Source organism: Rahnella bonaserana (assembly GCF_019049675.1).
GTDB classification, from domain to species: Bacteria; Pseudomonadota; Gammaproteobacteria; order Enterobacterales; family Enterobacteriaceae; genus Rahnella; species Rahnella bonaserana.
The window spans coordinates 57,672-115,342 of sequence record NZ_JAFMOW010000055.1; the positions used below are offsets into that span (position 1 = coordinate 57,672).

A 57,671-nucleotide genomic window follows, 5' to 3' on the forward strand; every position below is an offset into this window, starting at 1 on the left:
GTGCGTCCATGAGGTACCTGAAAAAAGAGTAAGGAAAGAAGCGGAGTTTACCTGATTTCAGCCGACCATATAGGTCGCCGTGGTCGTGGCAATGTGTATGCCGGTATCGCTGTGCAGATCGACACGCGCCACTGACACTTTATTACCGGCGCGGACCAGGCTTGCCGAAGCAATAAAGTAGTCGCCACGGCCCGGACGCAGATAATCCACGCGTAAATCGATGGTGCCCATCTTTGACAACCGCTGGCGCATTTCGGCCTCCAGCAAAGGATGATCGGGTTTGTCGCGACGGATAAGCGAACTGGTCACGCAGACCAGACCGGCGGCGACATCCAGCACCGCCGCAATCACCCCGCCATGCAGGATTTTTTGTGCGGCATTACCCACCAGTTTGGTCTGGTTGGTAAATTTTAACTCTGCGTAGTCGCAGTCGAGACGTTTCAGCTCGAGGCCCAGTTCGCGGTTAAATGGCATATCGTAAACGAAAATATTGCCGATCAGTTGCAGGGCAGCCTCGTGGCTGAGAGATGAAGCAGACATGAATGAATTCCTGACGAAAAAGAGTGGATCGTATGTTCGCCGAAAAAGTTAACGAAGTGTTGATTTTAGGTGCGGGAGGATGGGATTACTACTCCGCTAAGGATAAATGTATTCAGTACTCATGTAGAAATGTATTTGTGTGTAAAATGCTCTGCTTTGAGATTTCCGGATTGTAGTCTGCGCATTGCCGGCCGGGCGGAAGGCTTATTTTCAAAAATAATGAATCAATAACTTTAGGGTGAGGGTAAGGAATAATGCGTAAAAATTGGGCTGTCGGTGCCACGTTGCTGGCGTTGCCATTGTTGGGCTATGCAGAGGAAGCCACGGTACAGGAAGTACATGATAAACCTGCTGTACGCGGAAGTATTATTGCGAATATGTTGCAGGAGCACGACAACCCGTTCACCTTGTATCCTTACGAACCGAACTATCTGATTTACACCGATACCAGCAATATCAACAAGAAAGCGATTGAGTCTTACGACTGGGCCGATAAAGCGCGTCATGATGAAGTTGAGTTCCAGCTCAGTCTGGCGTTCCCGTTGTGGCGTGGTCTGGCTGGAGATAACTCCGTGCTTGGCGCGTCTTACACGCAAAAATCATTCTGGCAGCTTTCTAACAGCGGGCAGTCTTCACCTTTCCGTGAGACCAACTACGAGCCACAACTTTTCCTGGCTTGGGCAACGGATTACGATTTCCTCGGATGGACATTGCGCGAAGCTGAATATGGTGTCAGTCACCAGTCTAACGGCCGCTCGGACCCGACGTCCCGCAGCTGGAACCGTGTGTATGCCCGTTTCATGGCGCAACACGGCAACTGGCAGGTTGATCTCAAACCATGGTATCGCATCCCTGAAAGCGATGAAGACGACGATAACCCGGACATCGCCAAGTACATGGGCTATTACCGCCTTAAAGTCGGTTATGCGTGGGGCGACAGCGTGTTCAGCGTCGAAAGCCGTTATAACTGGAATACCGGCTACGGCGGCGCAACGACCGGCTGGAGCTACCCGATTTCCAAACAGGTACGCTTCTATACTCAGGTCTTCAGCGGTTACGGCGAGTCATTGATCGACTATAACCATAAGCAGACCCGCATCGGCGTCGGCATTATGCTTAACGACATCATGTAATCCCCGCCATACGTCTGGTTGCAGTTGCGTTAGCTGCATCGCGGATTATTTAGGGTATATTATGTCGGTGCAGTACAGCCCCGGCGGCTTTAGGGCTTAGCCGGGTGGTTTGAACAGTTGGGGAATTGAGTGTCTACGGCGGCAGTGATAAACAAAGAAGAGCTGGCTCATCAGGTATTACGCGATACCTTCGGTTATCAGCAATTCAGACCAGGCCAGCAAACTATCATCAACACCGCCATTTCAGGCCGGGATTGTCTGGTAGTGATGCCAACAGGCGGCGGTAAATCGCTGTGCTATCAAATCCCCGCACTGGTGATGGACGGCCTGACGCTGGTCGTTTCGCCGCTTATTTCCCTGATGAAAGATCAGGTCGATCAGCTGATGGCGGCGGGCGTTGAAGCCGGTTGCCTGAACTCGACACAAACCCGTGAGCAACAGCTGGACGTGATGGCCGGTTGTCGCGCGGGGCGTATCAAAATGCTGTATATCGCGCCGGAACGCCTGATGATGGGCGATTTCCTCGAACAGCTACAACAGTGGAATCCGGCGATGCTTGCCGTCGATGAAGCCCACTGTATTTCCCAATGGGGCCACGATTTCCGTCCTGAATATCGCGCCCTCGGCCAGCTGAAGCTGCGCTATCCGCAATTGCCGGTGATTGCGCTGACCGCTACCGCCGATGAAGCCACACGTAATGATATTGTCCGTCTGCTGGAACTGAATGACCCGCTGATTCAGGTCAGCAGTTTTGACCGTCCGAATATCCGTTACACGCTGGTAGAAAAATTTAAGCCGCTCGATCAGTTGATCCGCTTTGTGCAGGATCAGCGCGGCAAAAGTGGCATCATTTACTGTAACAGCCGCGCCAAAGTCGAAGACACCGCAGCACGACTGCAAAGCCGCGGGCTGAGCGTTGGCGCTTATCACGCAGGGCTGGATAACGAAACCCGTGCCCGCGTACAGGAAGGTTTTCAGCGCGACGACCTGCAAATTGTGGTCGCCACCGTCGCCTTCGGTATGGGTATCAACAAGCCTAACGTGCGTTTTGTGGTGCACTTCGATATTCCGCGCACCATTGAGTCTTATTATCAGGAAACGGGGCGTGCCGGACGTGACGGCCTGCCTGCGGAAGCCGTACTGCTTTACGATCCAGCCGATATGGCCTGGTTGCGCCGCTGTCTGGAAGAAAAACCGGCTGGCGCCCAGCAGGATGTTGAACGCCATAAACTGAATGCCATGAACGCATTCGCAGAGGCACAGACCTGCCGCCGTCTGGTGCTGCTCAATTACTTTGGTGAAGGTAAACAGAACGCTTGCGGTAACTGCGACGTGTGTCTGGATCCACCAAAACGCTACGATGGCTTGCTGGACGCGCAGAAAGCGTTGTCCGTTATCGCACGCGTCGGCCAGCGTTTTGGTCTGGGTTATGTAGTCGAAGTATTGCGCGGCTCGAACAATCAGCGTATCCGCGAATACGGCCACGAGAAGCTGTCGGTTTACGGTATCGGCAAAGAGCACAGTAACGAGCACTGGACCAGCGTGGTTCGCCAGCTGATCCACCTCGGCCTTGTGATGCAAAACATCGCCATGCACTCCGCGTTACAACTGACCGAATCGGCGCGTCCGGTGCTGCGTGGTGAAATTCCGTTACAGCTGGCGGTGCCGCGTATTCAGACGCTCAAAATCAAAAGCAGTGCCAGCCAGAAAACATACGGCGGGAATTATGACCGTAAGTTGTTTGCTAAATTGCGTAAACTGCGTAAGTCACTGGCGGATGACAATAATGTGCCGCCGTACGTGGTATTTAACGACACGACGCTGCTGGAAATGGCTGAACATCTGCCGGTCAGCGCGAGCGATTTGCTGGACATCACCGGTGTCGGTCAGCGTAAGCTGGAGAAATTCGGCAGGCCATTTATGGCGATGATCCGCGATCATATCGATAACGGCGACGAATAAGAATTCTGTTTCCTACACATAACACAGAGAGTTAATCATGCTGATGCTATTCCTGACGGTTGCGATGGTCCATCTGATCGCGCTGATGAGTCCGGGGCCGGACTTCTTCTTTGTCTCACAAACCGCCGCCAGCCGGTCGCGTAAAGAAGCCATGATGGGCGTGATTGGCATTACGCTGGGCGTTCTGGTCTGGGCGGCTGTTGCGCTGATGGGCTTGCATTTAATTCTGCAAAAAATGGCCTGGTTGCATCAGATTATCACTGTCGGTGGTGGCCTGTATCTGTGCTGGATGGGCTGGCAACTGCTGAAATCTGCACGTGCTAAGAAACAAAACGGCGATGATACACCGGTGGCACTGCCTGCCCGTGGTCGCACGTTTATGCGCGGTCTGCTGACCAATCTTTCTAACCCCAAAGCCGTGATTTACTTCGGCAGCGTGTTCTCGATGTTCGTGGGCGACAGTGTCAGCGGCGGCGAACGTCTGGGCATATTTCTGCTGATCGTCGTGGAAACCCTGGCCTGGTTCTCATTAGTGGCGCTGGTCTTCGCGCTGCCGAAAATGCGCCGCGGTTATCAGCGTCTGGCGAAATGGATTGATGGCGTGGCGGGTGTGGTGTTTGCAGGCTTTGGTGTTGCCTTAATCATCAACCGCTGAGCGAAGTCGCCGGTTAATAAAAAAGGGTTCGGTTGATGCCGGACCCTTTTTGCATTCTGAGAAATCAAACTTTCCTGGCACTCGCCAGCAACACTCCGACCAGCATAAACAGCGAGCCAAAGATGCGGTTCAGCAACTGCATTTGTTTCGGTGCTTTCACCCAACCGGCGATGCGTGTGGCCAGCGTGGCGTAACCGATCATCACAATGATATCGACAACCACCGTGGTGACACCCAGTACCACGTATTGTGCAGCCTGAGGCTGGTGCGCAATGATAAACTGCGGGAATAGTGCAGCCAGAAACACAATGCTTTTTGGATTGGTCAGGTTGACCAGAATGGCGCGCTTGAACAAACGGCGTCGCGGCATACTGCTGGCGAGTGCGTTCAGGTTAATCGCCCCGGCGGAGCGCCACTGACAAATACCCAGCCAGATCAGGTAGGCGGCACCAAACCATTTGAGAAACTCAAAGGCCAGCAGCGATGATGAAATCAGCGCACCCAGCCCGATACCGACCAGCACGATGTGGATCGTTAAACCGAGCTGTAAACCGGCAATCGATGCGACGGCACCACGATAGCCGTGGCTGATGCCCGTACTCATGGTATTAATCGCGCCGGAACCGGGTGATAAACTTAAAATAGAAGTGGTGAGCAGGTAGGTTAACCACCAGTCCAGTGTCATTGCGAGACTCCCTGAGTACGTTTTAGGTTGTTTTATGGCACAATACGCCATTGTCTATAATTGCGCTATAGCTCACAAATAACACTTTCATCCTCCCAGTTCGACGACTTTGGATCATTGAATGCCTGTGAATTATGCGAAGTGGTTAACACGTGAGAAGGAATTTGCAGCCTTTGCGACCGGGCCTTTGCTGGATTTCTGGCGGACGCGCGAAGAAGGCGAGTTTAGCGGCGTTGATGATGTCCCTGTCCGCTATGTCCGGTTTTGTTCGCCTGCTCACGATAAAGTCATCGTTGTGTCACCGGGTCGTATAGAAAGCTACGTAAAATATCCTGAAGTGGCCTACGATTTATTCCATTGCGGCTACGATGTCATGATTGTCGATCACCGTGGTCAGGGACGTTCCGGGCGTATGCTCGACGATCCGCATTGCGGTCACGTGAAGCACTTTGATGATTATGTCGAAGATTTCGACCGCTTTTATCAGCTTGAGATTGCGCCGCGTCAGTACCAGAAAAAGTTTGCGCTGGCACACTCCATGGGCGGTGCGATCCTGGCGCTGTATCTGGCTAAAAATCCGCAGAATTTCGATGCTGCGGCCTTACTTGCGCCGATGACAGGTATTTATTTACCGATGCCGGGTTGGTTATCACGCCGTATCCTTAACTGGGCGGAAAATCGTCCGGTTCGTCGTGACGGCTATGCGCTGGGTACCGGCCACTGGCGGCCGCTGCCATTTGTGGTCAACCGCCTGACGCACAGCCGCGCACGTTATCGCCGCAATCTGCGGTTTTACGCGGATTATCCTGAGTTGCAGGTCGGCGGACCTACCTATCACTGGGTGCGTGAAGGGATTGAGGCGGGGATGCATATCCTGAAAGAAGCCGAAAAAATCACCACTCCTGTTCTTTTATTGCAGGCGAGCGAAGACCGTGTGGTGGATAACCGGTCCCACCTTGCTTTTTGTCAGGCCATGGCCATTGCGGGGCACCCTTGTGAAGGGGAAAAACCGCTGGTCATTGAAGGCGCGCGCCATGAGATCCTGTTTGAACGGGACGACCTGAGGGCACAGGCGCTGGACGCCATCATGCGCTTTTTTGCGCGACAGCATTAATCCGCGGTTCGCCGCGCACAACTCCATCAGAGGTTAGAACCTAACGCTATGTACCATGTTGTTGCTTCCGATTTAGATGGCACGCTGCTATCACCTGATCATACCCTGAGCCCGTTCGCCAAAGAGACGCTGAAACTGCTGACACAGCGCGACGTGCATTTCGTGTTCGCCACCGGGCGTCACCATATCGACGTGGCGCAGATGCGCGACAATCTGGAAATCAGCGCGTACATGATCACCTCCAACGGTGCGCGCGTACATAACACCGACGGCGACCTGATTTTCTCGCACAATCTGGATGAAGACATCGCCAGAGACCTGTTCGGCATCATGCATAACAACCCGGATATTCTGACCAACGTTTATCGTAATGATGACTGGTACATGAACCGTGACCGCGCCGATCAGGATGATTTCTTCCGTGAATCCGTTTTCAAATACAAACTCTATGAACCAGGCTTGCTGGAAACTGACGGTATCTGCAAGGTGTATTTCACCTGTGAAGATCACGAAAAACTGCTGCCACTGGAAGAAGCGATCAATGCGCGCTGGGGCGACCGTGTGAACGTCAGTTTCTCACTGCCGGTATGTCTGGAAGTGATGGCAGGCGGCGTGTCAAAAGGCCATGCGCTGGAATATGTCTCCAAACTGATGGGTTATTCGCTGAAAGATTGCATCGCTTTTGGTGATGGCCTGAATGACCTTGAAATGCTGACTATGGCCGGTAAAGGTTGTCTGATGAGCGGTTCATTGCCACGACTGAAAGCCGCCATGCCGGATGCAGAAATCATCGGATCCAACGCCGACGATGCCGTGCCGCATTACCTGCGTAAAATGTATCTGGCTGAAGAAAGCTAATCAGTTTTAAAGCAAAGTCGTAAAAGCAAAGCAGGGCGTTTGTCCTGCTTTGGGAGCTTCCGGCTTATGGTTGAGTGAGCGAGGAAAGTTTCCCGGCGCAGTTAGCCCGGATGTGTGTTTGTTAAAGTCATTCATTAGGCTCGGTTGGGAGCTTTTTACGGGCGTTGTATTCGTCTATTTTATTGAAGACGAATGCAGCTAAAGTGACTGCAAAACCGGCTACAATAGCCATCTTCAATCCAATAATGACTTGATGCCAATCATAAGAAAATTCACCAATAACCCATAATGATATAAGAGCAATGATAGTTCTATATCCAATGCCAAGTACCGAAAAAAACACCATTGAATATATAAGCAACATTAAATAATTAACTTTATTTATTAAGGACATTATTTACCCTCAATCTTTTTTATTAACGTTTTAGTAGCATCATTCCCATACTCAAAAATATATGAACCACTAATATCATATGCAAGAATGTTATTCTTAACAAGCCTACTTGCGTCGATGTAAATTGAACCGATAAATGAACCAGATTACTATTCCACAAATCACTCCAAAATATATTCCTTGCCTAGCATAGAAAACACCATCAGATGAAAAGAGTTCAGTATTTTTAAATACTAACCACATTCCTACAGGGAATGTGATCCCAAAAAACACAGAGCAATACATAATGTTAAAAATCAAAAGAGTAAAAGGCCGTTTCATTTATTCGCCGACCCTGTGCTGACAATCACCGCGCCATCGAGCTGCGTATGCCCGCCTGCCGTGATTTCAAAACCGCCGTCACCGGCAAAAATACCGGACTGCTCAACCACCGAGTTGTAGTCGCTGTTCATTGCGGTGATCCGGCTTGCTGAGTGAGCGGGAAAATATCCCGGCGCAGGCGACCGGGATGTTTGCTTGTTAAAGTCATTTATCAGGATCGATTGGAGGTTTTTTTCGGGCGTTGTAAATATCTATTCGATTAAAGATAAAAGCTCCTACTGAAATAAAAATACCAGCAACCACACTCATTTTGACAACTTTTATCGTACCAGATACAGATAGATAAAACTCTCCTGTACAAATTATGGCAGTTATAATTCGGGTAGAGATACCTAATAAAAAAAGGCTACAGTCATGTATATAAACATGAGAATAAATATAAAAAGTGTCATTTCCTTCTTCACCATTTATTATCCTTATTGTTTATTAATTCTTTAACTGTATCATTGGATATTTCAAAGAAAGATGCTGAACCGATATCTCCTATTACCCCGGAAAAAGATCCTGCATACGGCGCAAGCAGATCAGGCGCATACTTCCCAAATCCGCCACCAAACACAGAACCTGCAATGGCTCCACCCTGACCAGACAAGCTCGGTCCATCCGTCATAAATGCGCCACCCATATTAATAAGCGTGTTGCCACCGATTTTATAGCCCGGAGCAAGATAACCCGCTCCTGCCGCAACCGCTGCACTGTAATAACTGAACTCACTGCCCGGTGCCATATTCATATACTGGAATGCAGAGTTAGCACCGCCACCAATCACCGCCCCGGTAATACCTTTTCCTATGGCTATTGTCGGACCAAGATAAAACGCCCCGGCCATAAATACGCCATCCTGATAACCTTCGACTATCGCTTTGGTGATATTCGCTCCTTCCGGCAAATCTCCTTTCGCTATTTTATCCAGCCCGGCCTGTATCTGTTCGGGCGAGAGATTATTATCTACCGCAAACTGATTCCACGAGCCTGCTGTATCAATATAATCCATCATCCCTGAAGGCAGATTAAAGTGATTGTATTCCGTCGCATTCTTCCCACCCTGCGCACCGGCAATAACACCCGCCGTATCATCACCTGCAAGTCCACCCGCCAGACCCGCGGCCAGCGTACTCAGCGCCACGATTTTCTGCTTTTCGTTCTCCGTCAGGTCTTCGCGTTTTACGCCCGGATAAAGTGCCTGTGCGATTAGCTCACCGGTGGCTGCACCTGCCGCTCCCGCAGCGGCGTCACGTCCCTGAAGCTCTGCGATCACACCGCCCACAATCGCGTGGGCGATGGCATTGGCGGCAACGTTATCTTCGCCGACCTGTTTCTTGATTTGCTCCGCCAGATACGGAGCCGCACCGCCTGCCAGTGCCGCTGCCATATCACCGCCCGCCAGCCCCTGAAGCGCCATCGTCGCTGCGCTGATACCTTGCTGGATGTCGCTGCCGGTGCCGTACTGTTTCTGGGTGTCTTTGTACTCTTTAGTCTCCAGCAGGTCTTTGCCGCTCAGTTCCGGGTGCGCGGCTTTCGCTTTCTCCAGCCCTTTAATCTCACCCGCCGTCCGTGCAATATCTGCCGCCTGGCTGCCCACATCGCCCAGCGCCTGCGCGATTTCCAGCCGCTTCTGCTCTTTCTCTTTATCAAATATCGGATAAAAGATCCCGGCGACTTAGCCGGGATTTGCTTGTTAGCGGATATTAAATCGATATATAAGCCAAACACCAAAACCAGCGATACATCCGCCCCCAGCCCCTGCTCTAACGAATACGAATATATTATATAAATCAATATCTAATATACCTGTATAGAGATATATGAAAGCTATAAAAACCATTTGCAGTATAAGTGCACATAAAGCGATGGCTATAATATGGAGGCCAATAATTAAGATGAATATTTTTAACTCTTTCATTTTAATTTTTCCTCCAAAATATCAATAACTTTAGGTCCTAGCTGACTACCTATCTCAGTAGATAATGCAGCCCCACCATTACCGGATATCCCAGGAATAGGACTTGAAGGCAACGGCTTACTAATCCCCATCCCCATATCCACCCATTTATAATTTTTCCATGTTGGGTTCAACATTTTATCAAGCGGTGCGGTGATAACATACTTACCGATCCCGTAGCCCAATGCAGCCCCTCCAGCCCCCCATCCCGCCCCTGTCAAAGGATCATCTCCTTTCAGATAATTTGATGTTGCTCCACCTGCTGCATTCCAGCCTATAGTTCCCCACGCCCCTGTGTTTGCAGTAAATGCCCCGACATAGGTGGCTATCAGTACATCTGTCGGATTCACCTCACCATTGATCAGATACTGGATACCGGCATTAGCACTGCCGCCAATAGCACCTGTCGCCTGCATGGCACCCGGCAGATAAATCAGCCCTGCGGTCGCCATCGCTCCAGCCACCGCATCCCGTTCATTCTGCGCCTTCTGGCAACTTGCTGAACCAGGAGCTGACTCGCAACTTGCCATATCAATACCGTGCTGGCGTATCCACGCTTCCTGACCCGCTTCCGTACCACCACCTAACAGGTTATTGTTCACCGTCGTGTTTCCTGCTATCGCGCCTGTCATACCGTCTGCCGTGCTGTCTCCGGTTAAACCACCCGCCAGACCCGCTGCCAGCGTCGATAATGCCAGCACTTTTTGTTTTTCCTGCTCCGTCAGTTCACTCACCGGTTTACCGTAAGTATCCAGCGCTATCATACCCGCCAGTTCACCTGCGGCAGCACCCGCTGCACCGGACGCAGCATCTTTGCCCTGAGCCGCCGCCAGTGCCGCATTTACCACCGCGTGCGCGATGATATTGGCACCCTGATTATCACCCGTCGCTTTCTTCACCACTTCCGCCAGATACGGAGCCGCACCGCCTGCCAGTGCCGCTGCCATATCACCGCCCGCCAGCCCCTGAAGCGCCATCGTCGCTGCGCTGATACCTTGCTGGATGTCGCTGCCGGTGCCGTACTGTTTCTGGGTGTCTTTGTACTCTTTAGTCTCCAGCAGGTCTTTGCCGCTCAGCTCAGGATGCGCGGCTTTCGCTTTCTCCAGCCCTTTAATCTCGCCCGCCGTCCGTGCAATATCCATTGCCTGGCTGCCCACGTCGCCCAGCGCCTGCGCAATCTCCAGCCGCTTCTGCTCTTTTTCTTTATCAAATATCGGGCTGATGCTGCCGTTGGCATGTTCCACGTCGCGGCTTAAATCTGCCACATCCTGCTGCTGGTTTTCGGTATCGCGGATGTTGATGGTACCTGCTGAAATCGCCGCTTTGGTGGTGCCTGATGCCTCACCTTCACCGCCTGCGCCCACCAGTACGCCATTCGCCATATTGCCGATAAAGTTCTCTGCAATAGTCCCGCCGGTGCTGATGCCTGCGCCCTGATGTTCGGTGCTGTATTCCGCTTTATTGCCGATGTCGCTGAAGCCCAGCGTGCCGGTATCAAGGCGGTTTTTATCCGCCGGACCTGTGCTGGCAATGACCGCACCATCGAGCTGCGTATGTCCGCCCACCGTGATATCAAAGCCGCCGTCACCGGCAAATATCCCGCTCTGCTCAGTGACCGAGTTGTAGTCGCTGTTCATTTTGTCATTAGCGGCACTGATGCCGCCCGAACCGGTCATGGTGCCGAATGAGAAGCTGGCGCCGCCGCTGATGCTCTTCTGGCTGCTGTCGTAGTAGTCGCTGTCCTGCAGGCTGCTGATGGTCAGGTCGCCGCCGATATCCGCCACCACGCTGTTGCCGCTGACCTGCGCACCGGCAATCGTTGTGTCGTCGCCGCTGTTGATGCTGATGCGGTTACCTGCGTCGATGGTGGTTTCGTTATGCTGCGTGCCGTTGCCGCTCTCGCTGCCTCTGGAGGCGTTACCGCTGGCGGAGATGTTGATACCGGCACCGCTCTCGCCCATGCCGATGCCAATCCCTATGGCGCCGCCGCTGCTGCTGTTTTCTCCTTCCAGCCACTGTGTGTTCTGCGAGGAAATCAGATTGATGTCGTCTGCCGCGTTCAGCGCCACGTCCAGCCCGGCTTTAATCTGGCTGCCGATGGCCGTGATATCGCCGCCCGTGGCGGTTACCGACAGGTTATCACCCGCCGTCAGTGTGCTGCCCGTGGCGGTATTCTGCCCGCTGTGGCTCTCGGATTTGGACGACTGCGTGCCCAGCGAGGCGCTGATACCAAACGCCGTGGAAGCATCGCCGGTGGTGGCCTGCGCCAGCTCCATCGCCTGACCGGTCGATACGCCGCTCATCACGCCTTGTGCAATTTTCAGCGCCGCGAGCCGGTCGTCACTTTCGTCACTCACCGACTGCGCCGTCGTCACAGCGCTGTTTACCGCACTGCCTGCCGCGCCCGATAACGCTATCGTCAGCCCGCTCTGTTTCTGCTCGAACGATTCATCGTGAGTGCGCGCATCACGGCCCGGTTCAATCAGCACGCTGTCGCCTTTAATGCTTAAATCTTTCCCGGCGATAATATCTGCGCCACCGATATGCGCCTGACCGCCTGCGTTAATGCTGACGTTGCCGCCCGTCGAACCGACGGTGCTGAAGCTTTCGCTCTGAGTAGTGCCTTCATCGTTCATTTCATAACGTGATTTACTGGTGCCAATGGTGACGCCGATGCCGCCGCCGCTGAACATGCCGCTCTTTTTCTTCTCTTTGAGACGGTATGTCGAGTCGGAATTGGTTGCCGCTACGATGTCGATGTTGTTACCCGCATTCAGACTGACATTGCCGTCGCCGACCACCGCTGAGCCTTTCACCAGCAAATCATTTCCGGCGACGAGGGCTACGTTATCGCCGCTAAGCAGGGTGCCTGCCTCACGGGTTGCGCTGTCTTCCTCCACCGTGTGGGTGGTGGTTTTTTTCATGAACCCTTTTTTGGTTTTGGTTTCTTCTTTGAAGTGGTAATCACTTTCAGTGGCGGTTTCTAGGTTAATGTCACGGCCTGCGCCAATACCAATATCGCCGCTGGCAATCACCTGCGCCGCTTCGCTGTTGACGTCACGTCCGGCCACGATTGTGGTGTTGCCGCCGCTGACGATTTCAGTGCTGTCCTGACGTACTGATTCGTTGATTTCGACCTTTTTCTTCGCTTTGTAGCTGTCGCCCTGAGTCGTTTCTTCCGCCATCAGGTTCACATCGCGACCGGCCTGCATTGCCACGTCACCTTCTGCGGCTATCCCTGCCGCCTGGCTGTTGATGTCCTGGCCGGCGACCAGTGTCAGATCGTTACCGCTGGTGATCGTGGTGGTTGCGACATCCGTGCTGTGGGTTTCACTTTTGCCCTGGCGGCTGTTTTCACGCGTTCCCGCTGCGTTCAGGTTCAGGTCGTTGCCGGCAATCAGGACCGCGTTTTCACCGGCATTAATCTGGCTGGCTTCAATGGTCACATCATTCCCCGCCTGCATACCCAGACTGCCACCGGCGGTGATGCTGCTGCCGTCAGACGTCACCGATTCACTGTGTGTGGCGTCTTTACGCCGGAAGCCAGACTGGCTTTCGCTGTCGGTTATCTGGTTGGCGGTGACATTGATATTGCCGTCTGCCAGCATCAGCAGATTGTCTCCTGCTGCCACATGTGCACCTGCGATGTTGATGTCCTGGCCGGCCTTCAGGATCATGTCGTCCTGAGCAATGATCCCCGCCATCGGGCCGCTTTGTGTCTCGCTGAAACTGACAGACTCGCCGCGCCTGCCCGTTCCGCCTGCCTGCCATTGTTCGGTTTGCGTGATGTTATTAATGCTGCCGCCTGTGCTTTCGAGCTGGACGGTTTTGCCGCTGATGGTGGAGCCGATGTTATTGATATCACCCAGGGCGCTGAGTTGCAGACCGCCGCCTGCCTGCATCAGACTGGCATTCAGGTTGCTGATGCCGTTCTGGCTGCCGATAAAAAGGTTATTGTTTGCGGCGAGGGTGCTGCCGCTATTGGTGATATTGCCGCCCGAAAGTCCGACATTATTGCCGGCAATCACGCTGCCGTTATTCATCGTGACGTCTTTTGGTGACAGATACACTTTCGGCACCATTACCGTCTGGCCGTTGATGCTGGCGGATTCCCACCACAAGATACTGCTGTCGAGCGCGGCGATTTGCGTGGCCGTCAGCGCTACACCAAAGGCCAACCCAAGCGACTGTTGCGCACCTGCTGCGTTATCCATCAGGTACTGCATCTGCTCGAGATCGGAACCCAGACCGCTGATATAGCGGCTGCCGGTCTGGTTGAGCATAAAGTTACTGACGTAGCGCGTATCGAATGCCGCATCACCGATGAAGCGGTAATCGTATTCCGGATGCAGGTTAAGTTTGTCGAGGAAATACGCCGAACCGAGGAATTTATTCTGGTCTGTGTACTCGCTGTTAGTTTCACGCGGAGCCGTACCGGGTTGGATCCCCATTAATGCGTACAGGTCGCCAAACAGGTTTTGATCGAGTTGCCCCAGCCTGTCGAGTTTCGGGTTCGTGATGATCAGATACGGGCTGTTCGCATCGGTTGAAGGGACAAAATAGCCATTATTATCCGATGGCAGAGGATATAAGCTGTTGCCCCCGGCGATGTGAGCAACCGCATCGGTGAGACTCTCGTACCATTGTGGCGAGGTGATGTCCGCGCTATCTGCGTTGGTGAGATCCTGCTGCTGAACGCCATCAGGCTGGCTGAGCGTATTGAGTGTCGGTGCCTCGATGGTGTGGCTTGTCCCTCCGGCATTCGCCGTGGTCATGGTGTTACTGATATCCTGGGTGAAATTGGCAATGATATTGCCACCCGCCTGGATGACTGAGCGGTAGAGTTCGCTTGCTTGTAATTCCGTAACCTTTTCAGTCGCTGTCAGAATATAACGGATATATTCATTGGCGTTATATTCATGATTCTTAACCCATGTTTTCACATCCTCATACGCTGGAAAAGGCTTTAATTCATAACCACATTCATACTGGCACTGATATTCAAATGTCTGATAGGTAGATATTTTTCCCGTTTGTACCGAGTTATTATTAAGGGTTCCACCAGTCAGATACATATCACCTGCGGCAAGAAGATAGCTGCTGTTGTTATCAATTACATCTGAAATGGCGTAAAAATCTCTGCCTGATGAGATACGTGACGCACCGCCGTTTGCTGTTGCCTGTACCGCTGTTTCATCAATCAGAACTCTTTTCTGATCATAATCAAATGTCGGCATCAGGTTGTCATATGTGGTGCAATGAGTATTTACCCCTCCTTTACAGACTGTATAAACGTGAATACCTAATTTATCAGCGTCAATATCCGACAAGTAAACATCCATATACGGCTGATTATCGGGCGCAAATTCGTTATAAGTTGATGTGATTTCCAGCCCGTCCCGCTCATTCAGTAAATGCCCGGTTTTCACCGTAATATCCCCATTTACCGTCTCGATATTTCCCGAAGTATTCACCACTTCGGCGTTCGCATTGCCCGCCATGTCGCGCTGCATCCACAGGCTGTTACCGGCCAGAATATCGCCGTGGTTATTGTGAATAGCATTTGCCAGCAGATACATATTGTTGCCCGCATACAGCAGGGCGGTATTGAGAATATTGCCGGCGGCATTCAGGGTCAGTGAGCCCGTGGTGCCGATAAAACCATCGACAGTAATATTCCCACGGCTGTTCAGTGCCACATCGCCACCGGCCTGCAATGTGCCTGTGGCGTTCATCGCAATACTTTCCGCGGATAGGGCGCTTGCGCCGCTGCCGGTGGTGATTTGTCCGTTATTGGTGAGCGCCGTTCCGGCAGTCAGATTCACCGCCTGGCCCTGCATTATGCTCTGATTGTTTATCGCGCCATTGCTGGTGATATCCAGCACGTTGCCTGCCGCCAGCACATTTTTTCCTGTAAAAACGCTGGTTAATTTCAGGGTTAAATTACCCAGCGCAACCACCTGACCAAGCTGTTCGAAAACGTTGCTGGTCAGCAGTAAGTTACCGCCGCTGTAAAGTTTACCTGTGGCCCGGTGTTCAATCCGGTCAGCATGAATCGCCAGATTCGAGGTGCTAAACACGGTTCCTGAGTTATCAATTGCAGTGGCATTCAGCAGCAGCGATGTGGCCTGTAGCCAGTTGTTATTGGTCAGGCTCGCCGTGTTAAACGTGAGTTCACCGCCGGAAAGAATTTTACCGTCGTTACGTGCGGACGCTGAGGCATCAATACGTGTCGTGCCGCCGCCCTGAATCAGGCCGTAGTTCACGAGATTTGGCGTGGTGAGGTTCAGGGTGTTCTGGCTCAGGACAATACCTGCAGCGTGGTTGGTCAGATCACCGGTGAATGCGAGGTCATTGTTCGCCTGAATACGTCCGCTGTTGTCGACAGAATCGCTGATCAGGGCAATGTCCGTGCCCTGAATTTGCCCGGCATTATTGACTGTCGCTGCACTCAGTCCCAGTGTTCCGTCTGTCAACAGCGTCTTGTTCTGATGCTGAGTAAATGCCCCGGTCAGCGCCACCACCAGTCCGTTGACGCCGATGATGTCGCCATTGTTATTCAGCGATCCACCGTTAATCACCAGATTATTGCCCTGCAATGCGCCACGATTATCAAGCGACTCTCCCGTCAGGGTGAGATTTGCGGCACTCAGCAGAGAGCCCTGATTAGCGATGTTTTGCGCGGCAAGGTTAGCGTTGCCCTGGCTTAAGATGTCGCCGTCGTTACTCAGTGTGCCGGCAAGCGAAACATCCAGTTTATCCGTCCCCAGCAGGGAGCCTGTATTAGTCCAGTCGCGGGCGGTGATGACAACATTTTGCCCCTGCAGGGTGCCAGCCGTGTTGAGTAAACCCGTATCCAGTGTCAGTGAGCCTGCCGTCAGCGTGCGGCTGGTGCTGCCTGTGCTCAGTTCATCTGCCGTCATGTGCAGCGCAGAAGTTCCCTGCCACAGGCCCTCATTACTGAACGTTTGGGTCTTCAGTGACAGGTCGTTCGCCATTACCTGTCCAGCATTGAGAACAGTATCGCCGCTGATGTCCAGATACCCCTGACTTAAAAACAAGCCCTCACTCAGGTTATTAAATTGACCGCTGCTCACGGTCAGATCGGCCGCAGTGGTTACGCCGCCATGAATCAGATTCTGTGCCGTAAGCGTGAGGGCACCTTGTGCCACCTGAGTGCCATACAGCGTGGCATCCGTGGCTGTCAGCGTGAGTGAACCATCAGACTGGAGCTGCGCGTCACGCTGGCTGGTCAGTTTATTCGCTTGCACCGAAAGATCGCCGTGGGCGATAACATCCCCGTCCAGATTGGCTTCACGGGTTTTCAGTGAAACATTGCCAAGACTGGTCGACAGTGAACCCTTTGCGGCTGTCAGTGACTGGCCATTTATTGCCAGTGATTTTTTGCCTGATAAAGTCCCGTTTTGCCGGATATTTTCTGCAGACACAATCAGCGCTTCGTCAGATAAAATGTCTCCACCCGCTGCGTTGCTCAGGGCTTTTACGGCACTTATTGAGGTAGTGCCTTTGGCAGCAATTTTTCCGCTGTTGGACAGGGAACCGCTGCTTATAGCGGCGTTGTTACCGGCTATCAGCTGGCCCTGATTGGTTATCGTTCCCGCAACCTGTGCTGAAATATCACGCGCCGTATTGACGCTGCTGCTGCCATCCTGGGTTAAATCCTGTGCGTTGAGACTGAGGTTTTTTCCTGCGGTCAAACGAGTGTTGCTTAACGTCAGTTTGCCCTCGCTGTTCAGGGCGATATTGTTGTCGCTGGCAAAGGTGCCATTGCTAAGTGCGATGTCCTGCCCGCTGACATTCATACTGCCACTGGCTTTATGTTCACCGCTTAGCGTAACGCTTTCTCCTTTGGCATTCAGGCTGCCGCTGGCAAGGCTGTTTTGCACGGTGAGTTTGCCGCTGGCATTCAGCGTGATATCTCCCTGACGTGCGTTCAGATTGCCAAGGTTAACTCCCACGCCTTTGTCACTGGAAATCAGTCGGATACGACTGGCGTACATGCCGCCGAGCGCGCCGGTATCCACTGCCACCACGGGTGCTGCGCCTTCACCGGCAATCGCGGTGATGCGGCCATTTTTGTCCACACGGTTAGCGCCGGTGATAACGTTCATCGCGTTAGCATGAATTTGTGCATTCACTTCTGTGGCCCGCGAGATGATTGACAGCGCATCCGACTCACTGGCATTCAGCCCCTGGCCTTCAACGGTGATGGAACCTTTGTTGACATCAAGGGATTGTAAGTTGCCACTCGCATCGAACACCGGTTTACCCGTGGTGAGCGTGGCATTCGGTGTATTGATAAAGCCGCAGCCGTTACAGGTGATGCCATACGGGTTAGCAACCATCACGTTGGCCGCTTTTCCTGCGACTTCTGTGTAACCGTTCAGTTGTGAACGGTTCGCGCCCGTCACTTCGTTAATAATGCCGCGCGCCTCCTGGCCTGCTTTCAGGTTGGGGTTGTTCTGGATCAGCCCGCCTAGCTGTGTCTGGTTTAGCTGGCCGGTGGCATTGTTGAGGATCAGTCCCTCTTTGCCGACGTTGTAGTTTTGAAACTGGTTATGCGAAATCCCCGCCCCGTTAGGAGTGGCGATATTCACCACTGGCACACCGTTGCCGGCCTTATCAATGCCTGTAGCACTATTCGCCGGGGTCGGTGCGGCGAACGCCGGGAAAACCGGTTGTCCTGCCAGCAAGCCACAGATCAGATAACTCAGCAGGCTTTGAGCGAAGCAGGTTGGTTGTTGATGATTATCCATAATCGTTTTCCCTTAAATCACAAACGCGATGCGGTAATAAATGCTGAAGTGGTCAGGCGCTAACCAGTCTGGATATTGCAACGGTGTGCCTACGGTAAGCTGGCTGGAGTAGTAACGATTGGTGGCAGAAAGCCCGACGGCGGCCCCCCACAGCGTGCCGGACGCCCACGGGTCTTTGTTATCTTTTTGCAGCCAGCCACCGTCGAGTGCGACCACGCTGCTGACCTGACCCAGAAGCGGCAATGTGAGCAGTCTGTAGTTCAGTTCGTTACGCCAGTAGCCGCCGTTATCGCCGGAAAGATATTGCTCTTTAAAGCCGCGCACCGAGCTTTCGCCACCGATGGTCAGACGCTCGCTGCCATAAAGTCTGTCCGGTGACCACTGACCGTAGAAGCTGGTCAGCCACCATAAAGCGTCAGCCACAGGCAACTGAAAGCTGCCGTTAAGGCTCCATTTTTTAAATCCCGCTTTCGGCAAATCATCATTTTTGCCGTTATCTTCTTCCGCGCCCAGCCAGGAGACGCCATGGCTGAATGTGGGGTTGAACGTTGCGACGCCACCGAAGATTTTTTGCGTGTGGTTGAGCCCAAATTGCAGGCTGGTGAGCTTGCGACTGCTGCTGTCGAGCAACACATCATTGAGAGAGTTATTGCTGATTTGATGTGTCAGTCCGATGGAGGCACCGGTTTTGATATCACCATCGCGGAATAACACTCGCGAGGTGGTAAAACGGTGACTGATGCTGTCGCCGGTCGATGCCCAGCCAAAGCCATTGTTGTCAATCGTGCTGAGGTAGTTGCTCCAGCTATAGCTGTAATCAAACAGGTTATAACCGTAGGGAATGCTCAATCCTGCCTGAACGTTTTGTGCGTCATGGGTAGACGAGAAATCGCTGCTGCGCCCACCGCTGATGAACCATTTATCCGCAATACCCAGCACATTATTGGCTGTCAGTGAGCCGCCAAACTGCCCTGTACCGGTACTTTTCTGCCCGCTGTTATCAAAGTTAAGTGAGACACTGAGGGGGAATTCCGGTGTGGCGGTGAGATTGACAATCGAATAGCCTGATTTCTCGCCCGGATGGATCTCTATTTGCACCGGGTCATTGCGTAACCGGTTGATTTGCTCCATACCCTGTTCGATGTCACGCAGATTAAGAATGCCGCCTTCCATCCCGGGAAAAGCCATCTTTAACTGTGAAGATGAGCTACCTTCGAGGGTAATTTTATCCAGACGGCCTTCCAGTACCGAAATATTTAATTCGCCCTGAGATAAATCTTGCTCGGTGATAAAAGCCCGGCTGGTTATATATCCCTGATGAATATACCAGTCAGAGATTTGACGGGTTATCTCCGCGATCCCGCTCATCCCCACACATTGGTTAAGATGAGGCTTAATAATCTCGCGTTGTTTTTTATCAGAAATGAGTATTGCGTTATTTATATATATCTTATGAATGTAAAAGCAGGGGCCAATATCTGTTTCTGATTGAGATTCAACGGGAGGAAGAGGGGACAGACTGCGTTGCAGATCATCACGTTGTTGTTGGCTTTGCCTTAATAATTGTTGTTGTTCCTGGCGGATCAGACCACGGTCTGCCGGATTGAGGGGAGCAGCAATTGCTGACATAGCAATCCCGGAGATTAAAAGAGAGGATAAGTATTTAAAAATATAATGTTCGCACAACACAAAATTCATTCCATGAATAATTAAAGTAATATTTACACACGATTTTTAATATGATGTTACGGAGTCAAAAATAAATCAAATCCTATGATTATATTAATGCTTAATAAAATTTTCCCGCTGCAATAAGGGATGAGTGAGTGAATAAATTTTATCTGTCAATTATCTGCTTCTGTTATATGTGGGAAAGGGAAATTTCATGGCACGAAATTGCTGCAATAGAGTTTCTGCCGCACTGACACCTGCAGTCTGAGATGCTTCCTTAAAGCATCGAGCGGTATTGTCGCCATCTGAAATACTCTCATCGGCTGCCCCGCAGTAAATTTTCAGCATGTCCTGTTCCAGCAGTGCGCCACCGCCCCGTTTCAGCCCATCCCAGTCAATCTTCTGAAATAGCGTAAAAACACAAAAGGCACCTTTCGGTGCCTTTTCGACGAACATTAAAACCAATCAGGCATTTTTAGCCAGCTGCGCTTTGTGTTTGTTTTCACTCAGCATAGTCAGTAACAGCAGCAGAACAGCCAGTACACAACCGGCGATCATCACGATAAAACCGCCGTCCCAGCCAAAGAAGTCAACGGTATAACCGACAATGGCACTGGCTGCGACCGAACCGCCCAGATAACCAAACAGCCCGGTAAAGCCTGCCGCCGTTCCTGCTGCTTTCTTCGGTGCCAGTTCCAGAGCATGTAAACCAATCAGCATCACCGGCCCGTAAATCAGGAAGCCGATGGTGATCATGCAGGCCATATCAATACCCGGATTGCCGACGGGATTCAGCCAGTAAACCACGGTAGCGATAGTCACCAGCACCATGAAGAACACGCCAGTCGCTCCGCGGTTGCCTTTGAATACTTTGTCCGACATCCAGCCACACAGCAGCGTGCCGGGAATGCCTGCGTATTCGTAAAGGAAATATGCCCACGAGGATTTATCCAGCGCGAAATGCTTCACTTCTTTCAGGTAAGTCGGCGACCAGTCGAGAATGCCGTAGCGCAGCAGATAGACAAAGACGTTAGCCAGTGCGATGTACCACAGCAATTTGTTCGGCAAAATATACTGCATGAAAATCTGCTTTGCCGTCAGTTCCTGCTCGGCTGACTCTTTGACATAGTCTGGTGGATAATCGTTTTTATATTCTTCAATCGGCGGCAGGCCGCAGGATTGCGGCGTATCGCGCATGGTCATGAAAGCAAACACGGCCAGCAGGATCGCCCCGAAAGCAGGCATATAGAGCGCCGCATGCCAGTCGTTAAACCACGCCATACCAAGCAGGAACAGCAGCGGAGGGATACCACCGCCGACGTTATGCGCACAGTTCCACACCGACACAATGCCGCCACGTTCTTTCTGCGACCACCAGTGGACCATCGTGCGACCGCACGGCGGCCAGCCCATTCCCTGGAACCAGCCGCAGAGGAACAGCAACACAAACATGATGGCAATGCTCGATGTTGCCCACGGCACGAAGCCCATAAACAACATCACAGCAGCAGCCAGAATCAAACCGGCGGGCAAAAATACGCGCGGATTCGAGCGGTCAGACACCGAACCCATAATGAATTTGGATATGCCATACGCAATAGAAATTCCGGAGAGCGCAAAACCCAGATCGCCACGGGAAAAGCCCTGATCAATCAGATAAGGCATGGCCAGCGCGAAGTTTTTACGCACCAGATAGTAGGCCGCATAACCGAAGAAAATCCCCATGAAGATTTGCCAGCGGAGACGACGGTAAAGCGGATCGACGTGAGCCTCATCAACAGGAGCTTTGTGGGGCGCGGGTTTAAAGATACTGAGCATAAATGCCTCCGATGGCATAAATCAGGTGGGACTCATCGTGAGCCACGAACGAAATGGCGGAGCCGGTGTGTTCCAAAACGAACATCATTTTAGCCATTCGCGCACAAACGAACTGTGATTTATGACGGAAATGTTACATTTTTATTACAGCGGAGGCGGGGTTTGTGAGATTGAGTAACAGCATAAAACAAAAAAGGCGGAGCCTGAGCCCCGCCAGGCAGGTTGGTGACATATCAAAAGACTCATTTGAATCGTCAGACATTTTTATATTTTGATGTGTGATCTTTGAGTTTTTTCATTTTTTGCATATTAAAATTCATACCTGACGCTACCCTCACGGGTGCGCCAAATCATCATCAGTATGTTTTTATCAATGCAATTTTGGGGTGGTTTTACAGAACGAAAACAGAGCCGATCTTCCTCCCCCGCTTCTTTGTATCCCTCTCCGAATTCATAAACAGTGATCAGAAATGGACCCGTATTGTCGGAAGGAATGTGATATTTACCTCTAATTTGATCCTGATTATTCTGCCACCAGACAATCTTTTCCGATTCAGTGGAGGGCAAACCATCAACGATGACCTGTGCAGTGCTTCCATCATAATGCGCATCTATAACCGCTACATCTTTGCCACCAACGAAGGTATAGTAAAAACCGGTCAGCAGCGCGGCCAGAAATACAATTACGAAAATGCGCATCAATAATGACCTTCCATATCAATCACTGCTTCCATATTTGTCAAAAATGGTCGAAAACCGAATTTTTCAAAGCGTTGCAGGACAAACCATATTTTGAAAAACTGAAACTGATTGAATTCCTTTTTGCGTATATCATCAATATCCAGACCGACGTGATCCTGGCCTGTAAATCTAACACTGGCTTTCCAGTTTCGCTCGCTTACGTGGAGACTGATGATGTCTATTTTCGTTGCATGGATATTATGAATGGTGATCCCCATTCCATTTATTTTATCAAGTACAAGGGAATCAAATTTTGGAAGAATCGATCCTTCGACCGCAGATTTAATATCTTTCAATTTATCCTGCGGAATACCTTTGCTTTTGTAATCAATGAATAATCCAATCGCTTCCTGCATAATAGACCTTGTATTTTTTGCAGTGTGATCAGAACGAAGCTTTCGATGATATGCATTATTAATTTGTCCGTTACTAAAAGGGGTTCCTGTAGAACGTTGAAAATGCTTCAGCATTTGGTTAATTAAATACTTGTAGGGTCCCACAAAGGAGTAGGGAAGAGAACACGTCAGCATTTCCTTAAATAACAACCGGGCACATTCCTTATTACTGACTGTGCCACCACGATGAGTGCTACGATAGACTCCCGCAAACCTGGACTGAGGATTATCAAATGCTGTCAGCCGGGTGAATGTATATGGGTCAACCACGGTTGATATATTTTTCAAACCGAACTCTCTTTTAAGTCTGTCCCCGGATATATCACCATAACGCATGTCATTTGCGCTGTAATCGTTGAAAAGCCGTTGTGTAGTAAATACCGTCTGGGGAAATACAGCATTAGTCATAGAGGTTACTCCTTTACCTGCTTTAACATTAATTATCACATCGCGTAATTACTGTCGGGTTGTTTATTATTATAATTGCCATTCACTATTGATAGTGAAATAACTACGACACATAACTTATTCCTTAAGTTAATTATTCCAATTTATAATGTGTACTGTTTGTTATATATAACAAGGCTATTGATTGCTCTCTGTTCTATATTACAATACTTCATTGAAAGTAATAAAACGTTATCTGTCCGCTTATAAAGTGAGGTTTTTGAGTGGCAGTAACAGCATAAAAAAAGGCGGAGCCTGAGCCCCGCCTGATACTTTCAATATCTCTGAATTTATTGAATTTTCAGGGTATTGATAATGGTTTCTGCATCGGTCTGCGCCTGCTGCTGATTATCCGCTGGCAGGGTGATTTGCATGGTCAGCAAATGGCTGTCTACTTTGCCCAACACGATGGAAGAGTAAGCTTTCTGACCCGCCGACGTGATCACAGTATCCAGTTGTTGCAGCGTCTGGCCATTTACCTGAATAGATTTATTGGTCACAACCTGCAGATTGGTATCACGGGCTTTTTGCTGATCCTGTAAACGACCCGCCAGAACGTCCAGCGATTCGGTGGTGTTATCACCCAGGATCACGATCACGGCTTTCTGACCGGTGCTGTCAGCGTACACATGCATATTGTTTGCCTGAGTGCCCAGCTTACCGCTCTGGTCGCTCATTCCCTGCGGCAGGGAGAAGGTGACTTTGCCTTCCAGCAGGCTGACCGGTACGGTCGCTGCCGTTGCTGAGGCCGCTGGCGCACCTTTATCTGCGGCAGGTGCGTCGGTGGTTTTACCGTCACACGCAGCCAGACCGGCGATCAGTACTGCCATTCCCATCATTTTCGCGATATTACGCATCGGGCTTCCTTAAGTGGCCTGTTAACCAGGCTTACATGTTGACTTAACAGCCTTTATGGCAACCTATTCACGCCACAAAAGCAAGTCAGATTATGGCGCGATTTGTGTCTTCCCCGCTCACAGTTTAGTGCGCGCTGACGGCAGAGTGCGGGTTATTTCCCTGCGCGGATAAACGCTTAAGCAGCATATTCAGCAGCATGCCATACATTGGCAGGAAGAAAACCAGACAGATCAGCACCTTGAAGGTGTAATCCACCATCGCGATTTCCACCCAGTGCTTTGCCATAAAGGCATCGCTACTTTTGTAGAAGGCGATAAAGAAGAAGGACAGGGTATCGCTGATATTGCCAAGGAACATCGAGGCCACGGGCGCTATCCACCATCGGCGGTTCTGGCGCAGGCGGTTAAACACGTGAACGTCGAGGATTTGTCCCAGCACATAGGCCATAAAACTGGCGGTGGCGATACGGGCGACCATGATATTCAGGCTGCTGAGTGCTTCCACACCCTGCCATTGCGCTTCAAAGAATAACGCCGAGATGACGTAGGAAATCGCCAGCGCAGGCACCATCACGGAAAGTATGATTCGTCGTGCCAGCGGTGCGCCGAATATACGGACTGTCAGGTCAGTCGCCAGGAAAATAAACGGGAAAGTGAACGCGCCCCAGGTGGTGTGGAAACCAAAAATGGACACGGGTAACTGAACCAGATAGTTGCTGGAGGTAATGATGGCAATGTGGAATAGCGAAAGCCATATCAGCGCGGAAAACCGCTGCTGAGCAGTAAAGGAGTACATATATGTGACCTTTTTTTAAAAAAAATTGGGGTGAGGGAACCCAAATACCCTGCGTCCTTGAAGCCGGCGCAGGGGCGTTAGCTGTTTGCGGCGCGCATAGTACCTGTTTGCACACCGTTTGCGCAACAGATCCAGCGGTTAATTTTAGCGCAATGAGCCGTGTCAGTTGCGCGGGAAATCCAGCGGGTTAAACTATGAGGCTTTACCGCGTCTGAAGATGTTGAGAAACAAAATGACCGATCCCTTTATTAATCCCGACCATCAGCTGGATGCGCTGGGCCTGCGTTGCCCGGAACCTGTGATGATGGTTCGCAAAGCGGTACGCGCTATGAAAGACGGCGAAACGCTGTTGATCATCGCCGATGATCCGGCAACCACGCGCGATATCCCCGGTTTCTGCCGTTTTATGGAACACAGGCTGCTGGCGTCGGATACCGAAACTCAGCCCTACCGCTATTTACTGTGCAAAGGTCTGGTCGAAAAACAGGGCTGATGATTCAGCCCTGAGTCTTGTTTACTTCGCTTAAGTTTACTTCGATTTATTGCGCAACAGCCTCAGCGCATTGGCGGTGACCAGTGCCGTAGCGCCGGAATCCGCCAGCACTGCCAGCCATAATCCGGTCAGCCCCATCAGCGTGGTGACCAGGAAAATCGCTTTCAGCCCCAGCGCAATCGTGATGTTCTGACGGATATTCGCCCGCGTGGCGCGTGACAGGCTGATCATCTGTGCCAGCCCGCTCAGACGGTTGTGCGTCAGCGCCGCATCCGCCGTTTCCAGCGCAACGTCCGTTCCGCTTCCCATCGCAATACCGATAGTCGCCGCTTTCATAGCCGGCGCATCATTAATGCCGTCACCGACCATCGCCACCGGTTTCTGCGCATTCAGCGCGGTCACCGCCGAGACTTTATCCGCAGGCAGTAAACCCGCACGGAAATCAATGCCCAGCCGGTCAGCGATGGTTTTCGCTGCCCGCGGATTGTCGCCGGTCAGCATCACTGCTGAAACGCCGAGTGCTTGCAGTTTCTGCAAGGCTTCTGCTGCGTCATCACGCAGGCGATCCTGCATCGCAATCAGCCCAATCGCGCTTTCTTCCTGCAATACCACAACTACGGTTTTCCCAGTGGATTCCCAGTCAGTAATTTGCGTAAGGGTTTCAGTGGTCAGGCTATTTTCAGCCACGCTTTTTGGCGCGAGTACCTGAATTTTGCGGCCTGAAACGAGGCCTTCCACGCCCGAACCTGCCAGCGCGCGACGATCTTGCGCCGTGAGCGGTAACGGATTACTGATTTTTGCACGGGCTAAAATCGCCTGTGCCAGCGGGTGATGCGACCCTTCTTCCACCGCCGAGGCCAGACTTAACACTTCGCCTTCACTGGCACCGTTCAGGGTTAAAACGTCAGTGACTTCAGGCTTGCCTTCGGTCAGCGTACCGGTTTTATCCAGCGCGACGGTCTGAATCAGCGCCAGCTGTTCCAGCGCCGCACCGCCTTTGATTAATGCGCCCTGACGCGTCGCCGCTGCCAGCCCGGAGGTTATCGCTGCCGGAGTCGAAATTACCAGCGCACACGGACAACCAATCAGCAGCAACGTCAGCCCGCGGTAAATCCAGGTTTCCCACGACAGTCCCATTGCCAGCGGCGGAACGATAATGACCAGCAGCGCCATCAGCATAATGACTGGCGTGTAATAGCGGCTGAAAGTATCGAGGAAACGCTCAATCGGCGCGCGGCGTTCGTCGGCTTCTTCAATCAGTTGCAGGATGCGGTCAATGGCGCTGTTGCCGGGCGCGGAGGCCACTTCCAGGCGTGCGAGGCGGTCAACGCACAGGCTGCCCGCCGGGACTTTCTCACCGGGCAGTCGGTCCACCGGCACCGATTCACCGGTCAGGGCGCTTTCGTCGAAACTGGCGGCGCTTTGTAAAATGGCATCGGCGGGCAGACGCGCGCCTGCAGCGATTTCGATAATGTCGCCGGGACGCAAACTGCTGACCGGCACGGTTTCAGATTTGCCATTTACTACGCGGACGGCAGTATCGGGGATTAGCGCCATCAGCGATTTCACACCGCTGCGCGCCCGGTTGGCGGCAAAGGATTCCAGACGTTCGCCCACCATAAACAGCAGCAGCACCATCGCCGCTTCGGCGGTGGCACCGATAAACAGCGCGCCGATTGCGGCAATGCTCATCAGTGTTTCGATGGCGAAAGGCGAGCCAGAACGTGTCTGGCGAATAGCCTGACGAAGTACCGGCCACAATCCCACCAGCGTGGTAGCGATAAACGCAATTTCACCGATTTGCGGATTGAAATGATCGAGCACCCAGCTCAGCAGCATAAGAACCGAAAGGCCGATCAGCGGCAGCGCCTCTTTCAGGCGTGACGCTTCGGGTTGTGGAGTATTTTGTTTTTTATCGAGGGATTGCAGGGTAAAACCTGCACCGGTCACGGCCTGCATCACGTTTTGTGAGATGTCGTGGCTGGCATCAATGACCAGTTTTTCTGTGGCGAAAAGCACTCTGGCGCGGTTTACGCCATCAAGTCCGGCAACAGAATTTTCGATTTTGCGGGCACAGGCCGGGCAATCCATACCTTCCACTTTCCAGCTGTATTGCTGGCTGCCGGAAAGCGGGGCGCTGGGGTCATCTTCACCCGGCGAGCCTTCTGCGCTGCTGTCGTCTGTGTGTGAGTGCTCACCAGCTTTCGGGGCACAGCAACTGTCTGATGTCGTGGCGCAAGCCGACGCCGCCAGCGGGGCTTTGTCACTGCAACAGCTGGCAGGATGCGTGCCTGACTGAACGGGTGCGCTGATTTTATTGATGTGCAGACCATGTTTATGGTCGCTGTGACAGCCACAGCCGCTGTTTTTATGCATTTGATTCATACTGCCTCCGGTAGAAACAGAGTGGGATTACCTCCATTGTAAACCCTGGAGTCAGCTCTAAGGTCAAGCAATTTGATTGAGCGGAACCAGAACGGTTCCGCTTTAAGGGTTTTTCTGCGGGAGATTACAAATAAAGCGACCGGACAATCAGGAAGTGACCGCCAAAGTAACAGGCAGCAACCAGCGCGTCTGCCGCGCGGAATTTGAAGCGGTAGCGGCTGACCAGCCACAGAATATTCGCCAGCAGCAACAGCACCGCGCCACAGAACAGCGAAAACGCCATGTCGGTACTGCGTGCGAAATACTGTTCGCCTGCCAGCCAGACCATCAGCAGGGTCATCGCGATGTAAGTGGTTACCGGCCATCTCAGTTCTGCCAGCCGCGTCCAGATCACTGCCAGCAATATGGCGCCAATAATCAGTAATGTCAGCGGCAACGGCCAGAAGAAGGTAATGGTCATCTGGCTCGCGAAACTTAGCGTATACAACAGATGAGACAGGAAAAATGCGCCGATGGCGTACATGAACCGCTCTTCAGGTAGCAACAGCAGGCCGTCTGCTACCAGCGTCGCCGCCAGTCCCAGCAGGATCAGATAGCTGTAAACATTGAGCGTGGGTGCCTGCCAGGCAAGCAAAAGCAGCAGCAGTAACGTGACGGGTTTAAACACCCAGCGCTGCCAGCGCGGTCCGCGATAGCTGGCGTCAACGAATAACCAGCCAGAGAAAAATACAGCGAGGAATGGCCAACTCATTGTTTATCCTTTTATGTTTCAGAACAGATAGGTTTCAGAACAGAAAATCAAACCAACGCAAGGATCTGCCTTCAGGAAAACGCATCCTGTTTTCCTGTACTCATCCTCAGTGTAGGAGAGTCGCCGTGTCGCCGACAATCAGAAATCCCTGTTTCGGACTGCGCGATTAACGTTGGTTGAGGATATTAACAGGGAAGTTGGAAATGAACGGCGCAGGAGCGCCGTAAACGCGGGGGACTATTTTTTAGCCGGCAGTGGCGGCTGTTTTTTCTGCCAGGCCATCAGCTCAAAGACGCCAAACAGGAAAATACGGGTTTGCAGCCACGGGCCGATGGTGTCCTTTTCCTTGCCCTGCGTGGCTTTAAGCAGCATCACCTGCAGGCCGTGCATGAAGAACATGAACACAATCGCCACGTCTAAAAAGTATTTGATCGGCTTCGGGAAAGGGTGAATCAGGTTAAATGCCAGAAACGCCCAAATACATAACATCAACAACCGACCAATATTGATCAACATCTTACTGCTCCTGTTCTGGTGAGCCGGTTTCAGGCGTCACATCGCGATGGTAGAGGCGATAAGCAACTTGTCCGGCGACTTTTTCCCGGTGCAGCCGCCAGCTGGCGGGCACATCTAAAGTACCGTGCTCGGCTTCTGTTTCGACATAAATCCAGGCTTCATCAGCCAGCCACTGGTTTTGCTCCAGCAGGTTCAGGGTGTCTTGCAGAATGCCTTTGCGGAAAGGCGGATCGAGGAAAACCACATCAAAGGCATTTCCGGCTTTTGCCAGCCAGTTCAATGTATTGACGTTAAATACTTTCGCATCACCGGCGTTTAGCAGCGCCAGGTTTTTCTCTAACTGTTGCGCAACCGGGCGTTCAGACTCCAGCAGTGTGGCGCTGGCCGCATAGCGGGACAATGCTTCCAGACCGAGTGCGCCGCTGCCTGCAAAACAATCCAGACAGTGTGCGCCCTGTAAAACCGGTGCCAGCCAGTTAAACAGCGTTTCGCGTACGCGATCGGTGGTCGGGCGCAGTCCCGGGCTATGTGGAACCGGAAGTTTGCGTCCGCGCCATTGTCCGCCAATAATTCGGATCTGGCCTGCGGCGGGAGTGTTGGGTTTCTTTGCCATAGTTCGCTTGTGTAATCCAAAGCCGTCAGGCTTCGTTGCATATCGTTTGGAAGGCTATTCTACCGGTGTGCGGCCATTGGGCAAATGTTTAACATTGTCGGTTGAAAAACCACCGGAATTCAATACGCGGGCGTGTTGCCTGAAGGGGAAAGTGATAGACTGCCTGACCATAACCCTATTAATAATCCGTTCGCCAGTCATTAACGGCGAGGAGTGAAGTTGTAAAATGGCAAAAGATAAAAAACGCGGTTTCTTCTCCTGGTTTGGCCGTGGCCGTCAGGAAGAAGAGCAGCAGAAGGAAGAAATCCGCGAAGACCTGCCGGTTGTTGAAGAACAGCCGACCGAAGCGCCTGTCCATGAAGCGCCTGCTGAAGAGCCAGGTGTTCCGGTTGAACAGCATCCCGGCGAATGGGATGCCGCAGCATCGCGGGAATCTGCCGCTGAAATCGCGCCTGTGGCTGAACCGGCTCCGGAAGTCGAACCTGAGCCAGAAGTTGAACCTGCACCGGCAGTGGAACCTGAGCCAGAAATTGAGCCGGAACCGCTGAAAGAACCTGAACCGGTTCGCGAACAGGCCGCCGTTGAACTGGCAGAAGAAATTGTCCACATCACCGAGCAGGTTGCCGCGCAGCCCGTCGTTGCTGAAGACGAGTTTGCTGAATCGGCCGAAGAAATTGCCGAAGACGAACGTCTGGATGCCATTGATTATGTGGACGATTCTGTTGCTGCCGAAGAACCGCTGCCGGTGGCGCTGGATCCCATCGTCGTTTTACCTGCGGGCGAAACTGAGCAGGAACGTCCGACCAAAGAAGGTTTCTTCGCGCGCCTGAAACGCAGCCTGGTCAAAACCAAGCAGAATCTCGGCTCCGGTTTTGTCGGTCTGTTCCGCGGTAAGAAAATCGACGATGATCTGTTCGAAGAGCTGGAAGAACAGCTGCTGATCGCCGACGTTGGCGTCGAAACTACCCGTAAAATCATTGCTTCACTGACCGAGCACGCATCGCGTAAACAGCTGAAAGATGCTGACGCGCTGTACGGTAAGCTGAAGGAAGAAATGTCCGAAATACTGGCGAAAGTTGACGAGCCACTGGATGTCAGCGGGAAAACCCCGTATGTCATTCTGATGGTTGGCGTAAACGGCGTCGGTAAAACCACCACCATCGGTAAAATGGCGCGTCAGTTTGAAGCACAGGGTAAATCTGTGATGCTGGCGGCGGGCGATACGTTCCGTGCCGCAGCCGTTGAGCAGTTGCAGGTCTGGGGTCAGCGCAACAAGATCCCGGTGATTGCACAACATACCGGTGCGGATTCCGCGTCAGTTATCTTCGATGCCATTCAGGCGGCGAAAGCCCGCAATATCGACGTACTGATTGCCGATACCGCCGGGCGTTTGCAGAACAAAGCGCACCTGATGGAAGAACTGAAGAAAATCGTCCGTGTGATGAAGAAGCTCGACGAGGATGCGCCGCATGAAGTAATGCTGACCCTCGACGCCAGCACTGGTCAGAATGCGGTGAGTCAGGCGAAATTGTTCAACGAAGCTGTAGGGCTGACCGGGATAACGCTGACTAAACTGGATGGCACCGCAAAAGGCGGTGTGATTTTTGCCATCGCCGATCAGTTCAGCATTCCGATCCGCTACATTGGTGTCGGTGAAGGTATCGAAGATTTAAGGCCGTTTAAGGCAGACGATTTTATTGAGGCACTTTTTGCCCGAGAGGATTAATACGGATGATTCGCTTTGAACAGGTCAGTAAAGCTTATCTGGGCGGACGACAGGCGCTTCAGGGCGTCAATTTTCATATCCAGCAAGCGGAAATGGCATTTCTGACCGGACACTCAGGCGCGGGTAAAAGTACCCTGCTCAAGTTGATTTGCGGTATTGAGCGCCCGAGTGCCGGACATATTTTGTTTGGCGGCCATGACATCAGCCGTCTGAAATCCAGCGAAGTGCCGTTCCTGCGTCGTCAGATCGGCATGATCTTTCAGGATCACCATCTGCTGATGGACCGCACCGTGTATGACAATGTGGCGATGCCGCTGATCATTTCCGGTGCCAGCAGTGAGGATATCCGCCGTCGTGTTTCAGCGGCGCTGGATAAAGTCGGGTTACTGGATAAAGCCAAGAATCTGCCAATTCAGCTTTCCGGCGGTGAACAACAACGTGTGGGCATCGCCCGTGCGGTGGTGAACAAGCCTGCGGTGCTGCTCGCGGATGAACCTACAGGTAACCTCGATGGCGAATTGTCGGAAGGCATTTTGCGTTTATTCGAAGAATTTAACCGCGTCGGCGTCACCGTTCTGATGGCGACGCATGATGTGGGTCTGATTGCCCGTCGAAATTATCGCACGCTGACCCTGAGTCAGGGGCGTATGTCGGGAGGGGTGTACTAATGGCGAACAGTCCGAACCCGGCGAAAACTGCAAAAAGCGCCCGTGCTGCGAAAAGTAAAGCGCTGCAGGGGGGCTGGCGGGAGCAGTGGCGCTATGCGTGGATGAACGCGCTGGCTGACATGCTGCGTCAGCCGCTGGCAACACTGCTTACTGTGATGGTGATAGCCATCTCCCTGACGCTGCCGAGCGTCTGTTATCTGGTGTGGAAAAACGTCAGTACCGCGGCGGAACAGTGGTATCCGACGCCGCAGCTGACCGTGTATCTCGACAAAGCGCTGGATGATGATGCCGCAGAAAACGTGGTGAAAACCCTGAAAACCGAAGCGGGCGTAGATAAAGTTAACTATCTGTCCCGTGAAGAAGCGATGGGCGAATTCCGCAACTGGTCAGGCTTTGGCGGCGCGATGGACATGCTGGAGCAAAACCCGCTGCCGGCAGTGGCTATCATCACGCCGAAAATGAATTTCCAGGATTCCGCGACACTCAACACCTTGCGCGACCGCGTCGCGGCGGTGCACGGCGTGGATGAAGTACGGATGGACGACAGCTGGTTTGCCCGTCTTGCGGCGCTAACTGGCCTGGTCGGGCAGATTGCGGCGATGATTGGCGTCCTGATGGTGATCGCTGTCTTCCTGGTCATTGGTAACAGTGTGCGACTGAGCATCTTCAGCCGACGCGATACCATCAACGTCATGAAGCTGATTGGCGCGACCGACGGGTTCATTTTAAGGCCATTCCTGAACGGTGGCGCGATGCTAGGTTTCACCGGCGCGTTGCTGTCGCTGATCCTCTCGGAAGTGCTGGTGCTGCGTCTTGAGAGCGTGGTGACGCAGGTGGCGCAAGTGTTCGGTACCACCTTTGACCTGCATGGTCTGGGCTGGGATGAAAGCCTGCTGCTGCTGATCGTCTCCGCCATGATTGGCTGGATTGCCGCCTGGCTGGCGACGGTACAACATTTACGGCGATTTACACCACAGTAGCGATAATTTGCTATAATGTTCCCCTGCTGCTCAGTCTTTGTGTACAGGGGAACAGCCGATTCTTGCTTTATCATCGTCCCATCATTTTCCTGCTTCCCTGCAATGGCACAAATTCACTATCCAATAGTCAGTCTGTCACATACAGTCTTCAGACTGTTGAATCTTTCCGTGAACTTTATGTAAAATTCGTGGTCGTAGAGCAGCGAATATGAAGGGCTCGGCGTTGCTTTGTTGTCGCCCCTTAAGGCCAGCAACGTAGCGGTATCATCCCGCAGCAACGTGGTATAAAACCTGCATTAACGTCATACATGAGAGGCTTGAATGACCAAAGAAATGCGCACTTTAGCATTAGTACCCCAAGGTAGCCTGGAAGCCTATGTTCGGGCCGCCAATGCCTATCCTATGCTCACCGCAGAGGAAGAACGGGCGCTGGCTGAACGGCTGCATTACGACGGTGACCTGGAAGCAGCGAAAGAGCTGATCCTATCTCACCTGCGCTTTGTTGCTCACATTGCCCGTAACTATTCAGGCTACGGTTTGCCACAGGCAGACCTTATCCAGGAAGGGAATATCGGCCTGATGAAAGCGGTTCGCCGTTTTAATCCGGAAGTCGGTGTGCGTCTGGTATCCTTTGCCGTGCATTGGATCAAAGCAGAAATTCACGAATATGTGCTGCGTAACTGGCGCATTGTGAAAGTCGCCACCACCAAAGCGCAGCGTAAGCTGTTCTTCAACCTGCGTAAAAACAAACAGCGTCTGGGCTGGTTCAGTCACGACGAAGTGGAGCACGTTGCCCGTGAACTGGGTGTGACCAGCAAAGATGTGCTGGAAATGGAATCACGCATGGCCGCACAGGACATGACGTTTGATCCGACCCCGGACGATGAACCACGCGACGGCGCAGCGATGGCACCGATGCTGTATCTGCAAGACAAGAGTTCTGACTTTGCAGAAACCATCGAAGAAGATAACTGGGATCAGGACGCGACCGACAAACTTTCCTCTGCAATGGAAGGTCTGGACGAACGCAGCCAGGATATCATCCGTGCCCGCTGGTTAGACGACGAAAACAAGTCAACCTTGCAGGAACTGGCCGATAAATACGGTGTGTCCGCAGAACGTGTTCGTCAGCTGGAAAAGAACGCAATGAAAAAACTGCGTATGGCAATCGAAGCCTGATACCTGTCAGATAGAGTTTGAGACCATACTACGACGAGCCCCTGTGAGGGCTCGTTTTTTTTTGCCCTTTTAATGCTCCTGTGATTCAGGTACACGATTTATCCTCAAAAGAAGCCAATCATCCCCGTTACTAGCTCTATTATTTTCATGCTATCCGTTTTTAAACATAATTGAGATCTCAGATGAGACCTGATTTTATTTATGGAAATAATATACCACCCCTCGTTCTATATAAATTAATGATTTTATAATCTTGTTGATTGTTTAATTTCATTTCATTCATGGCATGTATAATCTATATTACGGATGTACGCCAGAAAGAACATTCTTGATCTTAATGTATAAGAGAAATTGATACTAAGCGGTTGATTAATAGAGGTTGTAAAATAAATAGATCGTCAGGATCTATTTATTTTGTTGTTGTTTTAAAGCGGGAGGATTTATTTTTGCTTTTAGAATTACTGTGTGTGTTTCCAATTAGTGATGGTGATCACCATTTAATAATGCAGAGGAACTGATGTGGCCGAAATTTATTTGAAGGTGGCTATGAGGAATGCGCATTATTTTTAGAAAGCAAAAAGGATTTATTTATGAAAACCTTGTCTTTATGTATTAGTTTCGCACTGGCAACACCGTTGGCCTTTGCCGAAACCACGCCGGTAAAAGCAGGAATGACTCAGCCTTGCCCGAAAGACATTTCAACATTAAGTGAAGCGCAAAAGAAATTACTACCAGAGTCCTGTAAAACCAGCGGACTCACCGAAAAGCAATGGTGGATAACGGGAGGTGCTGCGACGGCCATTGTCGCGGGTATCGCTATTGCCGCAGGTAGCGGTGGAGGCGGCGGCGATGATGGCGGTGGGGGTGATACGCCGGTTCCACCAGATGATGGACCTGTACCGCCGGATGATGGACCCGTGCCGCCAGATGATATTCCGGATGAACCCGTTGCAATAACCACCACGTATCCCAATGGTTTGTCCGTCACCATGATCCCAGGTGCTTCTACCGCAACCCTGACGTTAGAGGGTGATTCAATGGAGGCGTCAAAACAGCCTGATGGTTCATGGCTAATTACCGATCCTGATACCAAAGCCACTTACATTGCCAAGGTGTTCGACCCCGCGACGGGGGCGATTACCGGCTACAGCCCTGATAAAAGAAAGATATGGGCGCTGGATGGTACAACCCCAACAGGGGTGAAGAAGTGGGTGATGGACTACCGCATACTGATAAATAAAAGCGGGGAAATATCCATTGCAAATAATGATGAAATTCCAAATGATGAAGTGCTTGATTTAAAATCCGGCAGTTTGCCTTTCCTGGGGATAAATCAGGGAATGCTGAATATGGATTATTATGAGGCAGATTCGGGGAATGCGACCAAAATTATCGTGGGAGATAATGCTGCCTTGTATAATTCAGGGACGATGAATCTTACATTACACAAAGATTTTAGCGATCCGTATTACTTATACAGTTCTCATCGGACCGGAATATCCTTATCGGCAGGCTCCACGCTCTATAACTCCTCCACAGGGACAATAAATGTTAACAACTTTTTCTCAATTTTATCCTCTGTGCAGGCGGATAAAAAATCCACTTTTATTAATGAGGGTGTCATTAATGCCAGCGTGGATGAAGAACTGACGGCGGCAATACTCAATGATGGTTATCCGGAATCGGCAACGCCGGGCGTCGGTGCGCTTTTTCAATCGATGGGAGAAAGTGCTGATTCAGTCTGGATAAACAACGGCACGATCAACGCTAATGATGGCTATACCGTTTATAGCTCCGGCGATAATGTTTCTGCTGTTAATAACGGTGCGATTAATGTTGTTCAGGGAGAGCTGAGTGCTGATCTGGATTATGACGCGGTAATTTATGTCGGTTCTGAAGGCACCTCTTCAGGGACTTTCACCAATAACGGGGTGATCACCGTCGATAGTCTGGATAACAGTGAAACCGTGGTCATGCAAACGTCGTCTGGCACCATTGTCAACGGGATGACGGGGGTCATAAACCTGGGATCACCGGATAAAAGCGCTGCTGAAAATGGCACGGGTATGACAGCGATGAAGGTCACTGATGATGCAGGTACTGCCATCAATCAGGGCACCATTAATATTTATTCCTATGATGCCTATGTTTTCGACAGGAGCGGTTCTGAGGCGACACTGATTAATACGGGCGTCATCAATGTGGCTCCCGACGTCATTAACTGGACGCTGGTCAAGGGCGAAGAGGACTCAGTGGTTCAGGATGGGCGAAATACGCTCAGCAACTATACCATCGGGACGACGGCTGACGGGACGGCAGGAACGATGACAGTAAATAACGCTGATATTGTCGATGTTTCCGTCGATACCGGCTTTACAGCCGGAACAGATGCAAAAACCGAAACTTTCCAGGACGTCTTCGTCGGTGAGGATATTCAGGGCACTGAAAATGTCAAGTCAGACAGTGTTGTCTGGACGGCAGATGCGGAAGTGGATGAAAACGGGAATGTCGATGTCACGATGACCAAAAATGGCTATCAGGATGTCGTGAAAGAAGATGATGGCTTGCAGGATATGGCCGCGACGCTGGAAGAAAACTATACCAATAATGCGTTGTACAACAGTCTCAATTTGGGTACGGCTGCAGAAGTCGATAACGCGATGCGTCAGCTCTCAGGCGCGAATGCGACCTCAGCGTTTAAGGAAGCCCGCGTGTTGAGTCAGCGTTTCAATATGCTGGCTGACAATGCCATCGTCATGCCTTCCGGGTTTGCTTTTAATCTGGTGGACAAACACGACAAACGTGCGGAACTGGGCAATGATACCCGTTACGACATGATGGCACTGAGCCAGAGCTTTATGCTGAATACAAACCAGAAAATGCAGATTCAATATGGTATCGCGCGCCTGGACGGTGACGGTATAGATGGCAGACAAAAGGCGGGTGACAACGGATTAACCGGCGGTTACAGCCAGTTTTTCGGCCTGAACCACAGTCTTGATCTGGGGGATGGTCTGACCCTGACCAATGCCTTGCGTTACGATGTCCATCAACTGGAAAGCAACCGAAGTATTAATTACTCGGGTGTTAACCAGACGGCAGATTCAGATAACAGTCAGCAATACGTAGAGTGGCGTAGCCAGTTCAGTAAAGGCTTTACGGTCGCAGAGGGCCTGAGCCTGACGCCGGGTGCGGGGCTGAAACTGCGCCATACCTCGAACGACAGCTACAGCGAACGCGGGGCTGGCGACTTCAACCTGACGATGGATGCCAGTGAGGAAACAGCCGTTGATGCCCTGCTGGGCGTGAAAATGAAATATACAGGCGCTGACGGTTGGGCGGTAAATGCCCTGCTCGAGGGGGGCCCAAATATCAGCTATGACCAGTCTGCGCAAACTGCCTCATTGCAGGGAGCTGGCAACTCACAGTTCAGGGTAGACAGCGAGCAGAAAGGGGGCGGTGTGAATGGGGTGGCGTCACTGGGAGTGAGTTATTCTGGCGATGTAAGCCATCTTTCATTCGATGCTTATCAGTGGAAAGAGGACGGCATCAGCGACAAAGGTATTTTGCTTAACTATAAGTACAAATTCTAAGAATATTGCTGACGTCCTGACCGTTTGTCTGTGTAAAGCGACCTGCGTGGTCGCTTTTTTTATACCTGTAATTTCACTCTGCGTGCGTTTTTCTGTTCCAGTATATTGGAATTGATATTGCCAGTTCCCTTTTTAAATCATTCATTTATTCCAGCATATTGGAAAAAACATTATTAAGGAGAACCCAATCACAGACGCATTAACGGCTCCTGTTTTCTCTTCACCTTTGCCTCTATAACGTGTCCATCTCAACAGAATGGATTCCAGCATGATGGAATTAACCCCGAAATCTAAAGTTCCGGCGCTCACCCGGGCCATTGCCATTCTCGACATTATTTCCCGGCAAGGGCAGTGCAATGCAAATCAACTGGTCAGTGAACTGGGGATGCCTAAAAGCACGGTGTATCTGCTGCTCGAAGAACTAAAAAACCAGCGTTTAATCACCCAGTCACATGCCGGTAACTATCGCCTCGGGCTCAGGTTGCTGGAGCTGGGCAGTCAGGTGTCCCGTCAGCTCGATTTACGCAATGTCGCCCTCCCGCATCTGAAAATGTTGATGCAGGACACCGGGCTTCTTTGTCATCTCGGGGTGCTGGATGGGGATACACCGATTTACCTGATCAAAGTCGAAAGCCAGTCGAATATTCAGGTTCGCACCTGGGAAGGGAAACGCTTATCCCTGTGCCGGTCTTCGCTGGGCAAGTGCCTGCTGACCTGGTGTGACCGGGAAAGGCAAGACGCGCTGATTGCGGCACTGGAATTCCATCCTGTACAGCCCAATTCCCTGACCAGCTCGGCGCAGCTTCGCAGGGCATTACAACAAATCCATCAGCGCGGATGGGCTTTCGATGATGAAGAAGATGTGGCGAATATTCGCTGTATCAGCGCGCCGGTGTTCAATGCGGCGCATCGCGTCACGGCAGCGATTTCCGTCGTGGGAACCACCCTGCATGTCATGCCGGAAAATGTCGACTCGCTGGCTGACAGGGTAAAAAAAACCGCCTGGGAAATCTCCAGGGATCTGGGCTACAAAGCATAAGGAATCAATGATGTTACGACCTTCAGGAGTCATCAGCGCCATGTTAACCCCCTGGAAAGCAGGGAAGCCAGACATGGACATGTTGCGGAAAATTGTCGATTTTCAGATAGCGGGAGGCATCAGCGCCTTATTCCCGGTGAGTTCGGTTGGCGAAGCCGGATATATGGACGCTGCGCAAAAGCAGGCTGTCGTGGAAACGGTGGTCAGCCAGGCAAAGGGTCGTGTGCCCGTCTGGGCGGGGATCCCGGCGACCACGCCAGACGAAAGCATCGCACTGGCGCATGCGGCTGAGCGCGCCGGTGCCAGTGGTGTTGTGCTGATGCCGCCTTCGTTTTACCACTACGATGCTGCGACTCTCACTGCTGTTTTCCGACAGGTTGCCAGCGCGGTGAACCTGCCGTTATGCCTGTACAACATTCCATTTTTTGCCGATTCGCTGAGCGCAGAAAGTGCCGCGGAACTGGCGGCGCATCCGAACATTGTCGGCATAAAAGACTCCAGCGGCGACGCGGTGGGCCTGATGAAAATGCTGGCATTCTGTCCGCAAGCCGATAGGGATTTTTCGGTAATGACCGGCCGTGAAGAATTTCTCTTTTCCGCGCTGTGCGCCGGTGCATCAGGAAGTGTGACGGCGACTGCCGGGGTTTTACCTGAAATCATGCGTAAAATTTATGATCTTTTCCACGCAGGAAAAATCGCCGAAGCGAAGGCATTGCAATTTGCCGCACTACCGGTGATGTCGATGATGGCGTCATTGCCTTTCCCGCTGGGATATAAACTGGGGATGTCATTACGCGGTTTCCCGCTGGGCGAGAATAAAGTTCCGCTTTCAGAAGAAGTCATGCAAAGAATAGATAGTTTAAGTCAATCTCTGAATAAAGAAATTACCTCTCTACTTACCCTGATAAAATAAACGGAGTTTATATTATGATGGAATCAAAAGTATTGCCTAAAATAAAAGAAATACGTGCGTATTTCATGGGTGGCGCGACAGCTGAAAAAGGAAGTGGCGGCGCGGATTATCATGACCAGCAGGAAAAGCACTGGATCGATGATAAAATTTGTACGCCGATGAGCAAATATAAAGAATATGAACAATCTCGTCAGTCATTCGGTATTAATGTGTTAGGTACACTGGTCGTCGAAATTGAAGCAGATAATGGCGTTACGGGTTTTGCGGTATCGACTGCCGGTGAAATGGGCTGTTTTATTGTAGAAAAACATCTCAACCGTTTTATCGAAGGACGCTGTGTCTCTGAAATTAAACTGATCCACGATCAGATGCTGCGCTCCAGCATGTACTATGCAGGCAGCGGTGGCCTGGTGATGAACACGATTTCCTGTGTCGATCTGGCATTGTGGGATCTGTTCGGTAAATGCACTCAACTGCCGGTGTATAAACTTCTCGGGGGTGCGGTTCGCGACGAAATCCAGTTCTATGCCACGGGTTCACGCCCTGATCTGGCGAAAGAAATGGGCTTTATCGGCGGCAAAATGCCGACGCATTTCGGTCCGCACGACGGCGACCACGGTGTGCGTGAGACGGCCGCCATGGTCGCGGATATGCGCGAGAAGTGCGGCCCGGACTTCTGGCTGATGCTCGATGGCTGGATGTCGATGGATGTCAATTTCGCGACCAAAGTTGCCCATGCCTGTGCGCCGTATAATCTGAAGTGGATTGAGGAATGCCTGCCGCCGCAACAGTATGATGGCTATCGTGAAATCAAACGCAACGCACCTGCGGGAATGATGGTGACTACCGGGGAACACCACGGCACGCTGGAATCTTTCCAGACACTGTCGGAAACCGGCGTAGATATCATGCAGCCTGACGTGGGTTGGTGTGGCGGCCTGACAACGCTGCTGGAAATCGCTGCTATCGCCAAGGCGAAAGGGCAGTTAGTGGTGCCGCACGGTTCTTCCGTGTATTCACATCATGCAGTGATTACGTTTACCAATACGCCGTTTAGCGAATTCCTGATGACTTCACCAAACGCGGATCATACCCGCGCGCAATTTGCACCTATCCTGCTTGATGAGCCGGTGCCGGTAAATGGCCGCATCCATAAATCAGTACTGGATAAACCTGGGTTTGGGGTGGAATTAAATCCAGAGTGTAAATTAACCCGTCCATATCAGCATTAATTTCTGTCACAAGTGTTTATCCGAACGCTTACTTCGGCCTGTTATATATTTTTTTATTAAAAATAATAACAGGCTGATAATAAAAAGGTTCATATTATGACGACGATGTTAAATAAAGCCGTTGAGAAAACCCGCTGGCGTCTGATTCCTTTTATGCTTTCGTTATATATATTGGCTTTTCTTGATCGGGCGAATATTGGTTTTGCGAAAGAGTCATACCAGATTGATACCGGATTAAGTAATGAAGTTTATGCCCTGGGCGCCGGAATATTCTTTATCGCTTATGCAATATTAGGGGCGCCGGCGAATTTATTAATGAAAAAATTCGGCGCGAAGTCCTGGATCGGGTGCACGACACTGGCCTGGGGAGTGTTATCCTCCGCAATGGCCTTTGCTGATACAGAGTTTAAATTCCTGCTGGTACGTTTTCTGCTGGGTGCAGCGGAAGCAGGATTTTTCCCTGGCATGATCTATCTGACCTCTCTCTGGTTTCCGGCAAGAAATCGCGCGTCGGTCATGGGATTATTCTATCTGGGAGCGCCTCTGGCCCTGACACTGGGGAGCCCGCTTTCAGGCGCTCTGCTCGAAATGCATGGTTTCGCTGGTCATGCGGGTTGGTTCTGGATGTTTATTATTGAAGGCGCGTTAGCCGTTGCCGCCGGGATCTGGACGTTTTGGTATCTCGATGACGAACCTTCCAGTGCCCGTTTTCTCTCTGCTGATATTAAAAAAGCGCTGGTGGATGAACTGGCCGCCGAGGAGAGTAAAAAACAGGTTACCCGCATTCGTGACGGGTTGAAAATCCCTGCGGTATGGCATCTTGGCTTTATCTATCTGATTATTCAGATAAGCGTTTATGGACTCATTTTCTTTCTGCCCACTCAGGTCTCCAATTTACTGGGCACGAAAGTCGGGTTTACAGCGTCGCTCATCTCGGCTATTCCCTGGGTTGCGGCGATGTTTGGGACTTATTACATCCCAAGGTATGCCGATAAAAGCGGAGCACTGCGCACCGTTGCTGCCTCGACGTTACTGGTTGCCGGACTGGGCATTGGGGCCTCGGCACTGGTGAGCAGTCCGGTGCTGGCGATAGGTGCCCTCTGTTTTGCCGCCGTCGGGTTTATTGCCGTGCAGCCGGTGTTCTGGACCATTCCGACCACCTTGCTCAGCGGCAGCGCACTGGCTGCGGGGATTGGTTTTATCAATATGTTCGGGGCGATTGGCGGATTCCTGGCACCACAAATTCGTGTGGCTGCGGATAATATGTTCTCGAATAATATTGCCGGATTACTCACCCTTTGCGGTATCACGCTGATTGGCGTGGTCGCGATAGCGCTTCTCAGGGCAAAGTCTGAAACCCCGCAGTTGCCGGAGAGCCACCTGAAAACCAGCCAGTAGCAGGGAAAATCAGAAGACCGGGTAACCGGTCTTCTGATCGTTTTATTTACGCCAGACACCCTTTTCATTGTGAAAACCACACGCCTGCATAAATGCAGCGGTCACGGCATCATCATCCGCTTTCATCGTCCAGCTTTTCACCTGCGGCAACTGCACCTGCACATCTTCCATCAGATACAGCCCCACACCGCGGCGGCGCGTAACTTCACGCACCCTCAGATCACTCAGTTCACCCTGATTACCGTCGAGCGTGATTTTCACCGCGCCCAGAATGCGTTCATTAAACACCGCCGCAAACAGCGCACGGTCATTTTGCAGGCTGGCATGCCAGTCACTTTCCGTTTGCGCCGGCCAGATTTTTGCCAGATCGATCAGGTCCTGTGCGCTGAGTGAGGTCAGTTTTTGGATAGTTAATTTCATGATGGGGAAGGTCAGAAAAAGAAGGCATTTAGTGTAGCGGATCGTTCTGCAGAACGGGCGTAACTTTTTTTGTACAGTAACAGGTCGAAAAGTTTTTTAGCGATCTCTGCATAAGCGATAAATGTTGGCTTTAATCAATAAAGCCAGTGTTAACGACTGATTGTTTAAATCCACGCCGCCTTTTCACCCAAATAAAATTCTGTTTACACCTCATATTTCTGATTGTGCCATTTGATTTGCAGAAGAAAATTCCTGTTTAATGATATGAATTATAAAGTCTTATTCGAAAATAAGACGAAATAAGCCGTTAACTCGTTATTACTTATACTAAATTTCCTAAGTGATGATGTTTTAAACAGGCAACAAAGAGCAAACCACAACACACACAAGAACGGGGTAATCGGATGAAAGCAACGAAGGGTAAGATCTGGCTGGCAGGTTGTATTGCATTAGCAATGAGTCAGGCGGCATTCGCAAAAGACATCAAAGTCGCCATTGTTGGTGCTATGTCAGGCCCGGTCGCCCAGTACGGTGACATGGAGTTTACAGGTGCAAAACAAGCCATCGCTGACATCAACGCCAAAGGCGGCGTGAAAGGCGACAAACTGGTGGGTGTGGAATATGACGATGCCTGTGACCCGAAACAAGCGGTTGCGGTAGCGAACAAAGTGATCAACGACGGTATCCGTTACGTGATCGGCCACCTGTGCTCTTCTTCTACTCAGCCTGCTTCTGACATCTATGAAGATGAAGGCGTGCTGATGATCACTCCGGCAGCGACCAACGCAGACCTGACCACCCGCGGTTATAAAATGGTGATGCGCACCACCGGTCTGGATTCAGACCAGGGCCCGACTGCCGCCAAATACATCCTCGATACCATCAAACCAAAACGTATCGCCGTTGTGCATGACAAGCAGCAATACGGCGAAGGCCTGGCCCGTTCGGTACAAGACGCACTGAAAAAAGGCGGTGGCAACGTCGTTCTGTTTGAAGGTGTGACCGCTGGCGACAAAGACTTCTCCACACTGGTGGCGCGTCTGAAGAAAGAAAACGTCGATTTCGTTTACTTCGGCGGTTACTACCCGGAAATGGGTCAGATCCTGCGTCAGTCAAAACAAGCCGGTCTGAACGCCAAATTCATGGGGCCGGAAGGCGTGGGCAACTCGTCATTGTCTAACATCGCCGGTGATGCCTCTGAAGGTATGCTGGTGACCCTGCCAAAACGTTATGACCAGGTTCCGGCCAACCAGCCAATCGTTGATGCGCTGAAAGCCAGGAAACTGGATCCAACCGGTCCGTTCGTCTGGACGACTTACGCCGCATTGCAGGCGCTGACCACCGGTATGGAACGCAGCGGCAGCATGGAACCGGCTGACATAGCTAAAAATCTGAAATCAGCGTCAGTGGATACCGTGATGGGCCCGCTGAGCTGGGATGAGAAAGGTGACCTGAAAGGCTTCGAATTCGGTGTCTTCGAGTGGCATAAGGACGGCACCTCCACACCGATCAAATAAATGCCCGGCATCCTTCGCGCCGCCTCTGCGTTGGCCGCCTTCATTCACCCCGGTCACTTACCTGTGTAAGCTCCCGGGGATTCATTCAGTTGCCGCCTTGATGCAACACGAATGATTTTGGGCATTATGTTTCAGAACAAGAACCGCGCATTACTCTGCCCGGCGTCTGGTGTTATTAAGAGGCGCCGGGTTGCAGTCTCAGCACAAGTTATCAAACCCTTGATTAATAAGGATAGGGTATGTCAGAGCAGTTCCTCTATTTCATTCAGCAAATGTTCAACGGTGTCACGTTGGGCAGCACTTATGCGCTGATCGCCATTGGTTACACCATGGTTTACGGCATTATCGGCATGATCAACTTCGCCCACGGCGAGGTGTATATGATCGGCAGTTATGTCTCCTTTATCGTAATCGCCGCTTTGATGATGATGGGTATCGACGCCAGCTGGTTGCTGATCGGTGCCGGCTTTATCGCCGCGATTGTGATTTCCAGTGCCTACGGCTGGAGTATTGAACGCGTGGCGTATAAGCCGGTGCGTAACTCCAAGCGTCTGATTGCACTGATTTCTGCCATCGGGATGTCAATTTTTCTGCAAAACTACGTCAGCCTCACGCAAGGCTCACGCGATCTCGCTTTACCCAGTCTGGTCACCGGCCAATGGAGACTGGGCGAAGCGAATGGTTTCGCCGCGACGATCAGCACCATGCAACTGATTATCTGGATAGTCACCTTTGTCGCGATGCTGGCGCTGACGCTGTTCATCCGTTATTCGCGTATGGGACGTGCCTGTCGTGCCTGCGCGGAAGATCTCAAAATGGCCAGCCTGCTGGGGATCAGCACTGACCGCGTGATCTCGCTGACCTTCGTCATTGGCGCGTTAATGGCGGCTGTGGCGGGCGTTCTGCTTGGTCAGTTCTACGGCGTGATTAACCCGTACATCGGCTTTATGGCCGGGATGAAGGCCTTTACCGCCGCAGTTCTGGGGGGTATCGGCAGTATTCCGGGCGCGATGATCGGCGGCCTGATTTTAGGTGTGGCCGAAGCGCTGACCTCGGCTTACCTGAGCACTGAATACAAAGACGTGGTGTCCTTCGCATTGCTGATCGTGGTGTTGCTGGTGCTGCCGACCGGTATTCTCGGACGCCCGGAGGTTGAGAAAGTATGAAGCGCCTGAATTTGTTAAATGCGCTGGTCTCCGCTTTCGTTCTGCTGGTGCTGGCTGCGTTCATCATGGGGTTACAGCTGAGTCTCGATGGCACCAAACTGGTGGTCAACGGAGCCGGTGAAGTGCGCTGGACGTGGATTGCCATCGGCTGCGCCATCGTCTTCGTGTTCCAGTTGTTCCGCCCGCTGGTGAGCAGCGGCCTGAAAAAAGTTTCCGGACCTGGCTGGGTGTTGCCGAGCTTTGATGGTTCGACGCCGAAACAAAAGTTGCTGGCGCTGGTGCTGATTATCGCGGCTATCGCCTGGCCGTTTATCGTCTCGCGCGGCACGGTGGATATCGCCACGCTGACGCTGATCTACATCATGCTCGGTCTCGGCCTGAACGTGGTGGTCGGATTGTCCGGTCTGCTGGTGCTGGGTTACGGCGGCTTTTACGCCATCGGCGCTTACACCTACGCGCTGCTCAATCACTATTACGGCATCGGTTTCTGGGAAGCGTTACCGCTGGCCGGACTGGTATCGGCGGCCTTTGGTTTCCTGCTCGGTTTTCCGGTGCTGCGGTTGCGGGGTGACTATCTGGCAATTGTGACGCTTGGCTTCGGTGAAATCGTCCGAATCCTGCTGCTTAACAATACCGAACTGACTGGCGGGCCGAACGGCATCAGCCAGATCCCGAAACCGACGCTGTTCGGGCTGGAATTCAGCCGCACACCGCGAGACGGGGGCTGGGACACGTTCAGTAATTTCTTCCATGTCACCTATGATCCGAGCGACCGCATTATCTTCCTCTACATGGTGGCGCTGCTGCTGGTGATCGCGACGTTGTTCATCATCAACCGTCTGCTGCGTATGCCGCTGGGGCGCGCGTGGGAAGCATTGCGTGAGGATGAAATTGCCTGCCGTTCGCTGGGGCTGAACCCGACCCGTATCAAACTGACCGCATTCACCATCAGCGCCGCGTTTGCCGGTTTCGCCGGTACGCTGTTCGCCGCGCGTCAGGGCTTTGTCAGCCCGGAATCCTTCACCTTTGCGGAATCCGCCTTTGTGCTGGCTATCGTCGTGCTCGGCGGAATGGGCTCACAGTTTGCGGTCATTCTGGCGGCAATTCTGCTGGTTGTTTCCCGCGAGCTGATGCGTGATCTCAACGAGTACAGCATGTTGCTGCTCGGTGCGTTAATGGTGCTGATGATGATCTGGCGTCCGCAGGGTTTGCTGCCGATGAAACGTCCGCAACTAAAACTGAAGCTTTCTAAGAAACAAATCGCGGATCAGGGGGAACAGGCATGAGTACGCAACCTCTGTTAGCGGTTGAAGGATTAATGATGCGTTTTGGCGGCCTGCTGGCGGTCAACAATGTGGCACTGAACCTCAATCAGGGCGAAATTGTTTCGCTGATCGGCCCGAACGGTGCCGGTAAAACCACTGTTTTTAACTGCCTGACCGGTTTCTATAAACCGAGCGGCGGCACCATTAAACTGCGTGATCAGCATCTTGAAGGATTACCGGGGCAAAAAATTGCCCGTATGGGCGTAGTACGTACTTTCCAGCACGTGCGTTTGTTCCGTGAAATGACGGTGATTGAAAATCTGCTGGTCGCTCAGCATCAGCACCTGAAAAGCGGTGTACTGGCTGGCTTGTTTAAAACGCCGGGATTCCGTCGTGCCGAAGCGGATGCGCTCGATCGTGCTGCCGACTGGCTGGAACGTGTCGGATTGCTCGAACTGGCAAACCGTCAGGCGGGTAATCTGGCTTACGGTCAGCAACGCCGTCTGGAAATTGTCCGCTGCATGGTCACGCGTCCGGAAATCCTGATGCTTGATGAACCGGCAGCCGGTCTGAACCCGCGCGAAACCGAAGAGCTGAATCAGCTGATTGCCGAACTGCGTAACCAGCACAACGTGTCGGTTCTGCTGATTGAACACGACATGAAACTGGTGATGGGTATTTCCGACCGCATCTACGTGGTGAATCAGGGGACGCCGCTGGCGCAAGGCACACCGGCTGAAATTCGTAATAATCCTGACGTGATCCGCGCCTATTTAGGCGAAGGTTAATGGGCGAAGTCTAAGGGACAGAACAAGATGTTGTCATTTAATCAGGTATCCGCCCATTACGGCAAAATTCAGGCGCTGCACGAAGTGAGTCTGAGCATTAATAAAGGGGAAATCGTCACGCTGATCGGCGCGAACGGCGCGGGTAAAACCACGCTGCTTGGCAGTTTGTGTGGCGAACCGCGTGCGACCCACGGCTCGATCATTTTCGAAGGGCAGGACATCACGCAGTGGCAGACCGCCAAAATCATGCGCGGCGATATCGCGATTGTGCCGGAAGGCCGTCGTGTGTTCTCACGTATGACGGTGGAAGAGAATCTGGCGATGGGCGGATTTTTTGCCACGCGTGACCAGTATCATGCCCGCCTGGAGCGCGTGTTTACGCTGTTCCCGCGTCTGAAAGAGCGTCGTATTCAGCGTTCGGGTACCATGTCCGGCGGTGAGCAACAGATGCTGGCAATTGGTCGTGCGCTGATGAGCCAGCCGCGTTTGCTGCTGCTCGATGAGCCGTCGCTGGGGCTGGCACCGATCATCATCCAGCAGATTTTCGACACCATCCAGCAGCTGCGCGAAGAAGGGATGACCATCTTCCTGGTCGAGCAAAACGCCAATCAGGCGCTGAAACTTGCCGACCGCGGCTATGTGCTGGAGAACGGTCATGTGGTGCTGGAAGATACCGGCGCGGCCTTGCTGGCGAACGAAGCGGTACGTGCGGCCTATCTCGGTGCATAAATTGACGTCGGTTTTTGAAAATCTGTGATAAATCTGGTAAACCGCACGGCAAGCGCTTTGCGGTTTTTATTTTGTCTATAAATTAACATCTCTTACATTCGTATAACTTTGCACATCATCAGGAACATGTCATGAACACAGAAGGTTTACTCGCCGCCCGTATGGTCAGGCTTAAAAGTTCGGCCATCCGGGAATTGCTGAAACACAGCAAAATGGAAGGCGTTATCTCACTGGCGGGTGGTATTCCTTCTTCAGCGCTTTTTGATTTCGACGGCCTGCGTGAAGCCACACAACTGGCGATCACCGAACAGCCTGAGCACGCTTTTCAGTATGGCCTGACCGAAGGCAGTCATACGCTGCGTGAGCGTATTGCTGAACTTTGTCAGGAACGTGGCGTGCTGGCGGGCCCTGAAGATATCGTGGTGACCGCAGGCTCCCAGCAGGCGCTGGATCTGGTGATGCGCGCCGTGGTGAATCCGGATGATGTGTTTGTGGTGGAGCGCCCGACCTATCTGGCGGCGTTACAGACACTGGAACTGGCCGAAGCTAAACTGTTGTCCGTTGGTTCTGACGGCGACGGCATGATTGTTGATGAACTGGCGGAGCTGCTGAAAACGCAGAAAATCAAAGGCGTGTATCTGGTGCCAACGTTTGGTAACCCAAGCGGCGTGACCCTGAGCCGCGCCCGTCGTGAGCAACTGGTAAAACTGGCGGCACAGCACGAATTCCTGATTGTAGAAGATGACCCGTACGGCGAACTGCGTTTCACCGATGAACGCCAGCCGACGCTCTTTGAGCTGTCGAAAGCGTTGTTCGGTCACGCCGACAACATCATCTACACCTCGACGTTCTCTAAAATTCTGGCACCGGGCCTGCGTCTGGGCTGGGTGATTATGCCTGACTGGCTGCTGCACAAAGTTGCCATCATCAAACAGGCCGCGGACCTGCACGCCAGCGCGCTGTCGCAGAGCATTGCGGAATATTATCTCGGTCTGGGCCGTCTGCCGAAGCAGATCGAAACCATCCGTGCCGCGTATAAAAAGAAATGTCAGATCATGGCCGGACTGCTGGAACGCGAGCTGGGCGACGTGCTGACGTTTGAATATCCGAAAGGCGGCATGTTCCTGTGGGCGCGCTTCCGCGAACCGCGTAACTGCGCTGACTGGATGAAAAAAACGCTGGAGCAGGGCGTGGTCTTTGTTCCGGGCGAATTCTTCTATGCCGATAACCCGGATCACTCGACCTTCCGTCTGTCCTTCGCCACCGCGACCGAAGAGCAAATGCACGAGGCGGTCGCCCGTCTGAAACGCGCACTGTAATCCTTCTTTTCCGTATTCCCTGAGGCGCATCGTTAACCCGATGTGCCTTATTTTTTGCTTCGTCGCTCTGGTACCAGAAAAACCAGGGGCGTCTGAAGGTAAATCTCTATCTGCCAGACAGCCAGGGGCAGTTGCTGGCAGGTACAGTATCTCATTCATATTGCTCCCTGATATTCCACGGTATGCCGCACATTTAATAAAAAAAATTGAATTTATAACACTTGGTCATTTAACCCTTATTGTATTAAGGTCATGTCAACACGAAATCAGGGAGGTTTATCGTGGCAGATATCAATAACATTTCAAGTGATATAGAAGATGTTGCAAATAGAATTTCAGACATAATCATGTCCCCAGCCACTATTACCGGATTAATAAATCTTGTAGGAGTTATATTTAATGAATTCGATAAATATGCTACGGTGATTAGGGGTAATAATATCTGTCGGAGTGTTGTCTCCTCGATAGTGGATCGTTTAATTACCGCGAAAAGTATTGCGATGAACAATGCTGTAGGGCGAATACTGCATGTCACTCAATGAAACGTTTCATGTTTTCACAAAAGGCGCAGCGAAATGGATGATATTTTCCGTCGTCAAAGTATGGAATTTTTTTGAATCTGTACTTTTTGTTGGTGGGTTAATCGGATGCCTTATGCTGCCAGTTGTGTGGCATATGAAATTTGTTTATGCCACAGGATTTCTGGTGTTTTTCTTCTGTGTATCAAAGTGCATCGGAAAAATAGAAGACTACAGGAAAAAATCCAAAACATTAAAGTAAGGAAATAAAAATGTCTAATCCTGCTTATTTTTGGTTAACAGATGAAAATGGTTCTCCTATTATTGTAAAATGTGAAGATCACCGGCATTACTCCGAGCCTTCATCCTGGTTCGGGAACAGGAACGCATCTGGAAAATATTGAAATGCGCTATGAGTCAATTCAATGGAAATATGTTGATGGGAACATAATATTTAAAGATAGTTGGAATGAACGCACCGTAGCATAACTCGAATTAGATAAGCCGTCCTGCGGACGGCTTTTCCTAACGCTTAACCGCCATGAACCTCATTTTCTGCCATCTGTCTGTCATCCCCGCTTAACCTTCCCGTAACCTTATTGTCATTTTTCCGTGTCATTTTACCTCCCGACTCTACCCGGCATACTTCAGGCTGCACTTGCAGCACACCAGCAGAATTCAGGAGACAGGCATGTTCATCAACCTCAAAAAAACGGTTATCGGCACCGCGCTGACGCTGGCTTTCAGCGCCAATGCTTTCGCTGTGACAGAAATTCCTTTCTGGCACTCAATGGACGGCGAGTTGGGCAAAGAAGTGAACTCGCTGGCTGACCGTTTTAACCAGACGCACCCTGATGTCAAAATCGTGCCTGTCTATAAAGGCAAATACGACGAAAGTCTGGCTGCTGGTATCGCGGCATACCGTACCGGTAATGCTCCGGCGATTTTGCAGGTTTACGAAGTGGGCACCGCGACCATGATGGCCAGCAAAGCCATCAAACCGGTTTACGAAGTGTTCAGCGACGCGGGCATTAAAGAAGACGTATCCCAGTTCGTGCCGACCGTTTCCGGTTATTACTCCGATTCCAAAGGCCGTCTGCTGTCTCAGCCTTTCAACAGCTCCACGCCGGTGCTGTATTACAACAAAGATGCGTTTAAGAAAGCCGGTCTGAACCCGGATCAGCCGCCAAAAACCTGGCAGGATATGGCTGCATACACCGAAAAATTGCGTGAAGCGGGCATGAAGTGTGGTTACGCCAGCGGCTGGCAGGGCTGGATCCAGATTGAAAACTTCAGCGCCTGGCACGGTCTGCCAATTGCCACCAAAAACAACGGCTTCGATGGCACTGATGCGGTTCTGGAATTCAACAAACCAGAACAAATCAAACACATTCAGATGCTGGAAGACATGAACAAGAAAGGTGATTTCACCTATTTTGGTCGTAAAGATGAATCCACCGCCAAGTTCTATAACGGCGATTGCGCGATGACTACTGCGTCTTCCGGTTCACTGGCCGACATCCGTCAGTATTCCAAATTCAACTACGGCGTAGGCATGATGCCTTACGACGCAGATATTAAAGGCGCACCACAAAACGCCATCATCGGCGGCGCAAGCCTGTGGGTGATGAATGGCAAAGACAAAGACACCTACAAAGGCGTTGCCGAATTCCTGCAATTCCTGACTACACCGGAAATCGCAGCCGAATGGCACCAGAAAACCGGTTATCTGCCGGTGACCACCGCCGCGTATGAGCTGACCAAAAAAGAAGGCTTCTACGAGAAGAACCCCGGTTCTGACGTCGCCACCCGCCAGATGCTGAACAAGCCACCATTACCGTTCACCAAAGGTCTGCGTCTGGGCAACATGCCGCAGATACGCACCATCGTGGATGAAGAGCTGGAAAGCGTGTGGAGCGGCAAGAAAACGGCTAAAGAAGCGTTAGACACTGCAGTACAGCGCGGGAATTTACTATTACGTCGCTTCGAAGCTTCTGCTAAGTAAGTCGGCTACTGCGCTTTGCCAGTCTGGGATTGGGCAGTGCTCGCTCTCCTCATGGACTTTGTGTCCACTCCGGGAGCTGTGCGCTGTCCGCACCCAGTCTGGCTTCGCTCGCTACGCCTCATCCGGAGTAGCCTGCCTTTTGTCATCGCATTAACGAGTAAACCATCATGAGTTCACACCGTCCCGGTTTTGGTTGCAGCTGGTTGCCCTATGCTCTGGTCCTGCCGCAGCTGTTAATCACCGCGATATTTTTCCTGTGGCCTGCCGGTCAGGCGCTGTGGTATTCGGTGCAGACGCTGGATCCGTTTGGACTTTCCAGCACCTTTGCGGGAATGACTAACTTCACGCAGCTGTTTCAGGATCCGTACTATCTCGATTCTTTCTACACCACGCTGAAATTCAGCTTTATGGTGGCCTTTATCGGACTGGCCGTTTCGCTGTTTTTCGCGGCGCTGGTCGATCACGTGGTACGCGGTAGCCGGATTTATCAGACGCTGATGATCCTGCCTTATGCCGTTGCGCCTGCCGTGGCTGCCGTCTTGTGGATGTTTCTGTTCAGCCCCGGCTTGGGCCTGATCACCCATTTCTTAGGCTCGATGGGCTACAACTGGAATCACGCGCAAAACAGCGGTCAGGCGATGTTCCTGGTGGTGCTGGCGTCGGTCTGGAAGCAAATCAGCTACAACTTTTTGTTCTTTCTTGCGGCCTTGCAGTCGATCCCTAAATCGCTGGTGGAAGCGGCGGCTATCGACGGCGCTGGCCCGGTACGCCGTTTCTTCAATCTGGTGTTGCCGCTGATTTCACCGGTGAGTTTTTTCCTGCTGGTGGTGAATCTGGTTTACGCCTTCTTTGATACTTTCCCGGTGATTGATGCCGCGACGGCGGGCGGCCCGGTGCAGGCGACGACAACCCTGATTTATAAAGTGTATCGCGAAGGTTTCTCCGGTCTGGACCTGTCCAGCTCTGCCGCACAGTCCGTCATTCTGATGATGCTGGTTTGCGGCCTGACGTTCATTCAGTTCCGCTTTGTCGAGCGTAAGGTACGTTACCAATGATTGAAAACCGCAGAGGGCTGGATATTTTCAGCCACATCATGCTGCTGCTCGGCGTACTGGTGATTTTATTCCCGTTATATGTCGCGTTTGTGGCGGCGTCGCTGGATAACAAACAGATTTTCGATGTGCCGATGACGCTGATCCCCGGCACACATTTATGGGAAAACATCAGCACTATCTGGACGCAGGGCGCAGGCAACAACAGCCCGGCGTTTGGCCGCTTGCTGATCAACAGCTTCATCATGGCGATGGTGATCACCGTCGGTAAGATTTCGGTGTCGATGCTCTCGGCCTACGCGATTGTCTATTTCCGTTTCCCGCTGCGTAACCTGTTCTTCTGGCTGATTTTTATGACACTGATGCTGCCGGTGGAAGTGCGTATTTTCCCGACTGTTCAGGTGATCGCCAATCTGCATATGCTCGACAGCTATACCGGCCTGACGTTGCCGCTGATGGCATCGGCGACTGCCACTTTCCTGTTCCGCCAGTTCTTTATGACTTTGCCGGATGAGTTGCTCGAAGCCGCGCGCATCGACGGCGCGGGAGCGATGCGCTTTTTCTGGGACATCGTGTTGCCGCTGTCGAAAACCAATCTCGCGGCGCTGTTTGTCATCACCTTCATTTATGGCTGGAACCAGTACCTGTGGCCGATTCTGATCACCAGCGATGCCTCGATGGGCACGGCGGTGGCGGGGATTAAAAGCATGATTTCCTCCGGCGACGGCTCAACCCAATGGAATCAGGTGATGGCGGCCATGATCCTGACCTTATTGCCACCGCTGGCGGTGGTGCTCCTGATGCAGCGCTGGTTTGTGCGCGGCCTGGTAGACAGTGAGAAGTAAACTGAAATGGCAAATTTGAAATTACAGGCAGTGACCAAGTCCTACGACGGCAAAAATCAGATCATTCAAAGTATCGATCTGGACGTCGCCGACGGCGAATTTATCGTGATGGTCGGGCCTTCCGGCTGCGGAAAATCGACCCTGCTGCGCATGGTAGCCGGGCTTGAGCGCACCACGTCCGGCGATATTTATATTAACGACCAGCGCGTCACCGAACTGGAACCGAAAGATCGCGGCATCGCGATGGTGTTCCAGAACTATGCGCTGTATCCGCACATGAGCGTGTACGACAATATGGCGTACGGCCTGAAAATCCGCGGCTTCGGCAAGGCGCAGATCAATGACCGTGTTGAAGAAGCGGCGCGTATTCTGGAACTTGGCCCGTTGCTCAAACGCAAACCGCGTGAGCTTTCCGGGGGGCAGCGTCAGCGTGTGGCGATGGGGCGCGCTATTGTGCGTGAACCGGCTGTGTTCCTGTTCGATGAACCGCTTTCCAACCTCGATGCCAAACTGCGCGTGCAGATGCGCCTTGAACTGCAGCAATTACACCGCCGTCTGCGCACCACCAGTTTGTACGTGACGCACGATCAGGTGGAAGCCATGACGCTGGCCGAGCGCGTGATCGTGATGAACAAAGGTATCGCCGAGCAGATCGGTACGCCGTCAGAAGTCTACCGCCGTCCGGCCAGCCTGTTTGTCGCCAGTTTTATCGGTTCTCCGGCCATGAACCTGCTGCCCGGTCAACTGACCACGGACGGCACGTCGCTGGTGATGGAAGGCGGATTTGAGTTGCCGTTGCCGGTTCCGCGCCCTGAGTGGGGCGGTCGTGAGCTGACGGTCGGTATTCGCCCTGAACATATTCATCTGACCGATGATCCCCAAAACGGTATTCCGATGGTACTGAATACGCTGGAACTGCTGGGGGCGGATAATCTGGCGCATGGCAAACTGGCGGGCAGTGGTGTTGTGGTGCGTTTATCGCATGAAGTGTTCCCGACAGCCGGTTCGCTGTTGCGCTTGGTTTTCCCGGCGAAAGCGTTACACTTTTTCGATACTCACAGCGGATTACGGATGGAATGAACATGAAAGCCTGGCCTTACCCTCGCATTGTGGCGCACCGTGGTGGCGGCGCACTGGCGCCGGAAAATACGCTGGCGGCTATCGATATGGGCGCAAAATACGGTCATACCATGATCGAATTTGACGCCAAACTGGCGCAGGGCGGGGAAATCTTCCTGTTGCATGACGATACCCTGAACCGCACCAGCAACGGCTGGGGCGTGGCCGGTGAGTTGCCGTGGGAAAAGCTCGAAAAGCTCGATGCCGGTAACTGGTACAGCGCCGCATTTAAAGGCGAGACACTGCCGCTGCTGGCGCAGGTTGCCGAACGCTGTGCGCGTCATCATATGATGGTGAATATCGAGATCAAACCGACCACCGGTCTGAACGAGAAAACCGGCACCGATGTGGCGCTGGCTGCCCGCGAGTTGTGGAAAGACCAGCCTGTTGCGCCGCTGCTTTCCTCGTTCGAATTCGATGCGCTGGTGGCCGCCAAAAAAGCCGCACCGGAATTACCGCGTGGCTTGCTGATCGACGAATGGCATGAGAACTGGAAAGCACTGACCGATGAACTGGAATGCGTTTCCCTGCATCTCAACCATAAATTGCTCAACGAAGAGCGCGTTAAAACCATCAAAGAGGCCGGACTGCATATTCTGGTGTACACGGTGAATAACCCGGCGCGCGCCCGCGAATTACTGGGCTGGGGCGTAGACTGTATTTGTACCGATAAGATTGATGTTATAGGGCCGGATTTTATCTAGGACGGGGTGCTAAAAGCACAGATCAGGCGCAGTGACCACCGCGCCTGAAAGATTAACTAAGGCGTCTGATTCAGCTTCTGACCCAGCGTCTGGTTATTTTGCTGGATCTGCAATCGTTGCTGATTGCTCTGAATCTGTGATTTCAGCTTCAGTTGCTGCTGTTGCTGGCTGTTACGCAGATCCTGCTCCTGCTGACGTTTCTGCATTTGCTGATTGTTCTGCTGTTGCTGTTGCATCCGCTGTTGCGAAGGATTGTTCAGCAGCGGATCATTAGGGTTCGGCACTTTTTCGACTGCACTGGCGGTCTGAACGGCAAACAGCAGCGGCAGCGCGGCGAGCATTCCATATAAACATTTCATCAGTTCATCCTCCGTTTCCAGTCATACGTTAAGTGTATGCCATCGCAGCGGTGAACGTGTCCTTTGAGCGCACGTTTCCCTCAAAGCGTGGCATTGCTCTCGTTTGCTCTATAATTAAACAGATGTAAACCACCTTCACGCTTCGCGGTTTCCGTCATTCCGTTACAATTATCCATCTTTATCATTTTAGGGCTCAACTGCCGTGCCTTTACTCATTATCACCACCATTTTGTGGGCCTTTTCCTTCAGCCTGATCGGCGTCTATTTAGCCGGGCAGGTCGACAGCGTGTTCTCCGTGTTAGTCCGTTTAGGGCTGGCGGCGCTGGTTTTCCTGCCATTTCTGCGCTGGAAAGGCCATCAGCTCACCACCATTTTGTTGTACATGGCAGTGGGCGCGATGCAGCTTGGGATCATGTATCTCATCAGTTTCGAGGCGTATCTGTACCTGTCGGTGCCGGAGTTTTTACTGTTTACGGTGATGACGCCGCTGTACGTAACGCTGATTTATGACCTGATCAGTGGCCGCAAAATCCGGGTCGGTTATGCGCTCAGTGCGTTACTGGCGGTGGCGGGCGCGGCGATTATTCGATACGACCACATCAGCGAACATTTCATCATCGGTTTATTGCTGGTGCAGGCGGCGAATATCTGTTTTGCCATCGGGCAGGTGGGCTATAAACGCCTGATGGAAACCCGTCCGATGCCACAGCACACGGCGTTTTCCTGGTTCTATATCGGCGCGCTGCTCTGTGCGGTGGTGGCGTGGTTCCTGTGGGGCAATCCGCAAAAACTGCCGACCACAAATCTGCAATGGGGCATTCTGGTGTGGCTGGGGATTGGCGCTTCCGGGCTGGGATATTTCATGTGGAACTACGGTGCAACGCAGGTTGATGCGGGAACGCTGGGGATTATGAACAACTTTCACGTCCCGGCCGGGCTGCTGGTTAATCTGGCGATCTGGCAACAGCAGCCGCACTGGCCGAGCTTTATCATGGGCGCCGCAGTGATTATGTCCTCACTGTGGGTGCACCGGCGTTGGGTCGTGCCGCGTCGCGAACAAACGGCAGATGATCGCACGCGTGCTGCCGCGCCGAACGAATAAACGCTTCTGTTACCGGCTGACGCTGTTCGCCGTCACGAACGGCGGCGTACAGACGGCTCCATAAGCCATCGCCCAGGGTTTTGGTCACCACCAGACCCTGGCGCTCAAAAC

49 protein-coding genes and 2 pseudogenes (2 of these 51 cut by a window edge) are annotated in these 57,671 nt (G+C 52.1%); 29 read left to right on the forward strand and 22 right to left on the reverse strand.

What is annotated here, in order from left to right; genetic code table 11:
* Positions 1-10, reverse strand: partial view of an EamA family transporter RarD gene (gene rarD / locus J1778_RS05680; RefSeq protein WP_217172347.1) — the beginning only. 905 nt of this gene lie to the left of the window's left edge; 10 of the gene's 915 nt are visible here — the first part of the coding sequence; its start codon is at positions 8-10; its stop codon lies beyond the left edge, outside the window.
* Between the two features lie 47 nt (positions 11-57).
* Positions 58-540, reverse strand: coding sequence for a thioesterase family protein (locus tag J1778_RS05685; RefSeq protein ID WP_217172348.1), 483 nt, complete (start codon positions 538-540; stop codon positions 58-60).
* A gap of 254 nt (positions 541-794) precedes the next feature.
* Between J1778_RS05685 and pldA the strand changes: the two genes are divergently transcribed.
* The 3 genes from pldA to rhtC all read left to right on the forward strand — a co-directional run bounded on the left by pldA (position 795) and on the right by rhtC (position 4,290).
* Complete coding sequence (gene pldA / locus J1778_RS05690; RefSeq protein ID WP_217172349.1) at positions 795-1,673, forward strand: phospholipase A; 879 nt, start codon at positions 795-797, stop codon at positions 1,671-1,673.
* A 129-nt stretch (positions 1,674-1,802) separates the two neighbouring features.
* A complete protein-coding gene (gene recQ, locus J1778_RS05695) occupies positions 1,803-3,635 on the forward strand; it encodes an ATP-dependent DNA helicase RecQ (protein WP_217172350.1) in 1,833 nt (610 codons plus the stop codon).
* Positions 3,636-3,672: 37 nt separating this feature from the next.
* On the forward strand, positions 3,673-4,290 hold the full coding sequence (gene rhtC / locus J1778_RS05700; RefSeq protein ID WP_217172351.1) for a threonine export protein RhtC: 618 nt from the start codon (positions 3,673-3,675) through the stop codon (positions 4,288-4,290).
* A gap of 64 nt (positions 4,291-4,354) precedes the next feature.
* On the opposite strand, the gene rhtB is transcribed toward rhtC, so the two are convergent.
* Positions 4,355-4,975, reverse strand: a complete 621-nt coding sequence (gene rhtB / locus J1778_RS05705; protein ID WP_217172352.1) for a homoserine/homoserine lactone efflux protein — start codon at positions 4,973-4,975, stop codon at positions 4,355-4,357.
* 121 nt (positions 4,976-5,096) lie between these two features.
* Between rhtB and pldB the strand changes: the two genes are divergently transcribed.
* Together pldB and yigL are read left to right on the forward strand one after the other, a co-directional pair.
* The gene (gene pldB, locus J1778_RS05710) at positions 5,097-6,089 is read left to right on the forward strand and encodes a lysophospholipase L2 (RefSeq protein WP_217172353.1); all 993 of its coding nucleotides are present in this window, start codon (positions 5,097-5,099) and stop codon (positions 6,087-6,089) included.
* A 48-nt stretch (positions 6,090-6,137) separates the two neighbouring features.
* Positions 6,138-6,947 (forward strand): sugar/pyridoxal phosphate phosphatase YigL, encoded by an 810-nt coding sequence (gene yigL / locus J1778_RS05715; RefSeq protein WP_113878084.1) that lies wholly within the window; start codon positions 6,138-6,140, stop codon positions 6,945-6,947.
* Between the two features lie 127 nt (positions 6,948-7,074).
* Here yigL and J1778_RS05720 read toward each other — a convergent pair whose 3' ends face one another.
* The 12 genes and pseudogenes from J1778_RS05720 to J1778_RS05775 form a co-directional block, all read right to left on the reverse strand.
* Complete coding sequence (locus tag J1778_RS05720) at positions 7,075-7,341, reverse strand: hypothetical protein (protein WP_217172354.1); 267 nt, start codon at positions 7,339-7,341, stop codon at positions 7,075-7,077.
* 320 nt (positions 7,342-7,661) lie between these two features.
* Positions 7,662-7,793: pseudogene (locus tag J1778_RS24695) on the reverse strand (hemolysin); the annotation flags it as partial.
* A 329-nt stretch (positions 7,794-8,122) separates the two neighbouring features.
* Complete coding sequence (locus tag J1778_RS05730) at positions 8,123-9,304, reverse strand: VENN motif pre-toxin domain-containing protein (protein ID WP_338019637.1); 1,182 nt, start codon at positions 9,302-9,304, stop codon at positions 8,123-8,125.
* Between the two features lie 96 nt (positions 9,305-9,400).
* A complete protein-coding gene (locus tag J1778_RS05735; protein WP_217172355.1) occupies positions 9,401-9,625 on the reverse strand; it encodes a hypothetical protein in 225 nt (74 codons plus the stop codon).
* On the reverse strand, positions 9,622-18,441 hold the full coding sequence (locus J1778_RS05740; protein WP_217172356.1) for a hemagglutinin repeat-containing protein: 8,820 nt from the start codon (positions 18,439-18,441) through the stop codon (positions 9,622-9,624). Before J1778_RS05740 ends, J1778_RS05735 begins: the two co-directional genes overlap by 4 nt.
* A gap of 12 nt (positions 18,442-18,453) precedes the next feature.
* Positions 18,454-20,070, reverse strand: a complete 1,617-nt coding sequence (locus tag J1778_RS05745) for a ShlB/FhaC/HecB family hemolysin secretion/activation protein (RefSeq protein ID WP_238484580.1) — start codon at positions 20,068-20,070, stop codon at positions 18,454-18,456.
* A gap of 219 nt (positions 20,071-20,289) precedes the next feature.
* Positions 20,290-20,568 (reverse strand): hypothetical protein, encoded by a 279-nt coding sequence (locus J1778_RS05750; protein ID WP_217172358.1) that lies wholly within the window; start codon positions 20,566-20,568, stop codon positions 20,290-20,292.
* Between the two features lie 9 nt (positions 20,569-20,577).
* Positions 20,578-21,930 carry a glycerol-3-phosphate transporter gene (gene glpT / locus J1778_RS05755; protein WP_217172359.1) on the reverse strand — a complete coding sequence of 451 codons (1,353 nt, stop codon included), beginning with the start codon at positions 21,928-21,930 and terminating at the stop codon, positions 20,578-20,580.
* Positions 21,931-22,239: 309 nt separating this feature from the next.
* Complete coding sequence (locus J1778_RS05760; protein WP_217172360.1) at positions 22,240-22,629, reverse strand: DUF943 family protein; 390 nt, start codon at positions 22,627-22,629, stop codon at positions 22,240-22,242.
* Positions 22,629-23,474 (reverse strand): DUF3289 family protein, encoded by an 846-nt coding sequence (locus J1778_RS05765; RefSeq protein WP_217172361.1) that lies wholly within the window; start codon positions 23,472-23,474, stop codon positions 22,629-22,631. The genes J1778_RS05760 and J1778_RS05765 overlap by 1 nt, the downstream gene beginning before the upstream one ends.
* A gap of 329 nt (positions 23,475-23,803) precedes the next feature.
* A complete protein-coding gene (locus tag J1778_RS05770) occupies positions 23,804-24,370 on the reverse strand; it encodes a DcrB family lipoprotein (protein WP_217172362.1) in 567 nt (188 codons plus the stop codon).
* A gap of 124 nt (positions 24,371-24,494) precedes the next feature.
* Positions 24,495-25,166 carry a 7-cyano-7-deazaguanine/7-aminomethyl-7-deazaguanine transporter gene (locus J1778_RS05775; RefSeq protein WP_217172363.1) on the reverse strand — a complete coding sequence of 224 codons (672 nt, stop codon included), beginning with the start codon at positions 25,164-25,166 and terminating at the stop codon, positions 24,495-24,497.
* A 232-nt stretch (positions 25,167-25,398) separates the two neighbouring features.
* On the opposite strand from J1778_RS05775, the gene tusA reads away from it, so the two are divergent.
* Complete coding sequence (gene tusA, locus J1778_RS05780) at positions 25,399-25,659, forward strand: sulfurtransferase TusA (RefSeq protein ID WP_217172364.1); 261 nt, start codon at positions 25,399-25,401, stop codon at positions 25,657-25,659.
* Between the two features lie 36 nt (positions 25,660-25,695).
* Here the strand turns inward: tusA and J1778_RS05785 are convergent, their stop codons facing one another.
* The 4 genes from J1778_RS05785 to rsmD form a co-directional block, all read right to left on the reverse strand.
* Positions 25,696-28,044 (reverse strand): zinc/cadmium/mercury/lead-transporting ATPase, encoded by a 2,349-nt coding sequence (locus J1778_RS05785; protein WP_217172365.1) that lies wholly within the window; start codon positions 28,042-28,044, stop codon positions 25,696-25,698.
* A 124-nt stretch (positions 28,045-28,168) separates the two neighbouring features.
* Positions 28,169-28,795, reverse strand: coding sequence for a lysoplasmalogenase (locus J1778_RS05790; protein ID WP_112290535.1), 627 nt, complete (start codon positions 28,793-28,795; stop codon positions 28,169-28,171).
* A 237-nt stretch (positions 28,796-29,032) separates the two neighbouring features.
* A complete protein-coding gene (locus J1778_RS05795; RefSeq protein WP_013577475.1) occupies positions 29,033-29,311 on the reverse strand; it encodes a DUF1145 family protein in 279 nt (92 codons plus the stop codon).
* Position 29,312: 1 nt separating this feature from the next.
* Complete coding sequence (gene rsmD, locus J1778_RS05800) at positions 29,313-29,924, reverse strand: 16S rRNA (guanine(966)-N(2))-methyltransferase (protein ID WP_217172366.1); 612 nt, start codon at positions 29,922-29,924, stop codon at positions 29,313-29,315.
* A gap of 226 nt (positions 29,925-30,150) precedes the next feature.
* Between rsmD and ftsY the strand changes: the two genes are divergently transcribed.
* The 9 genes from ftsY to J1778_RS05845 all read left to right on the forward strand — a co-directional run bounded on the left by ftsY (position 30,151) and on the right by J1778_RS05845 (position 42,652).
* Positions 30,151-31,650: a signal recognition particle-docking protein FtsY gene (gene ftsY, locus J1778_RS05805; RefSeq protein ID WP_217172367.1), complete on the forward strand. Its 1,500-nt coding sequence runs from the start codon at positions 30,151-30,153 to the stop codon at positions 31,648-31,650.
* A gap of 5 nt (positions 31,651-31,655) precedes the next feature.
* A complete protein-coding gene (gene ftsE, locus J1778_RS05810) occupies positions 31,656-32,318 on the forward strand; it encodes a cell division ATP-binding protein FtsE (RefSeq protein WP_013577472.1) in 663 nt (220 codons plus the stop codon).
* Positions 32,318-33,298, forward strand: a complete 981-nt coding sequence (ftsX, locus tag J1778_RS05815; protein ID WP_112290540.1) for a permease-like cell division protein FtsX — start codon at positions 32,318-32,320, stop codon at positions 33,296-33,298. The genes ftsE and ftsX overlap by 1 nt, the downstream gene beginning before the upstream one ends.
* Positions 33,299-33,619: 321 nt before the next feature.
* On the forward strand, positions 33,620-34,477 hold the full coding sequence (gene rpoH, locus J1778_RS05820) for an RNA polymerase sigma factor RpoH (protein ID WP_217149045.1): 858 nt from the start codon (positions 33,620-33,622) through the stop codon (positions 34,475-34,477).
* Between the two features lie 590 nt (positions 34,478-35,067).
* Complete coding sequence (locus J1778_RS05825) at positions 35,068-38,070, forward strand: autotransporter outer membrane beta-barrel domain-containing protein (protein ID WP_217172368.1); 3,003 nt, start codon at positions 35,068-35,070, stop codon at positions 38,068-38,070.
* 268 nt (positions 38,071-38,338) lie between these two features.
* Positions 38,339-39,109, forward strand: a complete 771-nt coding sequence (locus J1778_RS05830; RefSeq protein WP_217172369.1) for an IclR family transcriptional regulator — start codon at positions 38,339-38,341, stop codon at positions 39,107-39,109.
* 10 nt (positions 39,110-39,119) lie between these two features.
* Positions 39,120-40,022 carry a dihydrodipicolinate synthase family protein gene (locus J1778_RS05835; RefSeq protein WP_274388732.1) on the forward strand — a complete coding sequence of 301 codons (903 nt, stop codon included), beginning with the start codon at positions 39,120-39,122 and terminating at the stop codon, positions 40,020-40,022.
* Positions 40,023-40,039: 17 nt separating this feature from the next.
* Positions 40,040-41,254, forward strand: a complete 1,215-nt coding sequence (rhmD, locus tag J1778_RS05840; protein ID WP_217172413.1) for an L-rhamnonate dehydratase — start codon at positions 40,040-40,042, stop codon at positions 41,252-41,254.
* Positions 41,255-41,347: 93 nt separating this feature from the next.
* A complete protein-coding gene (locus tag J1778_RS05845) occupies positions 41,348-42,652 on the forward strand; it encodes an MFS transporter (protein WP_420804066.1) in 1,305 nt (434 codons plus the stop codon).
* A gap of 42 nt (positions 42,653-42,694) precedes the next feature.
* On the opposite strand, the gene panM is transcribed toward J1778_RS05845, so the two are convergent.
* Positions 42,695-43,072: an aspartate 1-decarboxylase autocleavage activator PanM gene (gene panM, locus J1778_RS05850; RefSeq protein ID WP_217172372.1), complete on the reverse strand. Its 378-nt coding sequence runs from the start codon at positions 43,070-43,072 to the stop codon at positions 42,695-42,697.
* A gap of 404 nt (positions 43,073-43,476) precedes the next feature.
* On the opposite strand from panM, the gene J1778_RS05855 reads away from it, so the two are divergent.
* From J1778_RS05855 to ugpQ, 13 genes and pseudogenes are all read left to right on the forward strand, one after another.
* Entirely contained in the window at positions 43,477-44,589 is a 1,113-nt protein-coding gene (locus J1778_RS05855) for a branched-chain amino acid ABC transporter substrate-binding protein (RefSeq protein ID WP_217172373.1), read from the forward strand.
* Positions 44,590-44,828: 239 nt separating this feature from the next.
* Positions 44,829-45,755 (forward strand): high-affinity branched-chain amino acid ABC transporter permease LivH, encoded by a 927-nt coding sequence (livH, locus tag J1778_RS05860; RefSeq protein WP_217172374.1) that lies wholly within the window; start codon positions 44,829-44,831, stop codon positions 45,753-45,755.
* Positions 45,752-47,041: a high-affinity branched-chain amino acid ABC transporter permease LivM gene (locus J1778_RS05865; protein WP_217172375.1), complete on the forward strand. Its 1,290-nt coding sequence runs from the start codon at positions 45,752-45,754 to the stop codon at positions 47,039-47,041. Before livH ends, J1778_RS05865 begins: the two co-directional genes overlap by 4 nt.
* Positions 47,038-47,808, forward strand: coding sequence for a high-affinity branched-chain amino acid ABC transporter ATP-binding protein LivG (gene livG / locus J1778_RS05870; RefSeq protein WP_013577465.1), 771 nt, complete (start codon positions 47,038-47,040; stop codon positions 47,806-47,808). The genes J1778_RS05865 and livG overlap by 4 nt, the downstream gene beginning before the upstream one ends.
* A 27-nt stretch (positions 47,809-47,835) precedes the next feature.
* A complete protein-coding gene (gene livF / locus J1778_RS05875; RefSeq protein ID WP_217172376.1) occupies positions 47,836-48,537 on the forward strand; it encodes a high-affinity branched-chain amino acid ABC transporter ATP-binding protein LivF in 702 nt (233 codons plus the stop codon).
* 131 nt (positions 48,538-48,668) lie between these two features.
* A complete protein-coding gene (locus J1778_RS05880) occupies positions 48,669-49,856 on the forward strand; it encodes an aminotransferase-like domain-containing protein (protein ID WP_217172377.1) in 1,188 nt (395 codons plus the stop codon).
* A gap of 281 nt (positions 49,857-50,137) precedes the next feature.
* On the forward strand, positions 50,138-50,398 hold the full coding sequence (locus J1778_RS05885; protein ID WP_238484581.1) for a hypothetical protein: 261 nt from the start codon (positions 50,138-50,140) through the stop codon (positions 50,396-50,398).
* A gap of 306 nt (positions 50,399-50,704) precedes the next feature.
* A pseudogene (locus J1778_RS24565) lies at positions 50,705-50,863 on the forward strand (type VI secretion system tube protein Hcp); the annotation flags it as partial.
* A 202-nt stretch (positions 50,864-51,065) separates the two neighbouring features.
* Positions 51,066-52,379: a sn-glycerol-3-phosphate ABC transporter substrate-binding protein UgpB gene (ugpB, locus tag J1778_RS05890; RefSeq protein WP_217172378.1), complete on the forward strand. Its 1,314-nt coding sequence runs from the start codon at positions 51,066-51,068 to the stop codon at positions 52,377-52,379.
* 167 nt (positions 52,380-52,546) lie between these two features.
* Positions 52,547-53,434 carry a sn-glycerol-3-phosphate ABC transporter permease UgpA gene (ugpA, locus tag J1778_RS05895; protein WP_112290924.1) on the forward strand — a complete coding sequence of 296 codons (888 nt, stop codon included), beginning with the start codon at positions 52,547-52,549 and terminating at the stop codon, positions 53,432-53,434.
* On the forward strand, positions 53,431-54,276 hold the full coding sequence (gene ugpE, locus J1778_RS05900; protein WP_112290926.1) for a sn-glycerol-3-phosphate ABC transporter permease UgpE: 846 nt from the start codon (positions 53,431-53,433) through the stop codon (positions 54,274-54,276). Before ugpA ends, ugpE begins: the two co-directional genes overlap by 4 nt.
* Before the next feature lie 6 nt (positions 54,277-54,282).
* On the forward strand, positions 54,283-55,356 hold the full coding sequence (locus J1778_RS05905) for a sn-glycerol-3-phosphate import ATP-binding protein UgpC (protein ID WP_217172379.1): 1,074 nt from the start codon (positions 54,283-54,285) through the stop codon (positions 55,354-55,356).
* Between the two features lie 2 nt (positions 55,357-55,358).
* On the forward strand, positions 55,359-56,099 hold the full coding sequence (gene ugpQ, locus J1778_RS05910; RefSeq protein ID WP_217172380.1) for a glycerophosphodiester phosphodiesterase: 741 nt from the start codon (positions 55,359-55,361) through the stop codon (positions 56,097-56,099).
* Positions 56,100-56,155: 56 nt separating this feature from the next.
* Here the strand turns inward: ugpQ and J1778_RS05915 are convergent, their stop codons facing one another.
* Positions 56,156-56,458 carry a DUF2756 domain-containing protein gene (locus J1778_RS05915; protein WP_200223242.1) on the reverse strand — a complete coding sequence of 101 codons (303 nt, stop codon included), beginning with the start codon at positions 56,456-56,458 and terminating at the stop codon, positions 56,156-56,158.
* A 202-nt stretch (positions 56,459-56,660) separates the two neighbouring features.
* Between J1778_RS05915 and J1778_RS05920 the strand changes: the two genes are divergently transcribed.
* Positions 56,661-57,560: a carboxylate/amino acid/amine transporter gene (locus tag J1778_RS05920; protein ID WP_217172381.1), complete on the forward strand. Its 900-nt coding sequence runs from the start codon at positions 56,661-56,663 to the stop codon at positions 57,558-57,560.
* Here J1778_RS05920 and metR read toward each other — a convergent pair.
* A protein-coding gene (gene metR / locus J1778_RS05925) for an HTH-type transcriptional regulator MetR (protein WP_217172382.1) crosses the window boundary here: on the reverse strand, positions 57,466-57,671 show its 3' portion. 730 nt of this gene lie beyond the right edge of the window; 206 of the gene's 936 nt are visible here — the last part of the coding sequence; its start codon lies beyond the right edge, outside the window; its stop codon occupies positions 57,466-57,468. The two genes, J1778_RS05920 and metR, sit on opposite strands and share 95 nt — an antisense overlap.

Excerpts from the sequence above, each read along its gene's own strand:
- J1778_RS05830 (WP_217172369.1), top strand. The coding sequence starts at position 38,339 with ATGATGGAATTAACCCCGAAATCTAAAGTTCCGGCGCTCACCCGGGCC.
- yigL (WP_113878084.1), top strand. The coding sequence starts at position 6,138 with ATGTACCATGTTGTTGCTTCCGATTTAGATGGCACGCTGCTATCACCT.
- ugpQ (WP_217172380.1), top strand. The coding sequence starts at position 55,359 with ATGAAAGCCTGGCCTTACCCTCGCATTGTGGCGCACCGTGGTGGCGGC.
- rhtB (WP_217172352.1), bottom strand. The coding sequence starts at position 4,975 with ATGACACTGGACTGGTGGTTAACCTACCTGCTCACCACTTCTATTTTA.
- J1778_RS05785 (WP_217172365.1), bottom strand. The coding sequence starts at position 28,044 with ATGAATCAAATGCATAAAAACAGCGGCTGTGGCTGTCACAGCGACCAT.
- livG (WP_013577465.1), top strand. The coding sequence starts at position 47,038 with ATGAGTACGCAACCTCTGTTAGCGGTTGAAGGATTAATGATGCGTTTT.
- J1778_RS05865 (WP_217172375.1), top strand. The coding sequence starts at position 45,752 with ATGAAGCGCCTGAATTTGTTAAATGCGCTGGTCTCCGCTTTCGTTCTG.
- J1778_RS05765 (WP_217172361.1), bottom strand. The coding sequence starts at position 23,474 with ATGACTAATGCTGTATTTCCCCAGACGGTATTTACTACACAACGGCTT.
- J1778_RS05880 (WP_217172377.1), top strand. The coding sequence starts at position 48,669 with ATGAACACAGAAGGTTTACTCGCCGCCCGTATGGTCAGGCTTAAAAGT.
- ugpB (WP_217172378.1), top strand. The coding sequence starts at position 51,066 with ATGTTCATCAACCTCAAAAAAACGGTTATCGGCACCGCGCTGACGCTG.
- J1778_RS05855 (WP_217172373.1), top strand. The coding sequence starts at position 43,477 with ATGAAAGCAACGAAGGGTAAGATCTGGCTGGCAGGTTGTATTGCATTA.
- ftsE (WP_013577472.1), top strand. The coding sequence starts at position 31,656 with ATGATTCGCTTTGAACAGGTCAGTAAAGCTTATCTGGGCGGACGACAG.
- J1778_RS05825 (WP_217172368.1), top strand. The coding sequence starts at position 35,068 with ATGAAAACCTTGTCTTTATGTATTAGTTTCGCACTGGCAACACCGTTG.
- J1778_RS05795 (WP_013577475.1), bottom strand. The coding sequence starts at position 29,311 with ATGTTGATCAATATTGGTCGGTTGTTGATGTTATGTATTTGGGCGTTT.
- J1778_RS05770 (WP_217172362.1), bottom strand. The coding sequence starts at position 24,370 with ATGCGTAATATCGCGAAAATGATGGGAATGGCAGTACTGATCGCCGGT.
- livH (WP_217172374.1), top strand. The coding sequence starts at position 44,829 with ATGTCAGAGCAGTTCCTCTATTTCATTCAGCAAATGTTCAACGGTGTC.
- rhmD (WP_217172413.1), top strand. The coding sequence starts at position 40,040 with ATGGAATCAAAAGTATTGCCTAAAATAAAAGAAATACGTGCGTATTTC.
- rsmD (WP_217172366.1), bottom strand. The coding sequence starts at position 29,924 with ATGGCAAAGAAACCCAACACTCCCGCCGCAGGCCAGATCCGAATTATT.
- J1778_RS05775 (WP_217172363.1), bottom strand. The coding sequence starts at position 25,166 with ATGTACTCCTTTACTGCTCAGCAGCGGTTTTCCGCGCTGATATGGCTT.
- tusA (WP_217172364.1), top strand. The coding sequence starts at position 25,399 with ATGACCGATCCCTTTATTAATCCCGACCATCAGCTGGATGCGCTGGGC.
- J1778_RS05905 (WP_217172379.1), top strand. The coding sequence starts at position 54,283 with ATGGCAAATTTGAAATTACAGGCAGTGACCAAGTCCTACGACGGCAAA.
- J1778_RS05760 (WP_217172360.1), bottom strand. The coding sequence starts at position 22,629 with ATGCGCATTTTCGTAATTGTATTTCTGGCCGCGCTGCTGACCGGTTTT.
- pldB (WP_217172353.1), top strand. The coding sequence starts at position 5,097 with ATGCCTGTGAATTATGCGAAGTGGTTAACACGTGAGAAGGAATTTGCA.
- ftsY (WP_217172367.1), top strand. The coding sequence starts at position 30,151 with ATGGCAAAAGATAAAAAACGCGGTTTCTTCTCCTGGTTTGGCCGTGGC.
- glpT (WP_217172359.1), bottom strand. The coding sequence starts at position 21,930 with ATGCTCAGTATCTTTAAACCCGCGCCCCACAAAGCTCCTGTTGATGAG.
- panM (WP_217172372.1), bottom strand. The coding sequence starts at position 43,072 with ATGAAATTAACTATCCAAAAACTGACCTCACTCAGCGCACAGGACCTG.
- ugpA (WP_112290924.1), top strand. The coding sequence starts at position 52,547 with ATGAGTTCACACCGTCCCGGTTTTGGTTGCAGCTGGTTGCCCTATGCT.
- J1778_RS05740 (WP_217172356.1), bottom strand. The coding sequence starts at position 18,441 with ATGGATAATCATCAACAACCAACCTGCTTCGCTCAAAGCCTGCTGAGT.
- J1778_RS05735 (WP_217172355.1), bottom strand. The coding sequence starts at position 9,625 with ATGAAAGAGTTAAAAATATTCATCTTAATTATTGGCCTCCATATTATA.
- J1778_RS05750 (WP_217172358.1), bottom strand. The coding sequence starts at position 20,568 with ATGTTCGTCGAAAAGGCACCGAAAGGTGCCTTTTGTGTTTTTACGCTA.
- pldA (WP_217172349.1), top strand. The coding sequence starts at position 795 with ATGCGTAAAAATTGGGCTGTCGGTGCCACGTTGCTGGCGTTGCCATTG.
- ugpE (WP_112290926.1), top strand. The coding sequence starts at position 53,431 with ATGATTGAAAACCGCAGAGGGCTGGATATTTTCAGCCACATCATGCTG.
- J1778_RS05720 (WP_217172354.1), bottom strand. The coding sequence starts at position 7,341 with ATGTCCTTAATAAATAAAGTTAATTATTTAATGTTGCTTATATATTCA.
- J1778_RS05915 (WP_200223242.1), bottom strand. The coding sequence starts at position 56,458 with ATGAAATGTTTATATGGAATGCTCGCCGCGCTGCCGCTGCTGTTTGCC.
- J1778_RS05835 (WP_274388732.1), top strand. The coding sequence starts at position 39,120 with ATGTTACGACCTTCAGGAGTCATCAGCGCCATGTTAACCCCCTGGAAA.
- livF (WP_217172376.1), top strand. The coding sequence starts at position 47,836 with ATGTTGTCATTTAATCAGGTATCCGCCCATTACGGCAAAATTCAGGCG.
- rhtC (WP_217172351.1), top strand. The coding sequence starts at position 3,673 with ATGCTGATGCTATTCCTGACGGTTGCGATGGTCCATCTGATCGCGCTG.
- J1778_RS05790 (WP_112290535.1), bottom strand. The coding sequence starts at position 28,795 with ATGAGTTGGCCATTCCTCGCTGTATTTTTCTCTGGCTGGTTATTCGTT.
- J1778_RS05685 (WP_217172348.1), bottom strand. The coding sequence starts at position 540 with ATGTCTGCTTCATCTCTCAGCCACGAGGCTGCCCTGCAACTGATCGGC.
- ftsX (WP_112290540.1), top strand. The coding sequence starts at position 32,318 with ATGGCGAACAGTCCGAACCCGGCGAAAACTGCAAAAAGCGCCCGTGCT.
- J1778_RS05745 (WP_238484580.1), bottom strand. The coding sequence starts at position 20,070 with ATGTCAGCAATTGCTGCTCCCCTCAATCCGGCAGACCGTGGTCTGATC.
- rpoH (WP_217149045.1), top strand. The coding sequence starts at position 33,620 with ATGACCAAAGAAATGCGCACTTTAGCATTAGTACCCCAAGGTAGCCTG.